At 68.6% G+C, this 57025-nt stretch carries 53 protein-coding genes and 2 pseudogenes (1 of these 55 only partly in view); 21 read left to right on the top strand and 34 right to left on the bottom strand.

Annotation, left to right across the window (positions count from 1 at the left end):
• Window positions 1-483 carry an Lrp/AsnC family transcriptional regulator gene (locus ACT9TC_RS12005; protein WP_458040725.1) on the bottom strand — a complete coding sequence of 161 codons (483 nt, stop codon included), beginning with the start codon at window positions 481-483 and terminating at the stop codon, window positions 1-3.
• 108 nt (window positions 484-591) lie between these two features.
• Here ACT9TC_RS12005 and ACT9TC_RS12000 point away from each other — a divergent pair, with 108 nt between their 5' ends.
• Window positions 592-1986 (top strand): DUF6421 family protein, encoded by a 1395-nt coding sequence (locus ACT9TC_RS12000; protein ID WP_458040724.1) that lies wholly within the window; start codon window positions 592-594, stop codon window positions 1984-1986.
• 30 nt (window positions 1987-2016) lie between these two features.
• Window positions 2017-3147 (top strand): threonine aldolase family protein, encoded by a 1131-nt coding sequence (locus ACT9TC_RS11995; protein ID WP_458040723.1) that lies wholly within the window; start codon window positions 2017-2019, stop codon window positions 3145-3147.
• Between the two features lie 7 nt (window positions 3148-3154).
• On the opposite strand, the gene ACT9TC_RS11990 is transcribed toward ACT9TC_RS11995, so the two are convergent.
• Window positions 3155-3604, bottom strand: coding sequence for a hypothetical protein (locus ACT9TC_RS11990; RefSeq protein WP_458040722.1), 450 nt, complete (start codon window positions 3602-3604; stop codon window positions 3155-3157).
• A gap of 241 nt (window positions 3605-3845) precedes the next feature.
• On the opposite strand from ACT9TC_RS11990, the gene ACT9TC_RS11985 reads away from it, so the two are divergent.
• Entirely contained in the window at window positions 3846-4100 is a 255-nt protein-coding gene (locus ACT9TC_RS11985) for a PLD nuclease N-terminal domain-containing protein (RefSeq protein ID WP_458040721.1), read from the top strand.
• Here the strand turns inward: ACT9TC_RS11985 and ACT9TC_RS11980 are convergent.
• The 3 genes from ACT9TC_RS11980 to ACT9TC_RS11970 all read right to left on the bottom strand — a co-directional run bounded on the left by ACT9TC_RS11980 (window position 4097) and on the right by ACT9TC_RS11970 (window position 7294).
• Complete coding sequence (locus tag ACT9TC_RS11980; protein WP_458040720.1) at window positions 4097-5434, bottom strand: cell division initiation protein; 1338 nt, start codon at window positions 5432-5434, stop codon at window positions 4097-4099. The genes ACT9TC_RS11985 and ACT9TC_RS11980 overlap by 4 nt on opposite strands.
• Before the next feature lie 327 nt (window positions 5435-5761).
• On the bottom strand, window positions 5762-6613 hold the full coding sequence (locus ACT9TC_RS11975; protein ID WP_458040719.1) for an AlbA family DNA-binding domain-containing protein: 852 nt from the start codon (window positions 6611-6613) through the stop codon (window positions 5762-5764).
• Between the two features lie 15 nt (window positions 6614-6628).
• Complete coding sequence (locus ACT9TC_RS11970; RefSeq protein WP_458040718.1) at window positions 6629-7294, bottom strand: NUDIX hydrolase family protein; 666 nt, start codon at window positions 7292-7294, stop codon at window positions 6629-6631.
• Window positions 7295-7481: 187 nt separating this feature from the next.
• Here ACT9TC_RS11970 and ACT9TC_RS11965 point away from each other — a divergent pair, with 187 nt between their 5' ends.
• The 5 genes from ACT9TC_RS11965 (at window position 7482) to ACT9TC_RS11945 (ending at window position 14451) form a co-directional block, all read left to right on the top strand.
• Entirely contained in the window at window positions 7482-8174 is a 693-nt protein-coding gene (locus ACT9TC_RS11965) for an alpha/beta hydrolase (RefSeq protein WP_458040717.1), read from the top strand.
• Between the two features lie 63 nt (window positions 8175-8237).
• Window positions 8238-13133 (top strand): Lhr family ATP-dependent helicase, encoded by a 4896-nt coding sequence (locus ACT9TC_RS11960; RefSeq protein WP_458040716.1) that lies wholly within the window; start codon window positions 8238-8240, stop codon window positions 13131-13133.
• Window positions 13126-13899 carry a DNA-formamidopyrimidine glycosylase family protein gene (locus tag ACT9TC_RS11955; protein WP_458040715.1) on the top strand — a complete coding sequence of 258 codons (774 nt, stop codon included), beginning with the start codon at window positions 13126-13128 and terminating at the stop codon, window positions 13897-13899. Before ACT9TC_RS11960 ends, ACT9TC_RS11955 begins: the two co-directional genes overlap by 8 nt.
• A 49-nt stretch (window positions 13900-13948) precedes the next feature.
• Window positions 13949-14197 (top strand): type II toxin-antitoxin system Phd/YefM family antitoxin, encoded by a 249-nt coding sequence (locus tag ACT9TC_RS11950; protein WP_458040714.1) that lies wholly within the window; start codon window positions 13949-13951, stop codon window positions 14195-14197.
• Window positions 14194-14451: a type II toxin-antitoxin system RelE family toxin gene (locus ACT9TC_RS11945; protein ID WP_458040713.1), complete on the top strand. Its 258-nt coding sequence runs from the start codon at window positions 14194-14196 to the stop codon at window positions 14449-14451. Before ACT9TC_RS11950 ends, ACT9TC_RS11945 begins: the two co-directional genes overlap by 4 nt.
• A 710-nt stretch (window positions 14452-15161) precedes the next feature.
• Here the strand turns inward: ACT9TC_RS11945 and ACT9TC_RS11940 are convergent.
• A complete protein-coding gene (locus ACT9TC_RS11940) occupies window positions 15162-15824 on the bottom strand; it encodes a YitT family protein (protein ID WP_458040712.1) in 663 nt (220 codons plus the stop codon).
• A 291-nt stretch (window positions 15825-16115) separates the two neighbouring features.
• Here ACT9TC_RS11940 and ACT9TC_RS11935 point away from each other — a divergent pair, with 291 nt between their 5' ends.
• The 3 genes from ACT9TC_RS11935 to ACT9TC_RS11925 all read left to right on the top strand — a co-directional run bounded on the left by ACT9TC_RS11935 (window position 16116) and on the right by ACT9TC_RS11925 (window position 18105).
• A complete protein-coding gene (locus ACT9TC_RS11935) occupies window positions 16116-16523 on the top strand; it encodes a transferase (protein ID WP_458040711.1) in 408 nt (135 codons plus the stop codon).
• Between the two features lie 63 nt (window positions 16524-16586).
• Window positions 16587-17318, top strand: a complete 732-nt coding sequence (locus tag ACT9TC_RS11930; RefSeq protein ID WP_458040710.1) for a LysR family substrate-binding domain-containing protein — start codon at window positions 16587-16589, stop codon at window positions 17316-17318.
• 28 nt (window positions 17319-17346) lie between these two features.
• Complete coding sequence (locus tag ACT9TC_RS11925) at window positions 17347-18105, top strand: glutamine amidotransferase-related protein (RefSeq protein ID WP_458040709.1); 759 nt, start codon at window positions 17347-17349, stop codon at window positions 18103-18105.
• 27 nt (window positions 18106-18132) lie between these two features.
• Here ACT9TC_RS11925 and ACT9TC_RS11920 read toward each other — a convergent pair whose 3' ends face one another.
• Together ACT9TC_RS11920 and treZ are read right to left on the bottom strand one after the other, a co-directional pair.
• Window positions 18133-18957, bottom strand: coding sequence for a tryptophan-rich sensory protein (locus tag ACT9TC_RS11920; RefSeq protein ID WP_458040708.1), 825 nt, complete (start codon window positions 18955-18957; stop codon window positions 18133-18135).
• Window positions 18958-19116: 159 nt separating this feature from the next.
• Window positions 19117-20859, bottom strand: coding sequence for a malto-oligosyltrehalose trehalohydrolase (gene treZ / locus ACT9TC_RS11915; protein ID WP_458040707.1), 1743 nt, complete (start codon window positions 20857-20859; stop codon window positions 19117-19119).
• Between the two features lie 293 nt (window positions 20860-21152).
• On the opposite strand from treZ, the gene ACT9TC_RS11910 reads away from it, so the two are divergent.
• Window positions 21153-22694 (top strand): sodium:solute symporter family protein, encoded by a 1542-nt coding sequence (locus ACT9TC_RS11910; RefSeq protein ID WP_458040706.1) that lies wholly within the window; start codon window positions 21153-21155, stop codon window positions 22692-22694.
• A 34-nt stretch (window positions 22695-22728) separates the two neighbouring features.
• Here the strand turns inward: ACT9TC_RS11910 and ACT9TC_RS11905 are convergent, their stop codons facing one another.
• The 8 genes from ACT9TC_RS11905 to ACT9TC_RS11870 form a co-directional block, all read right to left on the bottom strand.
• A complete protein-coding gene (locus ACT9TC_RS11905) occupies window positions 22729-23322 on the bottom strand; it encodes a TetR/AcrR family transcriptional regulator (protein WP_458040705.1) in 594 nt (197 codons plus the stop codon).
• Window positions 23323-23326: 4 nt separating this feature from the next.
• On the bottom strand, window positions 23327-25006 hold the full coding sequence (locus ACT9TC_RS11900) for an allophanate hydrolase (protein ID WP_458040704.1): 1680 nt from the start codon (window positions 25004-25006) through the stop codon (window positions 23327-23329).
• Window positions 25003-28593 (bottom strand): urea carboxylase, encoded by a 3591-nt coding sequence (uca, locus tag ACT9TC_RS11895; protein WP_458040703.1) that lies wholly within the window; start codon window positions 28591-28593, stop codon window positions 25003-25005. The genes ACT9TC_RS11900 and uca overlap by 4 nt, the downstream gene beginning before the upstream one ends.
• A 50-nt stretch (window positions 28594-28643) precedes the next feature.
• Entirely contained in the window at window positions 28644-29342 is a 699-nt protein-coding gene (locus ACT9TC_RS11890) for an urea amidolyase associated protein UAAP2 (RefSeq protein WP_458040702.1), read from the bottom strand.
• A gap of 15 nt (window positions 29343-29357) precedes the next feature.
• Window positions 29358-30224 carry an urea amidolyase associated protein UAAP1 gene (locus ACT9TC_RS11885; RefSeq protein WP_458040701.1) on the bottom strand — a complete coding sequence of 289 codons (867 nt, stop codon included), beginning with the start codon at window positions 30222-30224 and terminating at the stop codon, window positions 29358-29360.
• An 80-nt stretch (window positions 30225-30304) separates the two neighbouring features.
• Complete coding sequence (gene treY / locus ACT9TC_RS11880; RefSeq protein ID WP_458040700.1) at window positions 30305-32689, bottom strand: malto-oligosyltrehalose synthase; 2385 nt, start codon at window positions 32687-32689, stop codon at window positions 30305-30307.
• A 4-nt stretch (window positions 32690-32693) separates the two neighbouring features.
• The gene (glgX, locus tag ACT9TC_RS11875; RefSeq protein WP_458040699.1) at window positions 32694-34913 is read right to left on the bottom strand and encodes a glycogen debranching protein GlgX; all 2220 of its coding nucleotides are present in this window, start codon (window positions 34911-34913) and stop codon (window positions 32694-32696) included.
• A gap of 84 nt (window positions 34914-34997) precedes the next feature.
• Window positions 34998-35153: a hypothetical protein gene (locus ACT9TC_RS11870; RefSeq protein WP_458040698.1), complete on the bottom strand. Its 156-nt coding sequence runs from the start codon at window positions 35151-35153 to the stop codon at window positions 34998-35000.
• 152 nt (window positions 35154-35305) lie between these two features.
• Between ACT9TC_RS11870 and ACT9TC_RS11865 the strand changes: the two are divergent.
• Window positions 35306-35605: pseudogene (locus ACT9TC_RS11865) on the top strand (DUF7882 family protein); the annotation flags it as partial.
• A gap of 233 nt (window positions 35606-35838) precedes the next feature.
• On the opposite strand, the gene ACT9TC_RS11860 reads toward ACT9TC_RS11865, so the two are convergent.
• The 9 genes from ACT9TC_RS11860 to ACT9TC_RS11820 all read right to left on the bottom strand — a co-directional run bounded on the left by ACT9TC_RS11860 (window position 35839) and on the right by ACT9TC_RS11820 (window position 43386).
• Window positions 35839-36156, bottom strand: coding sequence for a DUF7882 family protein (locus ACT9TC_RS11860; RefSeq protein ID WP_458040697.1), 318 nt, complete (start codon window positions 36154-36156; stop codon window positions 35839-35841).
• A gap of 41 nt (window positions 36157-36197) precedes the next feature.
• On the bottom strand, window positions 36198-36692 hold the full coding sequence (locus tag ACT9TC_RS11855; protein ID WP_458040696.1) for a glutaminase: 495 nt from the start codon (window positions 36690-36692) through the stop codon (window positions 36198-36200).
• 183 nt (window positions 36693-36875) lie between these two features.
• Window positions 36876-37781, bottom strand: a complete 906-nt coding sequence (locus ACT9TC_RS11850; protein WP_458040695.1) for a TerC family protein — start codon at window positions 37779-37781, stop codon at window positions 36876-36878.
• A gap of 32 nt (window positions 37782-37813) precedes the next feature.
• Window positions 37814-39013, bottom strand: coding sequence for a cation:proton antiporter (locus ACT9TC_RS11845; RefSeq protein WP_458040694.1), 1200 nt, complete (start codon window positions 39011-39013; stop codon window positions 37814-37816).
• A gap of 55 nt (window positions 39014-39068) precedes the next feature.
• On the bottom strand, window positions 39069-40184 hold the full coding sequence (locus tag ACT9TC_RS11840; RefSeq protein WP_458040693.1) for a 5-methyltetrahydropteroyltriglutamate--homocysteine S-methyltransferase: 1116 nt from the start codon (window positions 40182-40184) through the stop codon (window positions 39069-39071).
• Window positions 40185-40227: 43 nt separating this feature from the next.
• Window positions 40228-40560, bottom strand: coding sequence for a DUF6804 family protein (locus tag ACT9TC_RS11835; RefSeq protein ID WP_458040692.1), 333 nt, complete (start codon window positions 40558-40560; stop codon window positions 40228-40230).
• 10 nt (window positions 40561-40570) lie between these two features.
• Entirely contained in the window at window positions 40571-41788 is a 1218-nt protein-coding gene (locus ACT9TC_RS11830; RefSeq protein WP_458040691.1) for an alpha/beta fold hydrolase, read from the bottom strand.
• Between the two features lie 19 nt (window positions 41789-41807).
• Window positions 41808-42521, bottom strand: coding sequence for a GTP pyrophosphokinase (locus ACT9TC_RS11825; RefSeq protein ID WP_458040690.1), 714 nt, complete (start codon window positions 42519-42521; stop codon window positions 41808-41810).
• Window positions 42522-42543: 22 nt separating this feature from the next.
• On the bottom strand, window positions 42544-43386 hold the full coding sequence (locus tag ACT9TC_RS11820) for a transposase (RefSeq protein WP_458040689.1): 843 nt from the start codon (window positions 43384-43386) through the stop codon (window positions 42544-42546).
• A gap of 128 nt (window positions 43387-43514) precedes the next feature.
• Here ACT9TC_RS11820 and ACT9TC_RS11815 point away from each other — a divergent pair, with 128 nt between their 5' ends.
• Genes ACT9TC_RS11815 through ACT9TC_RS11800 form a run of 4 tightly spaced genes read left to right on the top strand, consistent with a single transcriptional unit; the run spans window position 43515 to window position 47348 of the window.
• Window positions 43515-44090 carry a Dps family protein gene (locus ACT9TC_RS11815; RefSeq protein WP_458040688.1) on the top strand — a complete coding sequence of 192 codons (576 nt, stop codon included), beginning with the start codon at window positions 43515-43517 and terminating at the stop codon, window positions 44088-44090.
• Window positions 44087-45202: an acyl-CoA dehydrogenase gene (locus ACT9TC_RS11810; protein WP_458040687.1), complete on the top strand. Its 1116-nt coding sequence runs from the start codon at window positions 44087-44089 to the stop codon at window positions 45200-45202. Before ACT9TC_RS11815 ends, ACT9TC_RS11810 begins: the two co-directional genes overlap by 4 nt.
• Window positions 45199-46623 (top strand): PIG-L family deacetylase, encoded by a 1425-nt coding sequence (locus ACT9TC_RS11805; protein WP_458040686.1) that lies wholly within the window; start codon window positions 45199-45201, stop codon window positions 46621-46623. Before ACT9TC_RS11810 ends, ACT9TC_RS11805 begins: the two co-directional genes overlap by 4 nt.
• Window positions 46620-47348 carry a glycosyltransferase gene (locus ACT9TC_RS11800; RefSeq protein ID WP_458040685.1) on the top strand — a complete coding sequence of 243 codons (729 nt, stop codon included), beginning with the start codon at window positions 46620-46622 and terminating at the stop codon, window positions 47346-47348. Before ACT9TC_RS11805 ends, ACT9TC_RS11800 begins: the two co-directional genes overlap by 4 nt.
• A 69-nt stretch (window positions 47349-47417) precedes the next feature.
• Here the strand turns inward: ACT9TC_RS11800 and ACT9TC_RS11795 are convergent, their stop codons facing one another.
• From ACT9TC_RS11795 to ACT9TC_RS11785, 3 genes are read right to left on the bottom strand one after another with little or no spacing between them, the layout of a single operon-like run.
• Window positions 47418-48074 (bottom strand): DUF1345 domain-containing protein, encoded by a 657-nt coding sequence (locus ACT9TC_RS11795; protein ID WP_458040684.1) that lies wholly within the window; start codon window positions 48072-48074, stop codon window positions 47418-47420.
• A gap of 60 nt (window positions 48075-48134) precedes the next feature.
• Window positions 48135-48677: a flavin reductase family protein gene (locus ACT9TC_RS11790; RefSeq protein ID WP_458040683.1), complete on the bottom strand. Its 543-nt coding sequence runs from the start codon at window positions 48675-48677 to the stop codon at window positions 48135-48137.
• Between the two features lie 35 nt (window positions 48678-48712).
• On the bottom strand, window positions 48713-49246 hold the full coding sequence (locus ACT9TC_RS11785) for an NADPH-dependent FMN reductase (RefSeq protein ID WP_458040682.1): 534 nt from the start codon (window positions 49244-49246) through the stop codon (window positions 48713-48715).
• A gap of 266 nt (window positions 49247-49512) precedes the next feature.
• Between ACT9TC_RS11785 and ACT9TC_RS11780 the strand changes: the two genes are divergently transcribed.
• On the top strand, window positions 49513-50088 hold the full coding sequence (locus ACT9TC_RS11780; protein ID WP_458040681.1) for a flavin reductase family protein: 576 nt from the start codon (window positions 49513-49515) through the stop codon (window positions 50086-50088).
• Between the two features lie 95 nt (window positions 50089-50183).
• Window positions 50184-50786 (top strand): flavodoxin family protein, encoded by a 603-nt coding sequence (locus ACT9TC_RS11775; RefSeq protein WP_458040680.1) that lies wholly within the window; start codon window positions 50184-50186, stop codon window positions 50784-50786.
• Here the strand turns inward: ACT9TC_RS11775 and ACT9TC_RS11770 are convergent.
• The gene (locus tag ACT9TC_RS11770) at window positions 50783-51685 is read right to left on the bottom strand and encodes an alpha/beta fold hydrolase (RefSeq protein WP_458040679.1); all 903 of its coding nucleotides are present in this window, start codon (window positions 51683-51685) and stop codon (window positions 50783-50785) included. The genes ACT9TC_RS11775 and ACT9TC_RS11770 overlap by 4 nt on opposite strands.
• Window positions 51686-51883: 198 nt before the next feature.
• Between ACT9TC_RS11770 and ACT9TC_RS11765 the strand changes: the two genes are divergently transcribed.
• Together ACT9TC_RS11765 and ACT9TC_RS11760 are read left to right on the top strand one after the other, a co-directional pair.
• On the top strand, window positions 51884-53044 hold the full coding sequence (locus tag ACT9TC_RS11765; protein WP_458040678.1) for an ice-binding family protein: 1161 nt from the start codon (window positions 51884-51886) through the stop codon (window positions 53042-53044).
• Between the two features lie 126 nt (window positions 53045-53170).
• Window positions 53171-53362: a hypothetical protein gene (locus ACT9TC_RS11760; protein ID WP_458040677.1), complete on the top strand. Its 192-nt coding sequence runs from the start codon at window positions 53171-53173 to the stop codon at window positions 53360-53362.
• Between the two features lie 81 nt (window positions 53363-53443).
• On the opposite strand, the gene msrA is transcribed toward ACT9TC_RS11760, so the two are convergent.
• The 5 genes and pseudogenes from msrA to ACT9TC_RS11735 form a co-directional block, all read right to left on the bottom strand.
• A complete protein-coding gene (msrA, locus tag ACT9TC_RS11755; RefSeq protein ID WP_458040676.1) occupies window positions 53444-53989 on the bottom strand; it encodes a peptide-methionine (S)-S-oxide reductase MsrA in 546 nt (181 codons plus the stop codon).
• Window positions 53986-54489, bottom strand: coding sequence for a peptide-methionine (R)-S-oxide reductase MsrB (msrB, locus tag ACT9TC_RS11750; RefSeq protein WP_458040675.1), 504 nt, complete (start codon window positions 54487-54489; stop codon window positions 53986-53988). The genes msrA and msrB overlap by 4 nt, the downstream gene beginning before the upstream one ends.
• A 138-nt stretch (window positions 54490-54627) precedes the next feature.
• Window positions 54628-55620 carry an NADP-dependent oxidoreductase gene (locus ACT9TC_RS11745; RefSeq protein ID WP_458040674.1) on the bottom strand — a complete coding sequence of 331 codons (993 nt, stop codon included), beginning with the start codon at window positions 55618-55620 and terminating at the stop codon, window positions 54628-54630.
• 123 nt (window positions 55621-55743) lie between these two features.
• The gene (locus tag ACT9TC_RS11740; protein ID WP_458040673.1) at window positions 55744-56865 is read right to left on the bottom strand and encodes a Gfo/Idh/MocA family protein; all 1122 of its coding nucleotides are present in this window, start codon (window positions 56863-56865) and stop codon (window positions 55744-55746) included.
• A pseudogene (locus ACT9TC_RS11735) lies at window positions 56838-57025 on the bottom strand (ThuA domain-containing protein); it runs 521 nt beyond the window's last position. The gene ACT9TC_RS11740 and the pseudogene ACT9TC_RS11735 overlap by 28 nt, the downstream one beginning before the upstream one ends.

Here is a 57025-nt window from a genome sequence, read left to right as displayed (position 1 = left end):
TCAGGCGGGCAGGATCGGTCGGTTTTCGTAGAACGTCTGCAGCACGACGGTCGTTCGCGTACTCACCGACGCGACTCCCCGGATGCGGCGGATGAGCGTCTCGAGTGCGCGCGGTGACGCAACCCGCACGAAGAGCATGTATGCCGCGTTGCCGGCTATGGAGTGACACGACTCGATCTCGGTGATGTGCTCGAGCAACTCGGGAGCATCGTCGGGCTGCGCGGGGTCGAGCGGCGTGATCTCGATGAACGCCGCGAGAGGCTTGCCGACGGCTTCGACATCCACGATCGCGCGATACCCCGCGATGACGCCCCGTGTCTCGAGTCGCCGCATCCGGGCCTGCACGGCCGAAACCGACAGCCCGACGGCCTCGGACAGCTGCGCGAGGGTGGCGCGGGCATCGCGCGAGATCGCGCGCACGATCGACAGATCAACCGGGTCGTCGAGAACCGCAGGATGACGATGCAGTTCCTGATCTTCCATGTGGTGATCGTATCAACAGGAATATTTCCTGCTGACGAGCGGCACGACCATACATCTTCCTACAATTCTCGAGATGGCGCGTGGGCGCAGCACGGAGCGGAGACGGACATGACGATCGACACGACCCTGGACAGCGGCACCGCCGCAGGCGTGGTCGGTGACGTCGAGACGAGCGCCGCCTGGATCTCGCTCCGCGATGCGGCGGTCGACCTGCAGGCGCTGCAGGCGCAGGATGGCTCGATCCCCGATCCCGCGCAGCATGCCGCGGCTGCGGGGCTCGTCGACACGATCGTGCGTGGCATCCGCGAGCTCGCCCCGCTCTTCCCTCACGATGCGGCGTACCTCGAGGCATCCGTCGGCGACTTCGAGCGCTGGGTGCGCAGCCGCTTCGGGGTACCGGACTTCCACGACTCGCTCGTTGCCTTCCAACCCCAGCAGCACCGCGTCGACGGGCTGCGACACCTCGTCGTCTTCCCGATGTACACCCAGAACGGATCGAGCAACCGATACGTCGAGGCCCTGATCGTCGAAACCATCTGGCCCGAGTTCATCGCCAGACTCGAGGCCGGCGACTACACGAACCGGCTGTTCGTCTCACTGCGCCTGATCGACTTCACGCCCGGCTACGACACCAATTCGGCCGTTCTCTTTCCCGAGACGGTCGCGGTGCGCGAGATCCCGACCTTCACGTGGGGCGCGATCTTCCAGGATCGCGAGGCCGCCCGCTACCGCCGCGTGGTGCGCGCCGCCGCCGAGATCACCCGCCTCGAGCTGCCGGCGGACGCCGCGCGCCTGCTCGATGACCACGCCCTCGCCGAGCGTACCTTCGTGATGTGGGACATCATCCACGACCGCACCCACATGCGCGGCGACCTGCCGTTCGACCCGTTCATGATCAAGCAGCGGATGCCGTACTTCCTCTACTCGCTCGAAGAGTTGCGGTGCGACCTGACCGCCTTCCGCGAGTGCGTTGCGATCGAGAAGCGTCTGTCTGCGGGAGACGGAGAACTCGACGTCGAGACGCTCGAGCACGCAAAGCTCGTGCAGTACGCGGTGATCTTCGATCGCATCTTCCGCTTCGCGATCACGGGGTCCCGGGTTCGCAACTACGACGGGCTCGGCGGGCAGCTGCTGTTCGCGTGGCTACACCAGCGCGGGGTGATGCACTGGACCGACACCCGACTCACCCTCGACTGGACCGACGTGCCCGCGGCGGTCGTGGCGCTCGCCGATGCGATCGACGAGTTGTACTGGCGCTCGATCGACCGTCCGAAGACCGCGCACTGGCTCGCCGCATACGAGTTGATCCGCGGGGTTCTGACACCCCACCCGGGGTCGGTGTGGGCGCAGGGCCTGCCCCGAGACATCCTGATCGGACCGCCGAAGGGCTTTACGGACGCGGTGCTCGACGACGAATTCCCCCTGTCGATGTTTTACGAGGCCCTCGACCGCAAGATGGCACCGGTCATCGCGTCGACGAGCGGCATTCGGGGCGATGCCTGACCGCGCGCGCCCCGAATTAGGCTGAGTACCGTGACCCGAATCCACGATGCCGCCGTGCGCGGCTTCGCATCCGACAACTATTCCGGCATCCATCCCGAGGTACTCGCGGCCATCGCCGCGGCAAACGAGGGACACCAGGTCGCCTACGGCGAGGATGCCTACAGCGCCCGCCTGCAAGAGGTGGTGTCCGCCCAGTTCGGCGCCGGGGCCGAGGCATTCCCCGTCTTCAACGGCACGGGCGCGAACGTGGTGGGCCTGCAGTCGATGCTGCCGCGCTGGGGTGCGGTCGTTGCGGCCTCGAGCGCGCACATCAACGTCGACGAGGGCGGCGCCCCCGAGCGGGTCGCGGGCATCAAGCTTCTGACCGTGCCGACGGACGACGGCAAGCTCACACCCGAGCTGGTCGACCGCGAGGCCTGGGGGTGGGGTGACGAGCACCGCGCCCAGCCCCTCGTGGTGTCGATCACGCAGTCATCCGAGCTCGGCACGGTGTACACGCCCGACGAGGTGCGGGCGCTCGCCGACCACGCCCACGGCCTGGGAATGCGCCTGCACCTCGATGGCGCGCGCGCCTCGAACGCCGCCGCCGCGCTCGGCGTACCGCTCCGCGCCTTCACGACCGACGCGGGCGTCGACGTGCTGAGCCTCGGTGGCACGAAGAACGGGGCGATGCTCGCCGAGGCGATCGTCGTGCTGGACCCCGAGGCATCCGAGGGCCTGAAGTTCTTGCGCAAGCTCAACATGCAGCTCGCGTCGAAGATGCGCTTCGTCTCGGCGCAGCTGATCGCCCTGTTCGAGGGCGACCTGTGGCTGCGAAACGCGACGCACGCCAACGCGATGGCGGCGCGGCTGCGCGCGGGAGTCGAGGCCGGCATTGCGGATGGCTCCATTCAGGGTGTTGCGTTCACCCAGCCGACGCAGGCGAACGGCGTCTTCGCGACGCTGCCGGCGGGCGCGGCAGATCAGTTGCGCGAGCGCGTGCGCTTCTACGATTGGGGCCCCGCCTCCGGAGGCTCGGAGCATCGCGATAGCGATGGTTCGAGTGGAGGTGGGGAGGATGCGGCGATCAGCGAGGTGCGGTGGGTCTGCTCGTTCGACACGGAGCCCTCCGACATCGACGCGTTCGTCGCCGACATCGCGCGCGTCACGAGCGGCAGTTAGGCCGAATCTAGGGCTCGCGACGCGTTCGAGTAGCGACGATCGCCACCGCGATCCCCACGGCTAGTGCCGCGGCAGTAATCCCTGCGGTGGCCACCGGCACGACAGTATTCGCCCAATCGCTCTGCCCTTTCCAGATGTTTCCGAGAGCGGTGACGGTCCACGGAACAGCCGCCCCCACCACGGCGCCGAAAACCCCCATGCCCAGAGCACTACGCACGCTCTGTCGGTACCCGGTGTTGTTGATCGACGCGAGCGCTGCGAGCGCGCCAGTCGATGCGCCGAGGCCCGAGGCGCCGCCTACGTATGCTCCCAGGAGGACCATGCCGAGCAGACCGCGAGCGCCGGAGCCGTACCCACCGTTCGTCGCCACGTACACACAGGCGACCACGACCACGCCAAGAACGAGGCACGTTGCGGCGACGAGAAGCAGAGTGGGTCCGTAGCGCCGCCAGGTCATACGCACCAATCTAGGCTCCACCGGGACGCGCACGACGTGTCGATACCGCGCGGCCGAGTCGACCGATGACGGTCAGCGCGTGACCTTGGATGAGCTGCGGCGCGACCTGAACACGTGAACGATGTGGTCGAGCTGACCGGCGCCGCAGCACGCCAGAAGCTCCCCGGTCCCGCACGGGCGCGGGTTCTCGACGCGATCGAACGCCTCGGGCCGCCGGCCCGGGCTCGCCTATGCTGACGGCATGGATGCCTCGATGAACCCGCTCGTGCCGGCGTCATACGACATCGTCTGGAGCATTGTCTTCATCGTCGGGCTTGCCCTGACAATCGCGGCACTCGTGTCGATCGCCCGGCGCGCAAAGCACCTCACCGCGACCCACGCCCTCGTCTGGACGCTGCTGGCCATCTTCGTGCCGCTGCTCGGCCCGATCGCCTGGCTGACGATCGGTCGTCGCGCTTCGGGCGCCGAGAGTTTCCGCGCTCCCGCGGACGGCTAGCTGCGGTCCGAACTCTCGGCGGAAGCTTCTTCCTGCACCTCGGACTCGGCATCTGCGTTCGAGGTAGTGTCGGGTTCCGCCCGCGATGCGACGGTGTCGGCGGAGGCATCCGCATCCGCGTCCTCTTCGTCCAGCGGAACCTCGCCGCGGATGAGTTCCTTCACCCCGGCCATGAAGCTCGACATCTCGTGCTGCTGCCAGCGGAGCTGCCGCGTGCGGTCCTCGGCGTCGCGCAGAACCCCGGTCGAGTGCGTTGTAACCAGGTCGATGATGCGCTGCGCCTTGTCGCGCGCCCGATCGAGCTGTTCGTTCGCGCGCACGTTGGCATCGGCCTCGACCTGCGCCGCCTGGGCGCGTGCGAGCCGCTCGTAGTCCTCCGCCTTGGCCGAGATGCGCTTCGCGTGCTCGAGCGAGGCCGCGACCTGCTCGTTCGCGTCGGCCGTGATGCGCTCGGCGTGCGCCACAGCCTGGTTGTGCAAAACCAGAAATTCTTGCTGTGCGTCATCCTGGCGCCGCGTCAGCGACTCCTCGAACTCGAGCACACGCGCGCGCATCTCGCGGACGGCGGCCTCGGCATCCGCGCGGTCCTGAGCCGTCTCGCGCGAGACGAGGGCGCGCAACGCGGCGGCACCCTTCTCGGCCTCGGTGCGGATCGCGGCGGCCTCCTGCTCGGCCTGAGCAACCTTCTCGGCGGCGTGTGCACGCTCGCGCTCGAGCATCGCCTCGTGCGCGGTGAGCTCGGTCTCGATGCGGAGGCGCGCCTGCTGTGCGTCACTCTCGGCCTGCGAACGGATCGCTTCCGCATCCGCCTCCGCTTCTCGCCGACGCGTCCGAATCTCTTCGCGTGCCGACTCGAGCAGGCGCTCGGTCTGCACGGTCGCATTCTTGATGAGCACGCTCGCCTGGCCCTCGGCGACGCGCAGAATCTCTTCGAACTGCTGACGACCCTCGGATGCTTCGGATGTCGCACCGACGAGCTCGTCCGTCAGTGCCTGCACCTGCTGCTCGACATCCGCGGCCTTCGCCTGTGCCTCGCGCAGGTCGGCCTCGAGCTTCTCGATCGACTGCCGCGCCTGCGTCAACTCACGACTGCGGGTGGTCGCCGCTTTCTCACCGCGGCGGATGCGCGCCTCGAGCGCCGTGACGCGATCGCCGCGCTCCTGTAGGCGGGACGACAGGGTCGCCACGGCAGCATCGACCTCGTGCTTCTCATAGCCCCGAAAAGCCGTCGTGAATGAGAGGGAATCACCGGCATCGCCGGCTCCACCGATCAGCTCGTCGAAGGCCGAAGCCGCCGCATCCGGCTGCTCGTTACCCGTGTTCTGCGTGGTCATGTCCCCGTCCCCGTCTCTCTGCTCCACCACGGTCTGTTCCCCGGATAACCCGGGGGCACCGTCGCCGATCCTTCCGCCACACATGCACGTTCCCGTCCATACGAGGACACAGCCATTCGAGGACACGGCCATTCGAGGACACAGCCACCCCGCACCGCGCCGGGTTGCGCGGGAGAGAAATGGGTTGTGTCGTCGACCGCGGACGGATGACGGATGATCGGGTGTTGCGTAGCGGGTGCCGCCCGATCACGACGAACAATACCGGTACGAGCTATCCCGGACGAGACGTCATTCACAGCGCCGTTCTCGGGACGACCCCGCCGCGCGTCAGCGCCCCGCCGAAGGCCCCGAGGGACGCCCCGTCACGAGTGACGCGAGCGTCGGTCGCCAATGGCGTGAAACATACTCGACTGCCTCGTCCACGCCGAGAGCGCGGGTGGAGTTTCCGACACGCACCCACAGGTCGGTGGCTGGGCCGCCGTCGCGCGGCGCCGTCAAGAAGACCGGCTTCGGCGATGGCGGACAGTTGAGGGCGCAGACCGTGCCCGCGTCCGCGAGCGTTGCGAACTGAATGTGGGGCAGCGCGGCGGCGTTGCGGCCGACGAGCGTCGAGAGCAGGTCACGCAGCCAGAGCTCGAACCGGTCGTGGTCGGGCGTCCGGAGGGTTGCGAGATCCCGTTCCAGGCCGCGCACGACACCGTCGTCGCTCGCGCCGATGACCAGCACTCCGCCGTTGCTGTTCAAGAACGCGGCGACCGTCTTTGCGATCGCGAGTTCCATCCGCGGATCCTTCTTATGTTCACGGACGTTCCACCGCGCGGTCTCTTTGAACTCGACGTGGTCGGATTCCCCCGCGGCGAGGAACGCCGCCACATCGACGTCGCCATAGTTCGGGCGGATGAGCGCCGCAATCGACGCCGCGACGAAGGTGAGCCCGATGCTCGAGCCGAACGCGAGCAAGAGCGTCGTCGGCATCCAGAGGTACTGACCGTAGAAGAGCAGTCCCGCGAGCAGGAGCCCCACGCTGATGCCGAGCAGCGAGATCACGGCCATCGTCGTCAGACCCAGGCGCAGTCGACGGCCGAACAGCCGACGCACGACCCATGCGACCGCGTAGGCGAAAGCGAGAGCGACGGGGAGGGCGATAGCGAACTCGACGAGGAGGGGACTTGCAGGCATCCGTTCGGTCCCGACTCAGCGCAGGGCGCCGACGCTCGCCAGTGCGAGGCGGACGAGCGTGCCGCGGCCGCCCTCCATCTCGGCGGCGAGCGCATCGGACGCTGCCTCTTCGGGCGACATCCACGTGACCTCGAGCGCGTCCTGGCGCGGCTCGCACGTCCCGGTCACGGGCACGACGAAGGCGAGCGAAACGGCGTGCTGACGATCGTCGTGGAAGGCGGTGACGCCGGGAATCGGCAGGTACTCGGCGACCGTGAACGGAGTCACCTGAGGGGGCAGCAGGGGGAAGGCCATCGGGCCGAGATCGTTCTCGAGGTGGCGGAACAGCGCATCCCGCACCGTCTCGCCATGCCGCACACGGCCGCTGACGAGCGAACGGGTGATCTCGCCGACCGGTGTGGCGCGCAGCAGGATGCCGACCTCGGTCACGGAGCCCACGCCATCCGTCCGCACGGGCACGGCCTCGACGTAGAGCATCGGCAGCCGGCGCCGCGCCTCGGCCAGCTCGACCTCGCTCAGCCAGCCGGGATTCGCCGCGCTTCCCGTCGTCGGCGAGCCGAACGAACCGTCGTCACGCGGATCGCTCGAACGTCCGAACGACGCTCCCATGCCGCTCAACCGATCGCGCCCCTCGGGGCCGTCGTCTTCGGGGGGATCGGGGTCAGGTGTGCGCACCGGCATGTCTCTTGTATACCTCAGCCTTTCGCGCGACCCCGTACATGCGAAAGGAACGGCGAGACGGATGTGGCGGATGTGGCGCCGAATCGACCTCATGGGCCCCACGAGTCACATGGGTCCTCCGAGATGTGCGCGGAAGCCACGCGCCAGCTCAGAGCACCGTGTCCGCGGGGTTTGCCAGGATGGGGGCATGTCCCCCACCGACGAGACCCCATCGTCCGCGTCATCCGCAGCGACCCTGCCGCCCGAGCTCGATCCGGATGCCGCGCTCTGGTCGGATGCCCCGGCAGGGCGTCCCCTGCTGGTGCTGTTGCACGGGTACGGGTCGGACGAGCGCGACCTGTTCGGTCTCGTCCCGTACCTCCCGCCCGCCTTCGTCTTCGCGGCCCCGCGCGCGCCCCTCGCCCCGCCGTGGCCGGCACCGGGCTACTCCTGGTACCCCATCGAGGGCCTGAACGGGCGAGACTCCGCCGGTGTGACGCGGGCGGCCGAACGACTCTGCGCCTGGCTCGACGAGCACGCGGTCGGGGCGACGTCGATCGGCCTGCTCGGATTCTCTCAAGGTGCGGCGATCGCCCTGCAGGCGCTGCGGCTGCAGCCGGAACGGTTCGCCTTCGCGGTCAACCTCAGCGGCTACGCCAGCGCCGCAACGCTGCCCGGTGACGAAGTACTCGCCGCCACCAAGCCCCCGGTTTTCTGGGGTCGCGGAACGCACGACGACGTCATCCCGGAGCCGCTCATCGCGCAAACCACCGTCTGGCTTCCCGAGCACAGCACGCTCAGCGGATCGGTCTATCCCGGCCTGACGCACAGCGTCTCGCAGACCGAGCTCGACGACGTCCGCGGCTTTCTCGAGGCACGCCTGAAGCAACTCTCGGACTGACGCGCGTCGCGCGACCAGCGCAAGACCCGCGCCGATGTCGGTGCGGGGGACGAAGATGGACAGATGGCCGATGTCTGGGCGAAATTCGGTCCTGCCACGCAGGACTGGTTTCGTGGCGCCTTCCTCGAGCCCACCCCCGCCCAGGTCGGTGCGTGGGATGCGATCTCGGCCGGGCGGCACGCGCTCGTCGTCGCGCCGACCGGCTCGGGCAAGACCCTGTCCGCTTTCCTCTGGGCGATCGACAGGGTCTTCCGCGAGAAGCCGCTCGAGGCGGAGCCCCGCGCGGGCGGACGAAGAAAACGAGCGGATGCCCCGCAGCCGACCACGGGCATCCTGTACATCTCTCCGCTGAAGGCGCTGGGCGTCGATGTCGAGCGCAACCTGCGTTCGCCGCTCGTGGGCATCGCCCAGTCGGCACGTCGGCTGGGTATCGCGCTTCCCGACGTCACGGTGGGCGTGCGCTCGGGCGATACCCCGTCGAACGAGCGGCGACGTCTGGTGCAGGATCCGCCCGACATACTCATCACGACCCCCGAATCGCTCTACCTGATGCTCACGAGCCAGGCGGGCGAGACACTGCGCGGCGTGCACACCGTGATCGTCGACGAGGTCCACGCCGTCGCCGCCACCAAGCGCGGGGCGCATCTCGCTGTCAGCCTCGAACGACTCGACGCGATGCTCGAGCATCCGGCGCAGCGGATCGGGTTGTCAGCGACCGTGCGCCCGATCGACGAGGTCGCGCGCTTCCTCGGCGGCGCGGCGCCCGTCGACGTCGTGGCGCCGCCCGCGTCGAAAACCTTCGAACTGCGCGTGACCGTGCCGATCGACGACATGCTCAATCCCCCGCCCCCGCCCCGCTCGGGTGCGCCCGGTGCCGACGCACCGGATGGGGCAACGGATGCCTCGGGGTCCGCCCGCGCGGGGGCCAGTGCCGACGATACGGGCGAAAGGGATATCAGCAGCGACGGGACCAGCAACGGCAACACCGGCGACGGCGACGGCGACGGACCGGAGTGGTACGCCGCCGACAGTCGCCTGCGCCCCGAGGCGACGGAGATGACGGGGTCGGTCTGGCCGCACGTCGAAGAGGCGATCGTCGACCGCATCCTCGAGAACCGCTCGACCATCGTTTTCTCGAACTCCCGCCGACTGGCCGAGCGCCTGACCGGGCGACTCAACGAGATCTACGCCGAGCGACTCGGGCTCGAACTTCCCGACCCTGCGGTTCCCGCTGCTGTCATGGCGCAGGCGGGCTCGACCGCTGGCGCTGATCCTGTACTCGCGCGCGCACACCACGGGTCGGTGTCGAAAGAGCAGCGCGCGCAGGTCGAAGAAGAGTTGAAAGCGGGGCGACTGCGCTGCGTGGTCGCGACCAGCAGCCTCGAACTCGGCATCGACATGGGCGCCGTGGACCTCGTGATCCAGGTCGAGTCGCCGCCCTCTGCCGCGAGCGGGCTGCAGCGGATCGGCCGCGCGGGTCACCAGGTCGGCGAGGTCAGCCGCGCCTTCCTCTTCCCCAAGCATCGCGCCGATGTGCTGCACACCGCGATCGTCACCGAGCGCATGCTCGCCGGACGCATCGAGTCGATCTCGGTGCCGCAGAATCCGCTCGACATCCTGGCGCAGCAGACCGTCGCGGCGTGCGCGCTCGGGGCCATCGACGTCGAGGACTGGTACGACGCGGTGCGCAAGAGCGCCCCCTTCCGCACGCTGCCGCGCTCGGCCTACGAGGCCACGCTCGACCTGTTGGCCGGGCGCTACCCCTCCGACGAGTTCGCCGAGCTCCGGCCCCGCGTCGTCTGGGATCGTGACGCGGGCACGCTGACCGGACGCCCCGGTGCCCAACGCCTCGCCGTGACGAGCGGCGGGACGATCCCCGACCGCGGTCTGTTCGGCGTGTTCGTCGCGGGCGAATCACGCGGGGGTCGCGTCGGCGAGCTCGACGAAGAGATGGTCTACGAGTCGCGCGTCAACGACGTCTTCACGCTCGGCACGACGAGCTGGCGAATCGTCGAGATCACCCACGATCGCGTCAACGTCGTGCCGGCGTTCGGACAGCCCGGCAAGCTGCCGTTCTGGCACGGCGATGGGCTCGGACGCCCCGCCGAACTCGGCGAGGCGCTCGGAAAGTTCTCGAAAGACCTGTCCGAGGCGACGCCCGACGCCGCCCGCGAGCGGCTGCGTGACGGGGGTCTCGACGAGCGCGCGAGCGACAACCTTCTCGCTTATCTGGCGGAGCAGCGCGAGGCGACGGGCACGCTCCCGACCGATACGACCTTCACCGTCGAGCGTGGGCGCGACGAGGTCGGCGACTGGCGAATCATCCTGCATTCCCCGTACGGCATGAGTGTGCACGCCCCGTGGGCGCTCGCTGTCAACGCGCGCATCCGCGAACGCCTCGGCGTCGAGGGATCCGCCGTCGCGAGCGACGACGGCATCATCGCTCGGGTCCCGGATGCCGCGGCCGAGCCGCCGGGCGCCGAACTCTTCGTCTTCGAGGCCGACGAGCTCGAGCAGATCGTCACGGACGAGGTCGGCGGGTCCGCCCTCTTCGCCTCGCGCTTCCGTGAGTGCGCGGCACGCGCGTTGCTGATGCCGCGCGTCAACCCGAACAAGCGCAGCCCCCTCTGGCAGCAGCGCCAGCGATCGGCACAGTTGCTCGAAGTCGCGCGCAGGCATCCGACGTTCCCGATCATCCTCGAGACTCTTCGCGAGGTGCTGCAGGACGTCTACGACCTGCCCGCTCTGCTCGGGCTCGCGCGTGGGATCGCCGAGCGCCGCATCCGCCTGATCGAGACGACGACAACCCAGCCCTCGCCGTTCGCACGAGACCTGCTCTTCGGATACGTCGGCGCGTTCATGTACGAGGGCGACTCGCCCCTCGCCGAACGCCGCGCGGCGGCCCTGTCTGTCGATCCCGCGCTGCTCTCGGAGTTGCTCGGCCGCATCGAGATGCGCGAGCTGCTCGACCCCGACGTCATCGCGCAGTTCGAACGTGAGGCGCAACGCCTCGATCCCACGCGCCGCGTGAACGGTATCGAGGGTGTCGCGGATCTGCTGCGGATGCTCGGCCCCCTGGACGCCGCAGAGGTCGCCGCGCGCCTCATTCCGGCCGAGGCCGACGGTTCGGTCGTGCGCGCGCTGCGGGCCGATCCGGCCGATCCCGATGCGGATGCGCCGACGGAGGATGCGGCACCAGCGCTGCCCGATGCGACAGCTGCCGAGGCATCCGCTCTCCTGATCGCTCTCGTCGATGCCCGGCGCGCGATCCCCATCACGATCGGTGGCACGCACCGCGTCGCCGCGATCGAGGACGCCGGGCGCCTGCGTGACGCGCTCGGTGCGGCGTTACCCGTCGGCATCCCGCTGGCGTTCCTCGAGCCGACCGAGGACCCGCTCGGCGATCTCGTCGCTCGGTACGCGCGCACGCACGCTCCGTTCACGGTGGATTCCCTCGCCGAAAGACTCGGGATCGGTCCCGCCGTGGCACGTCATACGCTTCTGCGACTCGAGTCGCAGGGGCGCGTGACGAGCGGGTTCTTCCTGCCCGCCGGTGTGGACCGCTCACGGATCGGGGGCAGCGATGAAACGGAGTGGTGCGACGCCGAGGTGCTGCGCCGCCTGCGCATGCGTTCGCTCGCGGCCATCCGCGGGAGCGTCGAGCCCGTCCCGCCCGAGGCGTTCGCGCGGTTCCTGCCCGTCTGGCAGCACGTCGCCCGCCCGCTGTCGGGAGTCGACGGTGTGGTCGCGGCGATCGATCAACTCGCGGGCGTGCCGCTGCCGGCGAGCGCGTGGGAGTCGCTCGTGCTGCCCTCGCGCGTGTCCGACTACCACCCCGGGTTGCTGGACGAATTGACCGCGGCCGGCGAGGTCGTCTGGTCGGGTCAGGGCTCGCTGCCCGGTCGCGACGGGTGGGTGGCTCTGCATCCCGCGGATGCCGCGCCGTACACGCTGGCCCCGCCCGAGGACGAACCCGCCGCAGACTCGCTCGATCGACGTGTGCTCGATGCGCTGGCGGTCGGGGGCGCCTACTTCGCCTCTCAGCTGCGCGATGCGGCCGGGGCTGAGAACGAGCAGTCCGTGACGGACGCCCTGTGGCGCCTGACCTGGTCGGGTCATGTCACGAACGACACGTTCGCGCCGCTCCGGGCCCTGACTGCCGGTGGATCGCAGGCGCACCGCACCACACGGCGCCCGCCCCGTGCACGACTGTTCCGCGGGGCGGCGCTGCCCCGACCCGCCGCTCCCCCGCGCCCGACCGGTGTGGGCGGGCGCTGGTCTCTGCTGCCCGAACCGGAGTCGGATGCCTCGGCCCGGGCAACAGCATCCGCAGCACTGCTGCTCGACCGCTACGGCGTCGTCACGCGCGGGTCCGTCCAGGCCGAGGGCATGCCCGGCGGTTTCGCCCAGGCCTACCGGGTACTGGCGGGCTTCGAGCAGGCGGGCCACTGCCGCCGGGGATATCTGATCGAAGGGCTGGGCGCGGCACAGTTTGCGGCATCCGCCACGATCGACCGACTGCGCGAGTTCGCGGCACTGCCCGATCCCGCACCCCTGCGTGCCGTCACTCTCGCCGCGACCGACCCCGCAAACCCCTACGGCGCCGCTCTCCCCTGGCCCGTGATCGACGGTGTCACCCACCGACCGGGCCGCAAGGCCGGCGGCATCGTCGTGCTGGTCGACGGGACCCTGGCCGTCTACCTCGAGCGGGGCGGCAAGAGCGCGCTCGTCTTCACGGAGGACGACAACGTGCTCGCGGCGGCAGCGCTCGATCTGGCGACGACCGCGCGGGCGCGACGCCTCGACACACTCACGGTCGAGCAGGTCAACGGTGCTTTCGTCTACGGCTCTTCCACCGCTCGCGCCCTCCGAGAGGCAGGGTTCGTCGAGTCTCCCCGCGGCCTGACACTGCGTCGGACGACGGCGGGAGATGCGATTCGAGCGGGCGCTCGTGCCTGAGGGCGACACCGTCTTCCGTGCCGCGCGACGGCTATCCGAGGCGCTCGCGGGTTCGGTCGTGACGCGGTTCGACATCCGAGTTCCCGGCAGCGCGACCGCCGACCTGCGGGGCGAGACCGTGCACGACGTCGTTCCGCGCGGCAAACATCTGCTGCATCGCATCGGGGATTTCTCGCTGCACTCGCACCTGAAAATGGAGGGCGAGTGGCACGTCTATCGCCGCGGCGAGAAGTGGCGAAAGCCGGCGTTCACGGCTCGCGCGATCGTTGGCAACGCGGACTGGGATGCCGTGGGTTTCGATCTGGCGATGGTCGAGGTGCTGCCGACGAGCGAAGAGGAGCGTGTCGTCGGGCACCTGGGTCCCGACCCGCTCTCCGAAGACTGGGATCCGTTCGAGGCCGCGCGGGTGCTCGCGAGCGACCCGCGGCCGATACACGTGGCGCTGCTCGATCAGCGGACGGTGGCGGGTTTCGGCAACGAATACGCGAACGAGATTCTGTTCGTCCGAGGCATCCTGCCCTCGCGCCCCGCGATCGAGGTCGACACCGCCGCCGTGATCGATGTGGGCGCACGGATGCTTCGCGCCAACCGCGATCGCACGCCTCGAACGTTCACGGGCGATACCCGAGCGGGTCGCACGACGTGGGTGTACGGGCGGGCGCGACGACCGTGCCGCCGGTGCGGCACGGCAATCCGCGAGGGGTCGCTCGGCGCTACGGCGACGTCCGAGCGGAACGTGTTCTGGTGTCCGAACTGCCAGCGCTGACCGCACGAGATTTCGTACATTATGGGCCTATGAAATGTACAATCTGAAGATGTCGATCGTGAGCGCCGCAGATGCGCGCAAGAACTTCTCCGATATCCTCACCCGCTCCGAGAACGAGGCAGTCTTCATCGAACGGCGTGGTCAGCGCGCTGCCGTGGTCGTCAGCCCTGAGCAATACGAGCGGATGATCGAGGCCCTCGAAGACGCGGAAGACGCGGCGGCGTTCGACGAGGCCATGTCGGAAGAAGGCCCGAACGTGCCCTGGGCGCAGGTAAAGGCCGATCTCGGTTGGGCATGAGCTATCGCATCGAGCTTCGCCCGGCGGCGGTTCGAGCTCTCAAAAAGATCGACCACCAAGACCGTGGTCGCATCAGGGGAGCAATCGCCCTCTTGGGCGAGGACCCTCGTCCGCCCGGCGCAACAGCGCTCCGCGGACGCGCGGGACTGCGCGTGCGCATCGGCGACTATCGCATCATCTACACGATCGATGACGATGTCCTGGTCGTGGCGGTCGTGACGCTCGGTCACCGAAGGGATGTCTACGAGCAGTGAGAGGGCGCGTCGAGCGATATGTTCAAGCGGGTGACGGCCATCCTCCCTCTCGACGAAGAGACCGCTGAGCGGGACGCCGACGCCCTGCTGCGGACTGTCATCGCCGTCGCCACGAATGGGAAGACCGCTGCCGTTCGGGAGTTGCGGGATATCGCGGGCCACGTCTGGATGGGGCGACTTTCGGCGGCTCGCGCTGCGGGTTCCGTTGAAGGAACGAGTGGTCAGCGCACAAAAGACGAAAGCCTTCGCGCGCGGGTTTTCGTTCGGGACGGATTTCGCTGTACCCAGTGCGGAGGGCGCGCGGTCCCTCGGAGCATTCTGGTCGCGATTCACGATCTGTACCCGGAGGAGATTCCGTACGACGTGCATTACACACGCGGAAGGACCCACCCCGCCTTCTGGGCTCCGGTACCAGAAGCTGACCACGTTCTTGCACACAGCAGAGGTGGGTTCAACGATCTAGCCATCTCGCTACGCTCCACGCCGCGTGCAACACCCGAAAGTCCGACTCCCCGGCGACCTACTCTGCGCACAACGGTCAGAACTCGTCCGGCGACGACTGGGACGGGCTCACATCCTTCTATCCCGCGCTCATCGAGGCGGGAGCCGGGGAGATCAGGCCTCGCTACCACCGCGAATGGTCGAGACGATATGCGATTCTCATGGGGCAATCGACACCGACACATGATCGGTAGGCCCGGCCTGCTAGGTCAGTGTCCGACGTATCGCCCGGGCCGGTGATTGAGCGCGAGCACCAGGCTCAGCAGCACTGCCCCGGCGGCCGAGAGCAACACGAGCGGCCACGGCACGACCCAGAGAGCGGCGACGATGATCGCGACATCGAAAATCATCTGCACCCAACCCGCACGGAATCCCCACCGCTCTTGGACGATCAGCGCGATGATCGTGATGCCCCCGAGGCTCGCACGATGCCGGAAGAGGATGAGCAGTCCGATCCCGACGAGCAGGTTGCCCCCGAAGGTGCCGTAGACGGGATCGATCTGCGGGATGGGGAACGCCAGGTTGTGCAGCACCGAGAACGCCGACACGAGACCGATCGACACGGCCGTCCGAACCGTGAAGTCCAGCCCCTTCTTCCAGAGCGCGAGCACCGCGAACGGGAGGTTGACGATCGCGAAGAGCACCCAGAAGGGCAGCGACGTCGCGTAGTCGAGCAGCAGGGCAACGCCGGCGGTGCCGCCCGTGACCGCGCCGCTGGACTGCAGCAAGTGCAGCCCGAGCGACGCGGTGAACGTTCCCGTCAGCAAACCCAGGATGTCTTCGGGCACGGTGTGCGCCAGGGCCGGAGCACCGAAGACCGGGTCGGTCGTGGCGGCGTCGCCGTCGGAGGGGGTGTCGTGTGCGTGTGTCACGGGGTCCTTCGTGAGGTTCGTGGATATGGACAGGAGGGGTCATCCGTCCGCACTCATCTTCGCAAACTCGACTCCCCCTTCAGTTGGAGCGCGAGAGTGCCCGTTTCCACGCGCGAGAGTGCCCGTTGTCACAGCGGGGAGCCGCCTCGCGGGACAGAACGGGCACCCTCGAGGATCAGAACGGGCACTTTCGCGCAGAAAAGTTCAGAAACGACCCATCCGGAATACCCATGCCTACGAATGAGTTACAACCGGTGACTTCGGCTTTATTTACCGCCGCGGGAGGGAATCGTGGGCAAGAACTACGTGGACATCGAACGCGATAACGGAGAGATCCTCCGCTACCGCAAGCACGTCAATGGTCGCGGGCTGATCGCGCACGGCGCGAAGGTACACGCGAGCGCGCTGATCGAAGCGGGCGCATACGTCGAACCCGGCGCACAGGTTGCCGCCGGAGCTCGTGTGCTCCGTGGTGCGTGGATCGAGACGGACGCCGTCATCGGCCCCGACGCCATCATCGAGGAGCACGCGCACATCGGCTCGGGGGCAGCGGTCGGTTCCGGTGCACGCATCGGCGTCCGGGCGACCGTGGGTGACCGCGCGCGCATCGCAGGCGGTGCCAAGATCCGTGACGACGAAATCGTGGCGAACGGCCAGATCATCGCCACCGACAAGCGCGGTTTGCGCTTGGCGGCGTAAGACACACAAGCGCGGGCTGCGCTCAGCCGCATGAGACACCCCAGCGCGGGCTACGCTGGCCGGATGGCGAAGGGTGGCGGGAGTCCGAGACGCCCGCGCCGTCCTGTGCGTGCGGCATCCATTCGCGCCGCGACACCGAAGAAGACGGCACGCTCGAAGCCCGCCCCTCCGGCCGCAGAGCCGTCCGGGCCCGTTCTCGTCGGGCCGCTTCGTCTCGGTGTGTTCCCGGGTGCGGCACCCGGCATCTGGGTTGATCGTTGGCGGGAACGCCTGCCCGATGTGCCTCTCGAACTCGTTTCGATCGAGGCAGCGAATCAGGAGCAGGCGCTCCGTGACGGTGAGATCGATGCCGCGTTGGTCCGTCTCCCGGTCGAGCCCGATGGGTTGCACGTCATTCCCCTCTACGAAGAAACGACGGTCGTGGCGTTCGGCACCGATTCGTCGCTCGGTGCCGCGGAAGAGCTGGCGTTCGACGACCTCGCGGGCGAGATCCTTTTCGTTCCCGCGGACGATGTGCTGGGCCCACTCGGCATTCCGGGTGTCGTGCCGGCTCGCGGGCCGCAGCTCGCGACCACGGCCGACGCGTTGGAGACGGTTGCCGCGGGCGTGGGCATCGTGATCCTGCCCCTGTCGCTCGTGCGCTTGCACCGGCGCCGCGACGTGACGCACCGACCGCTCGCGGGTGCCCCGACGTCCGCCGTCGCCCTGGCATGGCTCACCGAGAGCACGAGCCCCGCGATCGAGGCGCTGGTCGGTATCGTTCGGGGCCGCACCGCTCGCTCGTCGCGGAGTTGACCGTGCCCGCCGATTACACTCGGGCAACATGACCTATGCCGGCACGGGGACCGATGGCGCCCGACCACTGCTGTACCTGTGCGTGCGTCCCCAGGCCGGTGCCGCCGAGGGAGAATATCGCTCGTTCCGCGAGGCCGCGCACCTCGACGAGGACCAGCTGCACGCCCATGATCTCGTGCGCGAACCGTTGCCGGCCGATGCTCTCGACACGTACGCGGGATTTCTCGTGGGCGGCAGTCCGTTCAACGTCGCCGACCCCACGGGCACGAAGACCGACGTGCAGCGCCGTCTCGAGGCGGACCTCGAACGGATCGCGGGTGCCGCGGCATCCGGTGTCACGTCGGGGCTCTTTACCTGTTACGGCATTGGCATCGTGACACGCATGCTGGGTGGTGACGTCACCCGGGCCTACCCCGAAGACACGGGGCCCGCGACCATCACCCTCACCGAGACAGGCGCGCAGGACCCGCTCTTCGGGATGCTACCCACGCGCTTCTCCGCCCTCACGGCGCATAAAGAGGGAGCGGCCACGCCGCCGCCGGGCGCCGAACTTCTCGCCACCAATGATGTCTGTCCCGTGCAGGCGTACCGGGTCGGCAGCACCCTGTACGCGACGCAGTTCCATCCCGAACCGACCGGCCGCGCGTTCACCGAGCGGATGGTCGTCTACCGCGACGACGGATACTTCGATGCCCGCGCGTTCGATGAGATTGCCGCTCGCGTGCTCGCCGCGTCGGTCAGCGAGCCAGCGCGCATCGTCCGCGCATTCGCGGCACGCCTGGTCTGACGGCCGCGGCTCGCCCGCCCCGAAAGGTCAGTCGCCCTGCGGGCGCAGCGCCCGGAGTCCCGCGACGGCGAGGGGCGTTCCGGCGACGGCGACAGCCGCCACGATGGCGGCGATGCCGATCGCCTCGCTGCGCGGCTGGTCGGCCAGGCGCCCGACGGCGATCCAGACGAGTCCCCACCCGAGGGCGAGGCCGGGCGCGACGCGCCATCCGCTCGCCCAGGCGATCGCGAGACCGATGACCGCGACGACGACGATGACGGCGATGCCCCAAGCCTCCGCATGGTCCGCCCAGTCGGTCGGACCGATGGCGGTCAGCCAGGCCGCGACGTTGGCCACGGAAGCGACGGCGACCCAGCCGAGATGCAGGCCGGTGACCCCGTCGACCAGGAGCGAGTCGGTTATGCCGCCGCGAGGCATCCGCGTCACCACGGCTCGCTGGAAGGTGATGCACAGTGCGGCCAGCAGCACGAAGATCGCCAGCGTCGTACCCCAGAGCGTGAGCACCTGCACTGTGACGATCCAGAGACCGTTCAGCACCATGGTCAGCGCAATCCACCAGCCCATCGCGCGTTGACGCATCGAGGCGCGATGCGCGGGCAGGGCCTGCCAGACCGTGTAGGCCGCAAGACCTGTGTAGATGACCGACCAGATCGAGAACGCGGGGGTGGCCGGCGCAAGCAGGGTCGCGTCCGCGGCGAGCGCGCCTCCCTGTGCCTCGGCGATCGGTGTGCCACCGAAAACCCCGACGCCCACCATCGCGGCGATGAGCATGAACACGAGCGCAGAGATCACGACGACCTGGCGCACGAGATCGAGGCTCTGCGCCTGGGCCGGCTGTCCGGGAATGGTCATGCCCTCACCCTATGCCGGGCCCAGCGGCGAGACACGGCGGGGACGAACGGTTGACAATTCAGTCCGCCCCGTGTCACGGCTGGCGGCAGCGCCCGGAAAACAGGGGGTCGGGTCGACCCCCTGCCACGCACGGACTGAATTGTGAGCGCTCCGAGCGCCTCAGCGGAGCGGACCGACGATCACGGCGGCCTCGCTCGGCACGACGGCCTCGCCGTCGGCGACGAGCGCCGTGGCGTCGGTCGCCAGCAGGATGACGCGCCCGGGCGCAACGTCCCACGACACGGCCTCGTCCGTGAGATTCACGAGCACCGACAGATCGCCGCGTCCGAGCGCGAAGGCGCGCGCCCCGACCTCGCCTGAAGCGCCTTCCGCCGATTCGGCGCGCAGCGCCGCGAACGACGGGTCGGTGAGCTCGGGCCACTCTCTGCGCAGTGCTGCGAGGTCGCGGTAGAGCTGCAGCAGACGGGCGTGATCACCCGCGGATGCCTCGGCCCAGTCGAGCTTCGACCGCTCGAAGGTCTCGGGGTCCTGCGGGTTCGGCACGACGGACTCGTCCCACCCCATACGGGTGAACTCCTCGAGCCGGCCCTTCGCCGTCGCCTCGCCGAGCTCGGGCTCGGGGTGCGAGGTGAAGAACTGCCACGGTGTTGTGGCGCCCCACTCCTCGCCCATGAAGAGCATGGGGGTGCCGGGGGTCGTCAGGGTCAGCACGGCGGTCGCGGCCAGGCGGCCGTAGGACAGCGACTGCGAGAGGCGGTCGCCGGCGGCGCGGTTGCCGATCTGGTCGTGGTCCTGCGCGAACGTCACGAGGCGCCACGTCGGTACCTCGGCCGGGATCGGGAAGCCGTGCTCCCGCTCGCGGAACGACGAGTAGGTGCCGTTGTGGAAGAACCCCTCGGTCCACACCTTCGGCAGCGCGTCCAGCTCGCCGAAGTCTGCGTAATACCCGACGGTCTCGCCGGTGACGGCGACGTGTGTGGCATGGTGCCAATCGTCGCTCCACTGCGCTGTGAGGCCGTAGCCCCCGGCTTCGCGCGGCAGGATGAGCTTCGGGTCGTTCATGTCCGACTCGGCGATGAGCGTCAGCGGTCGACCGAGATGTGCCGAGAGGGCATCGGATGCCTCAGCCAGTTCCTGCAGGATGTGCCGATCGCTGTTGTCGAGCAGCGCGTGCACGGCATCCAGGCGCAGACCATCGACGTGGTACTCGCGCAGCCACATCAGGGCATTGTCGACGATGTAGGACCGCACGGCGGGTTCGTCGAGGTTGACGGAGTCGCCCCAGGTGTTGCGCTCGCCCGAGCGCAGGTACGGCCCGAACTCGGGCAGGTAGTTGCCGCTCGGCCCGAGATGGTTGTAGACGACGTCCTGGATGACCGCAAGACCCGCGGCGTGGGCGGCGTCGACGAAGCGCTGGTAGGCGCGCGGTCCGCCGTACGCCTCGTGGACGGTGTACCAGAGCACCCCGTCGTACCCCCAGTTGTGCACGCCGTTGAAGCCGTTGACGGGCAGCAGTTCGACGTGGGTCACGCCGAGTTCGAACAGGTGAGGGAACCGCTCGATTGCAGCATCCAGTGTCCCCTCGGGCGTGAAAGTTCCGACGTGGAGTTCGTAGATGATCCCGCCCGCCAGTTGGCGACCCGTCCAGTCAGCGTCGGTCCAGGCGAAGTCGGCCAGATCGATGTGTGCGGATGCCTCGTGCACACCCCGCGGTTGGCGCTTCGAGCGCGGATCCGGGCGGGGCGCCCCGTCGTCGATGACGAACCCGTATTCCTCGGCGTCGGCGAGAACGACATCGCCCGACCACCAACCGTCCGCGGCGCGTTCCAGCTCGAGCTCCGTCGCGTCCCCTCGACGGAGTCGGACCTGGCGTGCGTTCGGTGCCCAAACCTCGATGCTCATGTTCCCAGCCTGTCATCCGGAACGGCCGCCCGCCCACCTCTTGACGCGTCCGTCCCCTGTCGGTAGCAACCGCGAAGGCCGCAGGGCGCGCCCAGGCCCTTCGAACGGACGCAACACGCCGCACGGCCCGCGTAGACACGGCGTGTTGCGTCCGTTCGCGACCTCACGGGCGATATTTCACGAGATCGATACATCCCGGAAAATCGCGGGGCGGTTTGCGTCGACAACATGGGTTTCTATCGCCCGATAGAAACCCCTCAACCTCACCGCAACGTTCTCACCAGGGAGTCGCCATGATCATCTTCGGAGTCGCACTGACCGTGCTCGTGATTCTCATCGTGGGAATCGTCGTGGCCAGGCGAATAGACGGCGATAGTGCGAACTTCCTCGTCGCGGGTCGGCGCCTGGGCGTACCGCTCGTGGCGGCGTCGCTCACGGCCGCGGCCGTCGACGCGAACGCCACCGTCGGCAACACCGACCTGACGGCCGACTTCGGATTCTGGTCGGGCGCTTCTCTCGCCCTCGGCCTCGCGATCTGCCTGACCCTCGTGGGTCTGTTCCTCGCGAAGCCCCTCAACGCGATGAAGCTCTTCACGCTCGGCGACTACTTCCGCATCCGCTACGGACGCACGAACGAGGTCTTCGCGAGCGTCATCATGGTGATCGCCTTCACGATCCTGCTCGCCGGCAACCTCGTCGCCTGCGGATACCTCATGGAGCGCTTCGCCCGCATCCCCTACGCCTGGGGCGTCATCATCGCGGTCGTGCTCGTGCTGTCATACACGATCGCCGGAGGGCTCGTCTCGGACGCCTACACGGGCGCCATCCAGACCACGATCACGGTCGTTGCCTCGATCGGGCTGCTGATCTGGACGGCCCTCAGCTTCGGCATCATCATCCCCGAGGGCATGGGGCCGTTCGACTTCGAGCAGCTGACCAGCGCCGAGTTCGGCGCCCCGATCAACTGGGCCACCCTGATCGCCCTCGGCATCGGCGACATCGTCGCGATCGACTTCATGCAGCGCGTCTTCGGCGCACGGAACCCCCAGGTCGCGCGCCGCGCGTGCCTGAGCGCCGCCGCCCTCACCGCCGGCGTCGGCATCATCTTCGCGCTCGTGGCACTGACGGCATCCGCTGCTCTCGGTCTCACCGCCGCCGATGGACCGGTGCTCTATCAGCTGCTGGATGGCTGGGCTCCGCCTCTGCTGTCGATCTTGGTGCTCTCGGGCATTGTCGCGGCTTCGTTCTCCACCGCGTCCGGCGCGATCCTGGCGACCTCGGCCGTGACGGTGCGCAACATTTTCCGCGTGCGTCGCCCGGCGGACGCCGAGCGCGACCCGCTGCTGCGCTGGACGCGCGTCGCCATGTTCCCGGTCGTGATCATCGGTTCACTGCTCGCGATCCAGACCAGCCAGACGGCGATCCTGTTGACCCTGGCCTTCGACCTGATGCTCGCCTGCCTGGCGGGCCCGTTCGTGGTCGGCATCTTCTGGAACCGGCCGGGTCGGAACGCCCTGTTCATCTCGGCCGCCGTCGGTCTGGTGGTGCGGATCGCACTGCTCGGCGTTCAGCCCACGCTCTACGGGCTCGAGAACAACATCTTCTACGTCCCGAACACGATGTTCGACACGAGCATCGACGGGTGGGCGACGCTCATCGCCTTCGCCGTGAGCCTGTCGGTGTTCTTCCTCGTCTCCTGGGTATCACCGCGGACCGAGGCCGAACTCGGCGACGAACGCGACGCCGTCGAGGCGCTGCGTCTGGAGCAGAGCGACGTCCTGAGCGAGGCGGTGGAGACAACGGGCGCTGCATCCGACGATCCCGTGCGGGCCTGATCACGACCAGACCCACGACCCGTGGCGGTCTGCCTCAGCTGGCGTTCTCGACCAGGCGCAGGCAGGCCGCCGCGATGCGGTCGGGCAGATCGTCGGGTACCGCGCCCTCCTGGCGGAATCGCACGACGACATCGACCAACTGGATGCAGCACGTGCCGAGAAACTGGGCGTCGGCCCCCGGGCTGATGCGCGTCGCGAGCTCGCCGTAGATCCCGATGAGTTCGTCGCGGGCCGCGCGGAACGGTGCGAAGGCCTCGCCAGCGATCTCGGGTGAGAGGTACATCGTGCCGATGTTGTGCGGTTCGGCGAGCAACGTCTCGACGTCGGCGCGGGCGAGCGCGTGAAGCGCCCGGCGGGCATCCGGCTCAGCGAGGTATTCGGCCGCGCGATCGAGGGTCGGGGCGATGGATGCCTGCAGCAGCTCGAGCAGGATCTCTTCCTTGCCCGCGAAGTAGTAGTACATGCTGGCCTGCCGCATGCCGGCTCGCTCGGCTATCCGTCTTGTGCTGGTGGCGGCGTACCCGCGTTCGGCGAAGAGGGATGCGGCGGCGTCGACGAGCTGCTGGCGGGACTCGACGCCCGGCTCGCCCGGCTGGAGGCGAGGACGGCCCGGCATCGACGTCGTCATCCCTCTATTCTGCGCTCTGATCCCGCCCGAGGTAGGCCAGCCATCCGCCGTGCGCGCTGATGTCCGGCGCATCCTCGAACGCGACGGGCTCGGCGAGGAATCCGGCCACGGCCGATCCGTCCTCGAGCGTGACCCGGCCGATCGTCATGGGTTGCGGCAGCGCCGCGACGAACGAGCCGAAACCGTGCGCCGGGAGCGTCCACACCTCGCCCGCGATGGCGGCACCGTCCGTCTCCACGCGACGCAGGCCCGGCTTGGGCGGCACGGTCGGCAGCGCGTGCAGACGATACGAGGGCGCCGTGCGCACGCTGCGCGAGAAGCGCCCGCCAGCCGCGATGAGCTGGTGATTGAGTGGCTGCCCCGTGAGGTGTGCACCCACGACCAGGATGTCGATCTCGGAGTCCACGATCCGCCGTGCCAGCTCGGCCAGGCGCCGGTCGGTGAAGGCCGGAGCGGTGAGCATGACGCCGAACGGGAACCCGTCGACCGTGCCCGCGGGGACGGCGAGCGAGGCGTAGTCGAGAAGGTTGGCGAAGTTCGTGTAGCGGCCCATGCGGGCGTTCGCGCCGATCGGGTCGGCCGCGACCTCGGCGAGCGTGGGGTGCCAGGTGGTCGTCGGGGTCAGGAGCGCCGCGGTGCCCTCGAGCAGGCGCGCTCCCGCAAGTCCCAGGCGACGCAGGCGCTCGCGGTCACGGAAGGCGTCGACCGCGGTGAACCGCTCGCCGCCGCCGACGATCGTCGCGACCGTCGGGTCGATGTCTCCCCCGATCAGATCGGCGTTCTCACGGATGAAGTCGCCCACGGCCGCGGTGCGTTCCGCGACGAAGGCACCGCCGTAGAGCAGCGTGGCGGCCTCGAGCAGGGGCGCGATGTCGACCTCCACGATCTCGACGCCCGACGCCGCAAGCCGTTCGACGACACCGCGGAACGCCTCGGCCCAACCGGGCGCCAGCCCTTCGAGGTGCTCGGCGGTCGGGATGGCGACGCGGGGCGCGGGCTCGAGACCCGGCAGGGCATCGGCAACCCGGATGAGGGGGTCGATCCCGTCCGCGCCCTCCATGGTCTCGGCTGCCAGGCGTCCGAGCCCGAGGTCGCGCGCGAACACGGTGACGACATCGATCGACCAGCAGGCCGGCACCACGCCCGTCGTCGGCACGAGCCCGACGCTCGGTTTGATGCCGAAGATGCCGTTCAGCGCCGCGGGCACGCGACCCGAGCCGGCGGTGTCGGTGCCCAGGGCGATGTCGACGAAACTCAGGGCGACCGCGACGGCTGATCCCGAGCTCGATCCTCCCGAGATGCGGTCGGGCTGCCAGGCGTTGCGGACGGCGCCATGGGGACTGCGCGTACCGACCAGACCGGTTGCGAACTGGTCGAGGTTGGTCTTGCCGAGCACGATCGCACCCGCGGCGCGCAGCCGGGCCACGGACGGCGCGTCGACCTCGGGGGCGAACGCGAAGGCGGGGCATCCGGCGGTCGTCGCGAGCCTCGCGACGTCGATGTTGTCCTTGACCGCCACGAGCACGCCCGCCAACGGCAGGTGCTCGCCCGCGGCGACGCGCGCGTCGAGGTCGCGGGCCTCCGTGAGCACCTCGGACTCGTCGCGCAGGGCGATCCAGACCTCGGGCCGGTCGGCAGCCGCGATCCGCTCGTACGCCTGCTGAACCTTGAGAACGGCGCTCATGACACAACCTCCACTGCTACGAGAACCTGACCAGCGGCAACACGCTCGCCGGGTGAGACATAGACGGCGGCGACACGACCCGCCACCGGGGACAGGACGGGCGACTCCATCTTCATCGCCTCCAGAACGACGAGACGGCCATCCGCTGCCACACGGGACCCGGGCTCCACATCGACGCGCCAGACGCTCGCCGCGAACGGAGCCGTCACGGCTTCGCACCCCTCGGGCACGACGATGTCGGCGGCCGGGGCGGGAGGTGCGTCGTAGGTGCGCTCGAACTCGCCCGATGCGCGCCACGCATCCTTCTCGGCCGCGAACGCGGCCTGCTGGGTCGTGCGGAATGCCTCGATCGAGTCGGCCTCGACCGCAAGGAACTGCTCGTATTCGGCGAGCGAGAAGCGGCCCTCTTCGGTCCGAAAGTCGCCGCGCCCGGCATCCACTTCGGCGCGCAGGTCGAGCAGTTCCTCCGCCGACACCGGGTACCACGTGATGCGGTCGAAGGGCCGGAGCGCCCAGGGGTTCTGATCGAACAGCCCGCCGCGTCGGAAGCGATTCCAGATCTGCACCGTGCGGCCGACGAACTGGTAGCCGCCCGGGCCCTCCATGCCGTAGATGCACATGTAGGCGCCGCCGATTCCGACCGAATTCTCGGCCGTCCAGGTGCGGGCCGGGTTGTACTTCGTCGTCACGAGCCGGTGACGGGGATCGACCGGGGTGGCAACCGGCGCCCCGAGGTAGACGTCTCCGAGGCCCAACACCAGGTAGTCGGCCTCGAAGACGATGCGCTTGACGTCGTCGACGCTGTCGAGCCCGTTCACACGACGGATGAACTCGATGTTCGAGGGCGTCCACGGGGCGTCGTCGCGAACGCTCGACATGTACCGGTCGATCGCCAGCTGGGTGGCCGGGTCATCCCACGAGAGGGGCAGGTGGACGATCCGCGAGGGCACGGTCAGCTCGCGCGTCGCGGGCAGGGCGGCCTCGATCGCCTGCAGGTCGCCGAGCAACTGCGACGCGCGAATCACCCGCGGATCGGTCTGGATCTGCAGCGAACGGATGCCGGGGGTCACATCCCGGACGCCCGCTATCCCTCGCGCCAGCACCGCCTCTTCGAGCGCGTGCACACGCATCCGCAGCCCGAGATCGAGGATGTTCTCGCCGTACTCGACGAGGATGTTCGCGTCGCCGTCCCGTCGGTAGGTCACGGCGGGGGCGAGCACGTCGTCGCCGTCCGTGATCGGCGCGCGGCGGGCGAGGATGCCGTCGTCCCCGTCTCCGCCCTCGGCGCCCGGCGCGAGCGGTGCCGCGAAGGCGAGCGCGTCCTGCTCGCGGATGGCGGCGAAGCGCACCGTGTCGCCGGGGCGCAGCTGCCCGACCTTCCAGAACTCACCGCTGGCGACGACCGCGGGGCAGACGAATCCCCCGAGGCTCGGGCCGTCGAGCCCGAGGATGATCGGGGTGTCTCCCGTGAAGTCGAGCGAGCCGACGGCGTACGGGGTGTCGTGGATGTTGGAGGGATGCAGGCCCGCCTCTCCCCCGTCCTCCCGGGCCCACGTCGGCTTCGGTCCGCGCAGTCGCACACCCGTGCGCGCCGACTGCACATCCACCTCGTAGACCGCCCGGTACAGCTCGTCGATGTCTGCGCGGGTGAAGAACTCCGGAGCCGCGTGCGGCCCCTCCAGCACCCCGATCACCCATTCGTGTGTCAGGCGGGGGCGTCGCTCGATCGGAGTCGCCGCCGGAACGGAGAGCCCCTCGCTCGTCCCCGGCCGCAGGACGTCCCCGGCGATCAGGGCGCGACCGCCATGTCCCCCGAACCCCCCGAGCGTGAAGGTCGAGGCGCTGCCGAGGTACGACGGCACGTCGAACCCGCCGCGCACGGCGAGGTAGGCGCGCATGCCGAGGGTCGTCGCGCCGACCGCCACGACCCCGCCGGCGGGAACCTCGAACGGCTCCCACGGAGCTACCGCACGGCCATCGATCGTCACGGGCACGTCGGCACCCGCGACGCACACGACGGCCGCGGCCGAGAAGCGCAGACGCGGTCCCGACATCGTGATCTCGAGCGCCGGGACATCCGCATCGTTTCCCACGGCCAGGTTCGCCTCGCGGAACGACACGGGGTCCATCGGCCCCGACGGCGGCACGCCGACGTTCCAGAGCCCGACGCGACCGGGCAGGTCCTGCACGGTCGTCATGAGGCCCGGGACCAGGACGTCGATGCGGGGGCGCGGGTCGTCCGGGTCTCCGAGGGTGCCGGTGTCGTGCGCCACGGCTCGCACGACCGGATCGTGGCACAGGGCCTCGAGCATCCCGACCCCCGTGACGATGCCATCGATGCGGGTTTCGGCAAGGGCCTCGCCGAGCAGGTCGAGCGCCGCGTCGCGGTCGTCCGCGTGCACGATGACCTTGGCGAGCATGGGGTCGTAATCGGGCGTGACCTCGAGCCCTGTCTCGATCCAGGCGTCGACGCGGATGCCGTCGCCCGCGGGGAACGACGCGTTGGTCACGAGTCCCGGCGAGGGCGCGAACCCGCGCGCGGGGTCCTCGGCGTAGACGCGGGCCTCGAAGGCGTGGCCGCGCGGCACGTGCTCGGTTTCGAACACGGCATCGTCGATCGCGGCGGCGCCACCGCGCCCGAGGGTCAGCATCAGGGCGACGAGGTCGATGCCGAACACGGCCTCGGTGACGGGATGCTCGACCTGCAGGCGCGTGTTGACCTCGAGGAACGCGGCTTCTTCGCGCACCGGGTCGTAGATGAACTCCACCGTTCCCGCGGAGCGATAGTTGACGGATGCCGCGAGCCGACGCGCGGCGTCGTGCATCTGTCGCCGGACGGCATCGGGGAGGTTCGGGGCCGGGGCCTCCTCGATCACCTTCTGGTTGCGGCGCTGCAGCGAGCAGTCGCGATCGCCGAACACCGCGACCCGCCCCTCACCGTCGCCGAAGACCTGCACCTCGACATGGCGCGCGTGCGTGACCAGACGTTCGAGAAACACCCCACCCGCGCCGAAGCTGCGCGCGGCGATCGCAGCGACGGCCTCGTAGCCCTCGTGCACCTCGTCGGCGCTCGAACAGACCCGCATCCCGATCCCGCCGCCGCCGCCGGTCGCTTTGAGCATGACGGGCAGGCCGATGCGCTCGGCCTCAGAAACCGCCTCTTCGGCGGAGGACAGCAAGCCGGTTCCGGCGAGCATCGGCACGCCCGCGGCCTCGGCGTGCTCGCGGGCGGTGTGCTTGAGCCCGAACGTCTCGATCTGCTCGGGCGTCGGGCCGATCCAGACGAGCCCCGCCGCCTCGGCCGCGCGAGCCGCCTCGACGTTCTCGGACAGAAAGCCGTAGCCCGGATGGATCGCCCCGGCCCCGTGCTCGAGGGCCGCGGCGATGATCGCCTCGGCACGCAGGTACGACTCCGCGGCCGGCGCAGGGCCCAGACGCACGGCGACGTCGGCCTCGCGCACGTGCGGCGCGGCCCGGTCGGCGTCCGAGTAGACGGCGACGGTGCGCAGCCCGAGTTCCTTCGCGGAGCGGATGATGCGGCGCGCGATCTCGCCGCGGTTCGCGATGAGCAGGGTATCGAAAGACACGAGAAACCTTCGGGCTGGTACAGGCGGCAGGCTGGATCAGGCGGGCTGGATCAGGCGGGCTGGGTGACGATGGCCCGTAGTGGCGTGACGTTGAAGTCGTTGCAGGGGTTGTTCATCTGCGGGCAGTTCGAGATCACGACGATGACGTCCTTCTCGGCCCGGCAGGCGACGCGGCGGCCGGGAGCGGACATCCCGTCGACGATCCCGAGCGCCCCATCCTGCTCGACCGGGACGTTCATGAACCAGTTCAGGTTCGACACGAGATCCCGTGCACCAAGCCCCCACTTCGCGCCCTCGTAGAGGAAGTTCTCGCGGCACGCGTGCTGGTAGGCGGTGTGGTGGCCGTAGCGCAGGGTGTTGGATTCCTTGCTGCAGGCGCCGCCGATCGTGTCCTGGCGGTCGATCTCGTTGCCGACGACGGTCATGAGCCGCTGCCCGAGGTTTGAGCGCAGCGCGGTGCCGGTGTTCACGTACGCGTTGCCCTGCCACGCGAGCGTATCCGGAACGCTGTAGCGCTCGGACGTGTCATCGAGGGCGAAGATCAGGCAGTCGCCGGACTGGTTGCCTCCGACATCCACGAGCGTGAAGACCTCACCGGCGCGCACAATGGAGGACCAGGATGCCCGGGGTGCGATGACATCATCGACCACGATCTCGCCGGGAACGAACGGCTCGGACCAGTCGAGCAGGCTGCCCTCGGCGTAGACGGGCCGGGGCGGAACGGTCGTGAGTACGGTGCTGTCGGCCATGTCGGTGCGTCCTTTCTACAGACCCGCGAGGGCGGCGTAGGCGATCGAGTTGCGGTAGGCGCGCGTGCGTTCGGGTGTCGCGTCGACGTGCGCATCACCCTCGGCGCTCGCTCGCTCGGCCCAGGCGTGCACGCGCAGCGGCGAGGTGACGTAGTCGGGCCGGGGATCGCGCGGGTGGGGCGCATTCGCGATCAGCACGATCAGCGGCAGCTCGGCCAGCAGGTCGACGTAGGTGCCCGGCCCCGCCGATCCACGCCAATCGAGCGTGCCGTCGGGCGCGACGTGCACGCCCTGGAAGAACGACACGGCCGGGGGGATGTCGCGCCGGTCGAGCCCGTGCTTCGAGCCCGCCATGCGCAGCAGCGCGTGGCCCGACGGCGTCGGGCCCTCGGGCGTCGCGTCGCCGTACTTGTGGACATTCCAGGCATCGCCGGATGCCCCGCAGAACGCGTCATGGTGGCCGGAGGTGTCTTCGACGATCGTCGCGAGCACTCGCCCGTCGCCCGAGAGCAGCGGATGCTCGGCGCCGAGGTACGCCTGCCAGGGGATCTTCTGGGTGTCGGCGACATTCAACCGCTCGCCGGTGTGCAGAGCGTTGAAGAGAACGACACTCGCCGAGGCATCCCCTTCGGGATCCTCGAGACGGATGCGTGTGCCCCGCGCCACCCGCAGGTGCGTGTAGCCGCCCGACGCCACGGTCTCGGACCACAGCAGCGTCGCCGGGTCGATCCCCTCGGGCGGGGTGGGCGTCGTGCTCGCGGGAAGATGGGGCATCCACTGCGACTGCGTCGCCCGGGCCCGCGCATCCTCTCGCGCCTGCTCCACGCTGCGGAGCGCAACGCTTCGGCCCCTGTTGTCCAGCCCGGTACTGTCGCTCGCCACGATCGGACTCCATTTCTATCGATTGATAGAAATGGAATCAGATCAACGTTTCGCCCACGTTTCGGGGTGACCGCCCGCGGCTACTCGTTGGCGAGCAGCGCGACCGGGTACGTCTCGAGCAGCGCCGCGAGCGGCACCTCGCCACCCTCGTAACGGCGCCCGGACAACAGGTCGATCGCGGGCACCGAGGGACGCAGCAGGACCGTATCCTGCCACCCGCCGAGAGCCTCCAGCCCAACCGGCAGCCGGGTCGCGACGGTCTGAATACCGCCGCGATCGAACCCGATCGCGTGCTGAGCGGCGGGCCCAACGAACGTCAGGGGCGTGTAACGCGTGAAGAGCTCCGGGCGGTAGCGGCGCGTGCGGAGCGCACGGGAGGTCACGAGCAGTTTTGCGGCACCCGAGGCATCCACCGCCGGCACCTCGCCCGCCTCGAACCCGGCGTCGATCCCGGCGAGCATCTCGGCGCGTGCACCGAAGTCCACCGCACGGCGGTTGTCGGGGTCGACGAGGCTCGTCTCCCACAGCTCCGACCCCTGGTAGACGTCGGGCACACCGGGCGCGGTGAGCTGCAGCAGCTTCGCCGAGAGCGAGTTCGACCACCCGTAGGGCGCGACTTCGGCGACGAGTGCCTCGAGGATCGCGGATGCCTCGGCGCTGTCGAACGCGGCGTCCACCAGCGCGTGCATCCGGGCCTCGAAGGCCTCGTCCTGGTCCCACCAGCCGGTCGACTCGGAAGCCTCGCGGGCCGCCTTCTCGGCGTACGCGTGCAGGCGCTCGCGCGAAGCGGGCCAGGCACCGACGATGGCCTGCCAGAGCAGGTTGTCGAAGCCGCCGTGCTCGGTGGAGGCGATGGCGCGGAGCTTCGTGAGCGACTCGAGCCACCGTGCGGGGAGCTCCGAGAGCACCGACAGGCGGGCACGAACATCCTCGCCGCGCTTGGTGTCGTGCGTCGACAGGGTCGTCATCGCGGCGGGCCAGGATGCCTCACGCGTCGCCTGTGCGGCATGGAAGCCGGCCACGTCGAGCGCGAACTCGGACGGGTCGGCGCCGACCTCGGTCAGGGTTCCGAGGCGCGAGGCGCGATAGAACGCGGTGTCTTCGACGCCCTTGGCCATGACGGGCCCGGTCGTCTGCTGGAACCGGCGTGCCACCTCGAGCGAGGCATCCGCCAACTGCGGCAAAACCCGGTCGAACGCGCCCGCGAGGTCGGGACGCCGGCGCATGGCCTCTTCCGCCGCGGCCTCGAACGCCTCGCGACCGGCGGGAAGATACGACCGGTAGACGGGGAAGCAGGCCAGCAACTCTGCGATAGCGTCGACGGCTCCCGTGACGGGTTCGTCGAGCAGCCGCACCAGGCGTGCGACCTCGGCGCCCTGGATCGTCTCGGCGATCGTGCGCTTGGTGTCGTGGATGAGGTCGCCCCACGACGCCTGCGGTTCGAGGCCGTCCTCGGCACGGACCGCGGAATCGATCGCGTCCAGCGCGCCCTCGCCCGCGGGGTCAATCAGCACCCGGTCGATCACGGCGAGCGCGTCGTATCCGGTCGTGCCGTCCGTCCGCCACCAGCTGGGAAGCGTCTCGCCGTGCTCGAGGATCTTCTCGACGAGCACGTAGAGGCCGCCGGTCGCCTCGGCCAGCCGGTCGAGGTAGGCACCGGGATCGAGCAGTCCATCCGGGTGATCGACGCGGATGCCGTCCACGAGGCCGCCTCTCACCCAGCGGATGATCTCGGCGTGAGACTCGTCGAATACCCACGGCACCTCGACGCGAACGCCCGCCAGGGTCGTCACTGCGAAGAAGCGGCGGTAGTTCAGCTCGGCGGCCTCGCGTCGCCAGAACATGAGTTCGTAGTTCTGCCGCGACAAGACGTCACGCACGACACCGGTCTCGGTGAGCCGGTCGCGCTGGTCGTCGTAGACCGAGTCGGGCGCGAGCGGGAAGACATGATCGAAGTAGTGCAGCGTGCCGTGCGGTGCGTGGTCCGAGGCATCCGCGTCGATGCGCAGCTCCCCCGCCTCGATGATCTCGTCGAGATCGCCGCCCAGCACGGGAACACGCACCCGCCCGTCACCGAAATCCCAGTCGACGTCGAACGCCTCGGCGTACCGCGAGTCCCGCCCGTAGGTCAGAAGGTCCCACCACCACGGGTTCTGCGACGGAACCGCGACGCCCATGTGGTTGGGGACCGTGTCGACGAGAATCCCCAGTCCCGCATCACGAGCGGATGCGGCGAACCGATCGAGCCCCTCCGCCCCGCCCCGGGCGGGGTCGACCCTGCTGGGATCGACGACGTCGTAGCCGTGATCCGACCCTTCCGTGGCCTTCAGCAGCGGCGACAGGTAGGCCCAGTCGACGCCCAGGTCACGGAGATATGCCGTGACGGACGCCGCGGCGTCCAGGTCGAAGGCCTGCCGGATCTGCAGACGGTACGTGGATACGGGACGGAGAGTGGACACGGTCATCCCTTCAGCGTCGGGTTTCGGGCTTCGGCGGCGAACTCGGAATCTGGTCGATCACGCCGGTCGTGGCCGCGAGCGCGGCCAGCGATGCCGCGACGGAATGGTCCGCTTCGATCTCTCCGCCGGTGTGCTCGCGCATGACGATCAGCGAGCGCGCCCGCATGTCGACGTGCTCGCCCGGCTTGATCGGTCGAGAATCGGCGAGATCCCCGGCGGTATCGACGATCACGTCCCAGGTCGGCGATGCGTTGGCATCGGGCAGGTAGAACTCCACGTGCTCATCGCCGGCGTTGAAGAGGATGATGAAGTGCTTGTCGACGATCGGCTCGCCCCGGCGATCGCGCTCACGAATGCCGTTGCCGTTCAGGAACACGCCGACGCAGCGACCGAACCCCGAGTCCCAGTCCTCGGGCTGCATCTCGGTGCCGTCCGGACGCAGCCAGACGATGTCGGGACGACCCTCGTCCTTTGCGCGCCGGACCGGCCTGCCGTTGAAGAACCGGCGCCGCCGGAACGTGGGGTGCTCGGCGCGCAATCGCACGAGCGCCGACGTGAACTCGATCAGCGGATGATCGGCGACATCCCAGTGCACCCAGGTCAGCTCGTTGTCCTGGGCGTAGCCGTTGTTGTTTCCCAGCTGGGTGCGGCCGAGCTCGTCGCCGTGCAACAGCATGGGCACACCCTGCGAGAGCATGAGCGTCGCGATGAGGTTGCGCTGCTGCCGGGCCCGCATGGTGAGCACCTGCGCGTCGTCCGTCGGTCCCTCGACGCCGAGGTTGTACGAGCGGTTGTGTGACTCTCCGTCGTTGTTGTCCTCGCCGTTGGCGTCATTGTGCTTCTCGTTGTAGCTCACGAGATCACGGAGCGTGAATCCGTCATGGGCGGTGATGAAGTTGATGGATGCGACGGGTCGTCGCCCGGAGTGCTCGTACAGGTCGGCGGACCCGGTAAGGCGGGACGCGAACTCGCCCAGCGCCTGCGATTCACCCCGCCAGAAGTCGCGCACGGTATCGCGGTACTTGCCGTTCCACTCCGTCCACTGCGGCGGGAAGTTTCCGACCTGGTAGCCCCCGGGTCCGATGTCCCACGGCTCCGCGATCAACTTCACCTGCGAAACCACCGGGTCCTGCTGCACGAGTTCGAAGAAGGTCGACAGCCGGTCGACGTCGTAGAATTCCCGCGCCAGCGTGGATGCGAGATCGAAGCGGAAGCCGTCGACGTGCATCTCGAGCACCCAGTACCGCAGCGAGTCCATGATCAGCTGCAGGGCATGGGGGTTGCCGACGTTCAGGCTGTTGCCGGTGCCGGTGTAGTCGGTGTAATAGCGCTTGTCGTCGTCCTCGAGCCGGTAGTAGGCCGCGTTGTCGATGCCGCGCATCGAGAGCGACGGGCCGAGGTGGTTGCCTTCCGCCGTGTGGTTGTAGACCACGTCGAGGATGACCTCGATGCCCGCCGCGTGAAGCGCACGCACCATTCCCTTGAATTCCTGCACCTGGTCACCGTGCGCACTGCTCGAGGAGTAGGCGTTGTGCGGTGCGAAGAAGGCGATCGTGTTGTAGCCCCAGTAGTTCGAGAGCCCCTTGTCCTGCAGGGTGCTGTCGTTGACGAACTGGTGAACGGGCATGAGTTCGATCGCCGTGATCCCGAGCTTGTGCAGATGCTCGATCATCGCCGGATGCCCGATGGCGCTGTAGGTGCCCCGTATCTCCTCCGGGATGTCGGGGTGGAGCTTGGTCAGCCCCTTCACGTGCGCCTCGTAGATGACCGACGATGCATATGGCGTCTTGGGCTGCACATCGCCCGACCAGTCGAAGAACGGGTTGACGACGACACCCATCATCATGTGTTTCGCGGAATCCTCGTCGTTGCGGGAGTCCGGATCGCCGAAGTTGTAGCTGAAGACCGCCTGCCCCCAGTCGATCTCACCGGCGACGGCTTTCGCATAGGGATCCAGCAGCAGCTTGTTCGCGTTGAAACGTTGACCGTTGGGCGGGTCGTACGGGCCGTGGACGCGGTAACCGTAGCGCTGACCGGGCCCGACCTGCGGCAGGTAGACGTGCCAGACGAAGGCGTCGACCTCGGTCACCTCGACGCGCGTCTCTTTGCCCCGCTCCGTGAAGAGACAGAGCTCTACGCGTTCGGCCGCCTCGCTGAACAACGCGAAATTCGTGCCATTCCCGTCGTATGTCGCACCAAGTGGGTAGGTCGATCCAGGCCATGTCTGCACCGCCAAAGACTACCTACCGACATGGACCGCCGCTGTGGCTTGCACATCGCGAGCGGGTGCCGTATGGCATTCAGCCACGGATAGTCAGCTCAGCTCGGTCGCCGCGTCCCAGGCACGGGAATGGGGGCCGCGCGGCAAGAGCTCGCCCTCGACGATCTCGTACTCGATGCCCCCGTCGAAGAACTCCTGGGGCAGGCTCGGCGTAGATCGGTTCGCGTCCAACGGATTCTTACCGGTCATTCCGCACCCCTGACTTGTCCCGCACTTCTGACTTGTCCAGCTCTCACTGTGCGGGACGGGTCGTGTCAGCGGAACCCGATTGACTTCGCAGCGAGAGACGCGTACGGAGAAAACCCGTCGGCATGGCAGCCGTCAGCGATTAGTCTGATCGGGTGGGCACTATTTATTACGGCGGGGACGCTTCCGCCATCGACATCGAGGATCGCGCCCTCGCGCACCTCAAGGTTGTTATCGCAACAAAACTCCGCCGAGGCGAGAGTTTCACTCTGACCTGGCGTCATCCCGACGACCAGCCGCGGGGACGGAGCACGGTGTGGCTGAGCCCGTCGATCCCGCTGCGCTTCGTCTTCGATGACCCCGAGCCCGCGCTTCTGAGCCGCGAGTGGATGGAAGAGCTCGCCCAGTCAGCCAACTCGTCGGGCGGCATCATGCTCGTCGCCGAGCACTTCGACGTGGACCCGGCAGAAGACGAATCGACGATCCAGGTCGGCTCCATCGTCGCCAAGGATGTGGACATCGAGACTGCCACCGTGGGCTCCCTCAACCAGAAAGACAAGGCGAAGGCCGAAAACAAGTCTGTCGACGCCAAGTCCAAGGTCGACGCCAAGTCTAAGGTCGACGCCAAGTCCGACGCCTGAACCTCACGACGTACCGGCCAGCGCGAACGAGCGCCGGCCAACTGGCGCTAGGAGTCGAACGGCATTTCTTCCTGCGGCTCCGAGACGACGAACAGGCCATTCGGGCTACTCGCAGAAACCATGAGCGATTCGATCCAGAGTCTGTTCAGGCGCGGCTCGCGGCTGCCGTGGAACGCGAACTGCAGGGGCACGGACGGATGCATCCAGAAGCTCCGTCGCGAGATGCCTTCGCTGTCGAGATCGATCGTGAACATGAACGACTCCGAGCGGCGCAGCTTGTTCATGATGACGATGCGCAGGTGGGCGAGGGTGCGATCCTCGATGTCGATCGAGTTGTTCAGCGTGTCGTAGATGAAGCGGCCCATGCGATGAGCCTAACCGGGTCCACCCGCCCGCGGAATCTCGATCACGCCCCTTGTGGCGGCTGCAGCAGAAGCGCTATGCGTTCCTCGAGATAGCCCGCCAAGGGCACGTGTCCCGCGGCCGGACTCCAGCGGATGCTGGGGGTTCCGTCCACGAGGGCGAGTGGTCCTGTCCGTTCGCCTCGTTCCAGCGCGGCGAGGTCGAGCGTTTTCCAGTCCAGGTGCACGGTTTCGCCGTCACCGAAGCCCCCGCGCGTCGCGGCAGCGGCCACTTCGGCGCGGGCGCGTGCCGCATCCGAGGCGAATCCTCGGCGGCCGGGGTCGCCGGCTCGCACCACGTTTCCGGCCGCGTACACGGCGCTCTCGCCGACCAGCAGGACACCGAGCCGCCAGGCGTCACCCCGGGGCACGATCTTCGGCGCGCGGAGCCCCGCGAGGACCCGCGGTCGCACGACCTCGCCCAGCCGCTCGCGCGGCGCGTCGGCGGCCGCCAGACGAGCGCGGGCAGCATTCACAAGAGTCGCCGCGTCATCCACCACATCGCCATTGTGCGCGCTCGATCAACGCCGCGGCGTACATCCGGAAGGAATCTCGGGCCCGACGACCGCCTCGGGGAGCGACAACGGCACCACCGTTCCTCTCCGATGTTCGGCCGGACCATGCGCACCCCATGAGGATCGGCCGACTCACTGAGCGGCCGCCATCGCGTCCTGGGGCACGGATCAGCCGAGGCCGGCGCGGTCCTCGTGACCGTCGTCCGGCAGCACGTGACCCGCGACCGGTTTGCGCGAGAGCCCGACGGCTCCGGCATCCGGACCCTTCGCCGTGGCCGCGGCGACGGCGACGGACTCGTCGACATCGATGTAGCGCGGGCGCAGCTGCACGGCCTTCAGGCGCTTCTGCTCGCGCTTGGCCTTGCGTGAGGAGTAGCTGAGGTTCAGCACCTCGACCAGGATCGCGAACGCCATCGGCGCGTAAATGAGTGCCTTGTCGATCTTGATGCCGAAACCCTCGGCGATCAGGAACACACCGATGAGTAGCAGGAACGACAGGGCCAACATCTTCACCGTCGGGTGCTTGTTCACGAACGTGAAGATGAACCGCGCGGCGAACAGCATGATGCCGAACGACAGCACGACGACCGTGATGATCACGAGCAGGTTCTCGGTCATGCCGACGGCGGTGATGACCGAGTCGAGCGAGAACACGATGTCGAGCAGCAGAATCTGCGTCAGGACCGAGGCGAACGTGATGGTCTTCGGTCCGACACCGCCGTGCTCTTCTTCGGCACCCTCGAGCTTGTGGTGGATCTCACTGACGGCCTTGTAGACCAGGAACAGGCCACCGGCGATCAGGATGAAGTCCTTCACCGAGAAGCCCATCCCGAACAGGGTGACCACGTCGTCTTTCAGCGTGATGATCCAGCCCGCGAAGAAGACCAGCACGACGCGGATCACCATCGCGAGCGTCAGCCCGAGGTTGCGGGCCTTCGCCTGCTGCTCGACGGGCAGTTTCGAGGCGAGGATCGAGATGAAGATGACGTTGTCGACACCGAGCACGATCTCGAGCACGAACAGGGTCAGAAAGACGGCGATCAGGTCGGGCGTCAGGTCCAGGGAGAAGTCCACTCGCCCATGTTAGGCGGATGCCTCGACCGATCTCAGCCGACATCCTCATCGATCACGTCCCGCTCGACGACCCTCGCGCCGCGCAACATCGTTCCGATGAGCGGATACAGCAGCACGGAGAGCATCCCGGCGCCGACGAGCGCCGCGGCCAACCCCGGTGAGAGCAGTTCTTCCGACATCCCGATACTCGTGACGGCGACGATGACGGGCAGTCCCGTCGCACCGAGGAAGGCCAGCGCCAGTCGGTCACGCGGTGTCGACCCGGAGGGGGCCGAGATCATCGCGGGCAGGCCGCGGATGATGAGCAACAGCATCAGGAAGACGGGCACGAGCACGACAGTCGCACCGTCCGCGAGCAGTGCGTCGAGGTCGAAGGTGACGCCCGTGTAGATGAAGAAGATCGGGACGAGCAGACCGAAGGCGACGGCCTCGACCTTCGACTCGACCTGCGCGCGATCATCCGCGGGGGCGTTGCGCATGATCAGCTGCCAGATCACACCGGCGACGAACGCCCCGAGCAGCATGTCGAGGTCGAGCAACAGGCTCAGCGCGACCAGCAGCGCGAGGATCAGCACGATCAGGCGGATCGCGAACTGCCCGGAGGTGTGCAGAGTCGCGGTCACGATGCGGTGCAGGCGTCCGTGGGGCATTCGTGAGGCGAGAAATACGGATGTCGCCGCGACCACGACGAAGAAGAATAGCACGATCGACGCGACGCCGAAATCGCGTCCGCCGAGAAACAGTGAGATCGCCACGAGAGGGCCGAACTCCCCCACCGCACCGATACCCATGACCGCGCGCCCGAACGGCGTCGGAAGCATCCCCGCGTCCCTCAGGATCGGCAGCAGCATCCCGAGCGCGGTCGAGCACAGTGCGATGCCGATGACGACCGCCGCCTCGCCGGGCGCGATCACCAGGCCCACTGCGACGCCGGCGATCAGCCCGAGCAGCCAGCCGCCGACGGCGCGAGCACCGTCCCGGCCGCGGAGCACGCGGAAGTCGATCTCATTGCCGGCCATGAAGAACAACAGCGCGAGGCCGAAGTCCGCGAGGCGCTCGGAGATCGGACCCTCCTGGATCCAGCCGAGCACGCTCGGGCCCGCGATGATTCCCAGCACGAGTTCGAACACCACGATCGGGATGCGCAGGCGACTCGAGAGCCCGCGCACCAGCAGCGGGGCGATGACCGCGATCGCCGCGATGATCACGAAGTCGAGATCGCTGAGCTGCACGGCCTCACGCTATCGTTTGCGCGCTCCTGCGCGTGTGCCGCAGCTGAGGCAGGGGTCAGCGCCAGACGTCGTCCGCGATCGCCACGACCTCGCGGATCTTCGCCCACTGCTCGTCCTCGGTCAGCACGTTGCCCTCTTCGGTCGAGGCGAATCCGCACTGCGGGCTCAGGGCGAGCTGTTCGAGCGGGGCGAACTCGGATGCCTCGTCGATCCGCTTCTTGATGGCGTCGACGTCCTCCAGCTCACCCGACTTCGACGTGATGAGGCCCAGAACGACGGTCTGGTCACCCTCGGGCAGGAAGCGTAGGGGCTCGAAGCCGCCGGCGCGCTCGTTGTCGTACTCCAGGAAGAATCCGTCGTACGCGACCTCGCCGAGGAGTTGCTCGGCGACGGGTTCGTAGCCGCCGGACGAGATCCAGGTCGAGCGGAAGTTGCCGCGACAGACGTGCGTCGTGATGACCATGTCGTCCGGCTTCCCCTCGAGGACGCGGTTGAGCAGGCCGGCGTAGCGCTCCGCGAGACCGTCGGTACGGATGCCGCGGTCCCGGGCCTTCAGCAGCTCCTCGTCCGAGCACAGGTAGGCCCAGGCGGTGTCGTCGAACTGCAGGTAGCGGCATCCGGCGTCGTAGAACGCGCTCACCGCATCGCGGTACGCCTGCACCAGGTCGTCGACGAAGTCCTCGCGTCCCGAGTAGGCATTCGGATCGATGTGATCGGGCTCGAGGCGGAAGTCCAATACCGTCGGCGCCGGGATCGTGGCCTTCGGCAGCGCCTGCGTCGTGCCGGCGAGCAGGGTCTGGAGCGAGCGGTAGTGCTCGAGCATCGGATGCGTGTCCGAGAAGCCGATCGGGCCACTCAGGTGCACCCCGCGCGGCTTCGTCTGCACACCCTGGAACTGGATGCCGTGGTCGAGTTCGACGACTTCGACCCCGTCGAGCATCCCGAAGAAATCGAAGTGCCACCACGAGCGACGGAACTCGCCGTCGGTCGCGACACGCAGGCCGCTGTCGGCCTCTTTCTGCACGAGATCGGCGATCTCGGCGTCTTCGACCGCGCGCAGGGCGTTGGCGTCGATCTCGCCGGCGGCCTGTGCGGCTCGGGCGCGCTTGAGCGCTTCGGGACGCAGGAAGGAGCCGACGATATCGGCACGATAAGGCGGATTGATGCTCACCCCGACACTTTATCGACGCCCTCAGCGCGACGCTCCCGGCGCGTCATACGGCGAAGCACTCCGGGCATCCGGGGCATCCGTCCGTCAGCGCCGCGGCACCCAGGTGCGCCACGATCCACCAGGGTCCCTCGGTCGGCACGGGGAAGACCGGGTTCCAGACGATCGCGACGGCGAAGAACACGAGGGTCCACCACCACTGCGCGCCCTGGAGCGCGTACCAGGCGACGATGAGCGCCATGATCGCGACGATGAAGCGGATCAGCAGGTACCAGTCGGCCTCGAGCAGCGGGATTCCCGAGAGCAGCGCCGCGGCGGCGATCAGGCTCGGGATGAACGCGGGGCGATACGTGTCGCTCTTGGGGGGTGTGGCGACCATGGGTCCATCCTCACAGACCCACATGCTCATCGAGCCAGGCCATCAGGCCGGGCAGCGTGAAGTACGCGATCGTCGCGTGCGTCGCGTTCGGAACCTCGGACAGCGTCACGTCGATGCCGAGGGATGCCTCGTGCTTCGCGAACTCGCGGGTGTCGTCGGGATGGATGAGCGTGTCCTTGAGACCCTGTGCGATGTACAGCGGGGCATCGAAGGCGACGCTGCCGGCAGAGTTCTGGGCGAGCAGGTCGTCCCAGGGTGGCGTTGTGGTCGGGTCGCTCAGCACGAAGTTCCCGACGAGCGGCTGTCCGATCGCGTGCAGTTCTTTCGTGTGCGTCAGCAGGCACAGGTCGTTCATCTCGGGTGCGGCCGCGACGGCCGCCGGCGTCAGGATGTCGGACAGCTGCGCTCCCGCGACCGAGTCGCCGTAGACACCGGCATACGCCGTGAAGGCATACGAGCCGATCGTGACGCCCGAGATATCGTCGATGTCCGCGTCGAGCAGCGCCGTCAGGTCCGCCGCGGGAGCGGCGACAGCAACCGCCCGCACGTCCAGTTCCGGCGCATAATCGGCCGCGCGCTCGGCGGCGAACAGCACCGACTGACCGCCCTGCGAGTGACCCCACAGCACGACCGAGTTGCCGGCATCCGTCGCCGGAATGCTCTGCGCGGCGCGGACGGCGTCGAGCACGTTGTTGCCCTCGGTGTCGCCCACCAGATAGGAACTCGGCCCCGGATATCCCATCCCCGCGTAGTCCGTGGCGACGACGACATAGCCGCGATCGAGCATCAGCCGAAGCCCCTCGATGCCGAGGAAGGGATCGGCGGCGAGGGAGGGCGCGCAGTCACGGGCCGAGCCGGTCGTCGGGTGGCCCCACGACAGCACGGTGCGACCGTCGGCCGGTGGCGGGCCGAGCGGCGCGACGACGATGCCCGAAACGATCAGGGGTGTGCCGTTCAGGTCGGTCGAGCGGTACAGGATCCGCCAGGCACGCGTGTCGAAAGGCAGCCCGATCAGTTCTTCCGACCGAACGATCTCACCCGGAGCGCCCGAGCTCTCGGGTACGGGGTCGAGATAGAACTCCTCGAGTCCCGGCCGCTCGAGCAGATCACCGATCACGCGAGCTTCGAGCACCGCGACCCCAGCGCCCACGAGGGTCAGCATCGCCGCGAAGAAGGGGATCGCGAACCGATGGCGGTACGGGTGACGAGATGTGCGGCGCGTGCTCACACGCACACACTGGCACGGTTCACACGTCGATGGGAGTGGAAGAGGTGCGGGGCACGGGATCCTCGACCCGGCTGACGCCGGCGCCGTGAACCTCACGGTGCAGGCGCTCCATTCGCTCGTCCAGCTCGGCGGCCGTCTCGGCCGCGTCGCGCAATGAATCGAGCAGCGGCGCGGGCACCTGCTTGTCGTACTTGTAATAGATCTTGTGCTCGAGACTTGCCCAGAAATCCATCGCGATCGTTCGGAACTGCACCTCGACGGGCACATCGACGCGACCGCTGGAGAGGAAAACCGGCACGTCGACGATCACGTGCAGGCTCTTGTAGCCGTTCTCTTTCGGCACAGCGATGTAGTCCTTCACGGCCCGAACGGTGATGTCGTCTTGTGTCGTCAGCAGATCGAACAGGCGGTAGGCATCCGCGACGAAGCTGCACGTGACACGGATGCCGGCGATGTCGGTGATGCGCTGCCGGATGGTCGGAAAGTCGGGTTCGATGCCCCGTCTCGCGACCTTCTCGGCGAGGCTATCGGGCGTCTTCACCCGACTCGAGACGTGCTCGATGGGGTTGTAGTCGTGCATCAGCTGAAACTCGTCGCGCAGGATCGTGATCTTCGTCTCGACCTCCTGCAGACCGAAGCGGTACTCCAGCAAGAAGCGCTGAAACTCGTCGCGCATCGCCCTCATCTCGGCGAGGGTTGCGGTGAAGGGTTGCTCGCCGGTGGGCATGCTCATGGCTTCACCGTAAGACGCGGGACTATGAGGGCCCCGTGAGTCGCGCCGCCGCCCGGTTCGCCGTGCGCAGGCGCTCGGCGCTGACATCGCGCGCACTCTCAGCCGCGTGTCGTTCGACCGTTGCGGCATCGGCGTCGGCACGAATCCTCGCGAGTTCGCTCTCGAGGGACTCGACCCGCTCCTGCAACAGCGCCTCGCGCTCTCGGGCGGTCGCCAGGCGGGCCTCGGCGCGCGCCGATTCACGCTCGGCATCCGCCGCCTCGCGCCGCACCGCGACGGCAGCACGTTCGGCATCGCGGCGAGCACGGCGCTCGGCGAGATCGTCGCGCCCCCGAACAGGAGCGGGGTCCGCCGCGGCGGGAGCATCCCCCGCGACGGCATCCATGAGATCAATCGGATCGACACCGGATGCCTCGAGCGGACGCAGCAAACGCCCGGTCCGGACTGCGGCTGCGGCGGCCCCATCGCGTGCCGCGGCACCCAGGGTGCGCTCGACCTCGCCGACGATGCCGGCACCGAGCGCGACACCCTCGCCCTGTGCGAGCGCCGTGGCCCGGCGGACGAGTTCGGCCAGCAGGTCCCGCCTGTCCTTGTTCAGGGCGGTCAGGCGGGCGGCATCGCGGTCGTCCTGGGCCTCACGCATCTCGGCAGCGAGCTCGGCGAGCTTGCCGACCCCTGCCGGGTCACGACGGGCGAGCAGGTTGACGACCCATGCCGAGGTAGGGGGTTTACGCAGGGCCCGGATCTGCGCCGCGGTGTCGCGGTCCGTCGCCGACGCGGCGAGTGCCGTCCGCGCCGCGACGAAAGCGCTCGGGACGAGCCCGTACAGCTCGTCGGCCGCTGCGGAAAGTGTGGCATCCACCATCCCGCCATTCTGTCCGACGACGGCTGGATAGCACTCCCGGTCCGCCCCGGCAACCCCCGCACCGCGAAACGGGGGCGGCCATACCGTGGAATCCGAAGCGGCCCCCGGCCGCCCGAGAGGAGCATCCGATGGCTACGACATCGACCAAGACCAGCGCGAGCAACACGACCGCGAAGCGCGGACAGCGCCGACCCGCAAAGGGCGGCGCCGGAGCCGCGCTGACGAACGAGCAGAATGCCGAGAGCGGCTTCCAGGCCTCGAAGGCGCTCAGCGATAACCTGCAGAAGGTGCTCGTCGATTTGCTCGAACTGCAGCTGCAGGGCAAGCAGGCCCACTGGAACGTCGTGGGCACGAACTTCCGCGACACCCACCGTCAGCTCGACGACATCATCGAGGCCGCGCGCGGCTTCAGCGACACGGTGGCCGAGCGGATGCGCGCGCTGCACGCCGTGCCGGACGGCCGTTCCGACACCGTGGCCGAGACGACCACCCTGCCGGAGTTCCCTCACGGTGAGGTCGACACGACAGAGACGATCGATCTGATCACCGAGCGCCTCGAGGCGACGATCTCGACCGTGCGCGAGGTGCACGACCCCATCGACGACGAGGACCCGACGAGCGCAGACATCCTGCACGCCGTGCTCGAAAGCCTCGAGCAGTTCGCCTGGATGGTGAGCGCCGAGAACCGCACGCCCGCGAAGTGAGCGAAGCGCTGGTCGCCGACGGGGCGCTGGTCGACGACGGGGCACCGCGGGCGGTTCCGACCGCGCTGTCCCTGGACGAGGGCGAGCCCGGCTTGGCCGCGACCAGGGCCGAGGTCACGCTCCGGGCGGTCGTCGGCTTCGGAATGCACGTCGATGCGACCATCGACTGGGCCGTCGAGCTCGGCGCCGCCGTGCCGACGCCGGGGCTCGGACGCACGCGAGAGCGCTGGGAGACGCTGGCCACGACATCCCGGGCGGATGTCGCGGGTGGCCGGGTGCTCGAGCCGCATCTCGATGCACTCGCGATCCTGGCGGATGCCTCGGCCGAGGGTCTCACGACGCCCACTGACCTGGCCCGGATGGGCGTCGACCCGTACTCATCGTGGGGAGTCTTCGCGGCCGAGGCCGATGATGCGCGCCTCGAGGCGCGGCGCGGCGAGGACGGTTCGTGGACCCTGACCGGCGTCAAACCGTGGTGCTCGTTGGCCGATCGGGTCTCGCACGCTCTCGTCACGGCCTGGACCGGCCCGGACGAGCGACGGCTCTTCGTCGTCGCGATGGGTGACCCCGCCGTTCAGCCGCAGCGCGAAACCTGGGTCTCGCGCGGTCTCGCGCAGATCCGGAGCACACCGGTCGAGTTCGTCGGCGCCGGAGCGCTGGCTGTCGGTGATGACGGGTGGTACCTCCGCCGAGAGGGCTTCTGGTGGGGCGGAGTCGGTGTGGCCGCGTGCTGGTGGGGTGGCGCGCTCCCGATCCTCGATGCCCTCGCCCGAGCCGCGGCGCACCCCGACGCGGACCAGCTCGCGCACACGTACTACGGCACCGCGGACGCCCGCATGTGGGCCGCGCAGGTGGCCCTCGCCGATGCGGCAAGGCGGGCCGATCTCCCGGATCCCGCGCCGGTGCGGCTGATCAGCGAGCGGGTGCGGGCGATCGTGGCGGATGCCGTCGAGACCGTGCTCGCCGTTGCCGACCGCGCGCTCGGTCCGGCGCCCCTCGCGTCCGACGAGGCGCACGCGCGCCGTGTCGGAGATCTGCGCATCTATCTGCGCCAGCACCACGCCGAGCGCGACCTCGCCCGGCTCGGCCGGATGCTCGAGCGCAGCGCGTGAGCGTCACGTTCGACCACCGCGAGCCCGGCACGCTCGAGTCCGTGTGGCAGGATGCGAGCCCGTGGGCGACCGCGACCTCGCTCGATCTCGACGTTGACGTCGTGATCGTGCTGGCCGCACACCCCGACGACGAGACCCTCGGCGCGGGCGGGCTCATCGCCACGGCGGCGGCGCGAGGCATCCGCGTCATCGTCGTCGTCGCAACGGACGGTGACGGCTCGCACCCCGACTCGCCGACCTGGCCCCGTGAGGCACTCGCGCGGGAACGCCGGGTCGAGCTCGCCCGAGCGATCGACCAGCTCGCACCGGGCAGCGCCCTGAGTTTTCTCGGTCTGCCCGACGGCCACCTGCGCGAGCGCCGACAGCGCCTCTCGCAGCTCGTACGGTCGGCGATCGTCGCGCAGTCGACGGATGATGCGCCCGACCGCACGCTTGTGGTTTCGCCCTGGAGCGGCGACGGTCACCGTGACCACCGCGTGCTGGGTGAGGTCACCGAAGCCCTCGCCGCCGAGCTCGGCCATAGGAGCCTGGGATATCCGATCTGGCTCTCGCACTGGGCGCATCCGGCCGATGTCGAGACCCACGGCTGGAGCGTCCTGACGCTCGATCCGACCGCTCGTTCGGCGAAGCGGCGGGCGGTCCAGCTGCACGCAACGCAGGTGCGGCCGCTGTCGTCGGCCCCCGGCGATGAGGCGCTCATCCACGACGGCATGCGCGCGCACTTCGAACGCGCCGTCGAGGTCTTCATAACACCCACGGCCCCCGTCGCAGCGGCAGAAACAGAGGCAACCCAGGGCAAGACCGAAGGCGAACGGGAGAGCCTCGCGCCCGCCTTCTTCGACGACTTCTACGCGCGCCACGACGACCCGTGGGGATTCGACACCCGCTGGTACGAAGAGCGCAAGCGGGGGCTCGTCCTCGCCGCATTGCCCCGGCCCCGTTTCCGCGATGCGCTCGAACTCGGGTGCGCGACGGGTGCGCTCACCCGGGGGCTGGCGGAGCGCGCAGACCGCGTGCTCGCGCTCGATGCATCCGAGACAGCTCTCGCCCGCGCCCGCGAGCGCCTCGACGGACATCCCGACATCCGACTCGAAAGAGCGACCCTCCCCCAGGAATGGCCCGAGGGCGAGTTCGACCTCATCGTGATGTCGGAGATCGGCTACTACTGGAGCCCCGCCGACCTGCTCGATGCCGCGGACCGGACGCTGTCCAGCCTGTCGGCGGACGGCGTGTTGGTCGCGTGTCACTGGCGCCACCCTGTCGCCGAATATCCGGGCACCGCCGACGAGGTGCACACTGCCCTCCGTTCGCTGCCGGGGATGCGTTTGCTCGCCCGCCACGACGAAGAGGACTTCTTCCTCGATGTGCTGGTTCGCGCCGACGCACCGTCGGTGGCCCGCGCCGCGGGCCTCGCACCGTGACGGCGCCCACCGCTCTCGCGGTCGTCATCCCGGCGCACGACGAGGAAGAGCTGATCGGCGCGTGCCTGGACTCGATCCGCACCGCGGTCGCCCGCGCCCGTGGGCTGGTCGAGCGTGTGAGCGTGCACGTCGCGCTGGATGCTTGCTCCGACGAGACCGCACGTATCGCGATCGCCGCGGGGGCCGATGCGATCGTACCCGCGGCGCGGGGCGTCGGGGCGGCACGGGCTGCGGGGGTGGCGGCCGCACTCGCCGCGCACGAGTACGAGCCCCCGCGGCGCCTGTGGATCGCGCACACGGATGCCGATTCGGTCGTCCCCGCGAACTGGTTGACCCACCAGTGGGAGCTCGCGACGGGCGGCGCGGATATCGTGGTCGGCACCGTCCGACCCGACTTCCGCGACCTGTCCGCCGAGCAGATCGCGGCCTGGTGGGCGACCCATGTTCCCGGCACGGCCAACGGTCACGTGCACGGCGCGAACCTCGGCACACGAGCGAGCACGCTCGTCGCCGCCGGGGGCTTCGAGCCCGTTCTCGAGCACGAGGACGTGTGGCTCGTCGCTGAGGCGCTGACGTACGGCGCACACGTCGAGGCGTCCGACGAAGCGTGGGTGCAGACGAGCGGGCGGCCGTTCGGACGCACGTCGGGGGGCTACGCGGGCTACCTGCGCGAGCAACTCATTCCGCTCGCCCGTGCGCGCGCGGACTTCGCCGCCACGGCCTGACAAACCCGTCGGGAGCACGCATCCGAAAACAGGCGATCGCCCGTGCTGACGCGGCGATGGACCAGAGGGTCAGGCGATCGCCGAGACCGCGCGGGCGATCACCAGCACCGACATGATGAACCCCGCGAGCGCTTCGACGCCCATGAACGCCTTGGCGCGACGCGTGATCGGAAGGGCATCGGCTGGCGAGAACGCGATGCCAGCCGTCAGCGAGATGTAGAAGTAGTCGAAGTACCGAGGGCGCCACGCCTCAAAGCCCGAGGTCGCGTCCTGCGGAAACAGGAAGTCCGCGCGGGTGGCATCGCGCGGTCCGCGCGCTCGGGCGACGGGTCCCCCGAGATCGAGCTCCCAGTAGAGCAGTCCGAATGCGATCGCGTTCGTGACCCAGAGCTGGAGAGCGGCGAGGAGGATGCTGAACCCATCGCTCACGGGAGCCGTCAGCAGTTCGTAGACGAGCTGCACGAGCAGCACCTGGGTGACGGCCAGAAGCACAAAGGCCAGCGCAACCGACATCCCCCGCGACCACGCCGTCTGCCGCACCAGATGATGCGGGTTCAGCACGACCAGCGGAATCACGAGCAGGGCGCAGACGAGGACCGCGACCCCACGCAAGGGCGCGAAGAAGAAGCTGGGCAGCAGCAGCCACAGGACCATCACGACGAGCACACCGACGATGGCCGGCCATCGGTGTTCGTAGGTGGCCCGGGCGGGCGCTGCCGTCGTCATGCGCTCAGTCTGTCGGAACGGCGGCCCGAACCCGCGCCGCCGTTCCGACAGGAGATGCGTTCAACTCGCGAGCTGGTCGGCCTCGCGGAGATGCCGGTACGAGCCCTTGAAGTAGAGCAGCGGCTCGCGCGTGTGCCACTCGGGCGCGCTCATCTCGACGACCTTGCCGATCACGATCAGGTGATCGCCGGCGACGTACTCGTCCCACAGTTCGCAGTCCACCCACATGAGGGTGTCGTGGATGACGGGATTGCCGGATCCGGCGGGCGACCAATCGATGCCCGCCCACTTGTCCGTTCCCTTGCGGGCGAACTGATTGGAGACGTGCAGTTGGTCGTGAGCGAGGACGTTGACGGCGAAGCGTCCGCTCTGCTTGATGCGCGGGTAGGTCGTCGAGGTCAGCATGACGCTGAACGAGACGAGGGGCGGATCGACCGAGACGCTGTAGAACGACTGACAGGTGAAGCCGACGGGTTCGTCCGCCTCGAGCCCGCTGATGACCGTGATGCCCGATGCGTAATGCCCGAGCGTGTCACGGAACAGACGTGCGTCGATCGCGGTGGGTGCCGAGATGGGTGCCGGGGTGAGAGCTGACTCCTGCACGGTGTTTCCTCCTATCGGTGACGACGCAATCGGGTTCAGGTGAGAGGTTGTGCCGTCGCGCCGGCCACGACCGCCAGGCGCGCGAGGTTGGCCGCGTACTCTGCCGCTGCCGCGCCCACGACATCCTCGAGCTGATCCATCTGGGTCAGCGAGAGGTAGAAGCCACGACCCGGAACCATCGCACCCAGCTCGACGAGCAGGGGCGCGAGATTGTAGGTCGGACCCATCGCGTGGCTGAAGTCCGCGCCGGTGTGCACCGGGATCGCCGTGACGCCCGCGAGGCCGTTCGCCGGGTACCGGTCGAGAAACGCCTTGAGCAGACCCGTGTAGGTGGCCTTGTACGTCGGCGACGCGAAAACCACGAGGTCGCTCTCGGCGACGGAGGCGTTGAGCGCCGCCATCCCTTCCGAGGGCCAGGCGAAGATCTCGGCGGTGTGATCGGCGAGATCGATCACACCGAGCGAGTACGAGCCGGGAGCGAGGAGCTTTTCGACGAGCAGCTCCGCGACCTTGCGCGTGCGGGATGCCGGCTTGGGATTGCCGACGACGATCGTGACTTTGAGCGACATTTCACTTCTCACATCTGTACCGATTGACAGGAAATCGAAGGTGTCATGTCGCCGTGTGCACGTAGCAAATACGGGAACGAGGCTGACGACGCCTTCACACCACCGGGGTTTTTTGGCCCGGCGGGCCCGCAACGGCTTACGCTGCTCGATCAGTATGCACCCGGTTTGTTTCGCTCGTGTCACAGATTCCCGAATATGGACGGGCAGATTACGCCGAGCGTCGCGATCACGGAGCCGCTGCCCGAGACGAGGGATAGCGTGTGAGGATGACGAGCGAATCCGAGCCGACCCCCGACCGGATCGCGCCCACCGAGGGCGCGGCCGCATTCCCCTCGCTGTCGGCCGATGACTTCAAGGCCGTTTTCCGCGGGCATCCGGGGGGCGTCGCCGTGATCACCGCCGACGACGGCACGGGTCCCGTCGCGCTGACCGCGACATCCGTCTCATCCGTCAGCGCTGACCCACCCCTCCTGGTTTTCTCGGTTTCCGCTCAGTCCTCGAGTGCCCGCGCCCTCGCCGCGGCGGACACCGTCGTCGTGCATCTGCTCGATGCCCAGGATCTGCCGCTCGCCCGCCTGGGCGCGACGAGTGGTGTTGATCGTTTCGCCGACACCGATTCGTGGTCGCGCCTGGTCACCGGCGAACCGGTCTATCACGGAGTGCGGGCGTGGGTCCGGGGCGCCGTGGTGAATCGGATGGATGCCGGCGGCTCCACGATCTTCGCGGTGCATGCCCTGCAGTCCAGCCTGTCGCGCGACCCCGCCGCGGGCGAGGCGGGCGATGCGCTGGTGTACCACAACCGCACCTGGCACCGCCTCGGCGAGCACTCGCGCATCGACTGAGCGCGGAATCGAACCGAAAGCGCGGGCATGTCAACCCCCTCACCGGGCCCGACATCGGATCGTAGGTTGGGCTCTTCCCGATGAGGAGGTGGCCCATGGCCGAAATCCGCGCACTCGCGCTCAACTGCACACTGACGAAGTCCCCCGAGCCCTCGAGCACCGAGCTGCTCACGACTCAGATCCTGCAGGCCCTTACCGATCTCGGCGCGCAGACCGCTCAGGTGCGTGTCATCGACGAGAACGTCGCACCCGGTGTCCAGAAGGACATGGGTGAGGGCGACGGCTGGCCGCGCATCCGGGAACAGGTCTTGGCGTCCGACATCCTCGTCCTCTGCACGCCCATCTGGATGGGTCACATGTCGAGCGCCGCGCAGGGGGTGCTCGAACGCCTCGACGCCGAGCTGTCCGAGACGGACGACGCGGGCCGCCCGATCCTCTTCGGCAAGGTCGCGGTGACCGGAATCGTCGGCAACGAGGACGGTGCGCACAAGGCGACCTCGGACCTCTACCAGGGTCTCTCGGACGTCGGGTTCACCCTGCCCGCGCAGGGCGGCACGTACTGGGTCGGCGAGGCGATGCAGGCGGTCGACTATCAGGATCTCGACGAGACGCCCGAGGCAGTGTCGAGCGCCACGACCACGCTGGCCCGGAACGCGGTACATCTGGCGACGCTGCTGCGGGAGCATCCGTACCCCTAAGTTCGGAGGCGCGGAAGATTAGCCGCGATGGTCTGGAGCACGACTCCGGGCGATTCGATCGCGGCGAAGTGCCCCGCATCCGGCACCCGCTGCTCTCGGAAGTCCGGAATCGTCCGCGCGAACCAGTCGCTGTCGGAGTCGGATGAGAAGGCATCCCGCTGACCGCGCACCGACCGGACCGGACACCCGATCAGCTCGAAGTGTCGCAGGTCGTAGCCCGCCACGGCCCGCGCAGCGTGCACGAACGAGTCCGGCCGCAGCTCGTCGGCGAAAGCACCGATCACGCTCGCGTCGATCACACCCCGATCGGCGAACAGCGGGCTCGAGAGAAGCCGAAGCATCCCGATGCGACGCAGACCGCGCACGACGCCGACGCTCCCGAGAGCGTCGAGGATGCGCGTCGCGAGCAGCATTCCCGCGAACCACGGCAGACGAATGCCACCCCGCACCGGCCTTCGCACCGCCTCGACGACCGCGGGTCCCGTCGGCGAGACCAACACCACGGATGCCGTCGCCCCCGGTGTGCGCACGGCCAGGTCAAGCGCCAAGAATCCGCCGAGCGAATGACCGACGAGATGCCAGTGGCGGTAGCCGAGCGCGAGCGCGATCTCGACGATGGCCCCGGCGTATTCGCCGATCCCGGCGCCCTGCCAGTCGGGCGCCGCCGACTCGCCCCAGCCCGGCAGATCGGGGATGACCAGATCGGCCAACGGCAGCCCGCGCCCGTCGGCATACGAGAGCAGTGGCGTCCAGGTCGTCCAGGATCCGGCCGCGCCGTGCACGAGGATCGTCGCGGTCTCGCTGGTGCGGCGTCCCGCGCGGACGACGACGGGTCCCAGCGACGTCTCGACGACGAGGCGCTCGAGCCCGAAGACGGTCTCGTCGGCGATCAGTTCCATGCCGTTTATTCGGAGCGGATCTCCGCCGGGATTGTCTGCTGGCCGTGTGTCCCACGCACCAACATCAGGTGTCGATCGTGCATCGGTTGTGTCCGATTCCCCCGTGGCATCACGGCCCGTGATACCTATTGGGATAGGTAGACGTGTTTGACCGGGGTCCTCGGCGTTTCCCTCCTGACAAAGGAAGGGACCTCGACCATGGTCCAAAAGTTCATTCACCGAGGCGCAGTCCTCCTCGCATCCGTCGCCGTCATCGGCGTCGCGATCCTTCCCACTGCGGCATACGCCGACACGACGATCGATGGCCCGATCGGCCTGGGCACCGCTGAGCCGTTCGCGGTCCTCGCCGGGTCCACGGTGACGATCTCGCCCGACGGCACTCCTCCCGAGTCGGTCATCAATGGCGACATCGGCGTAAGCCCCGGCTTGGCCGTTACCGGTTATGAGAACGTTCAGCTGCCGCGCGTCGGCGTCGTCGTGCCTCTTTCTGTCGCGGACCAGGCTCAGGCCGACCTCACCATCGCATACGGAGTCGCCGCCTCCCTGACTCCGGCCCCGCAAAGCGCGGGCGATTTGACCGACCTTTCGCTCGTACCTGGAGTTTATCGGGGCTTTCCTCTCTCACTCACGGGCAACCTGACACTGGATGGCGGCGGCAACGTCGACTCGGTGTGGGTCTTCCAGTCAACGTCCTCACTAGTCATCGCGGGAACCGCGGAGGTTACGCTCACGGGCGGGGCCAACGCTTGCAACGTCTTCTGGCAGGTCGGCAGCTCGGCCACGATTAACGGAGGGGCAGATTTCGTCGGCACCGTCATGGCACAGGAGTCGATCTCAGTCGGCGCAAATGCCACCGTTGCAGGGCGCTTGCTCGCCCAAGACGCCGTCACCCTGATCAGCGACACGATCACGCGGCCCAGCGGCTGCTCCGCCACGGGCGGCACCGTCACCACGACCCCGACGATCACCTCGGCCGGCCCCACGGCGGGCACCGCGGGCACGGAGTACTCGTATACGGTGACCGCGTCCGGAACCCCCACCCCGACCTACTCGATCACGGGCGGCACGTTGCCGACGGGCCTCGGCCTCGACGCCACGAGCGGCACCATCTCAGGAACCCCGACCACTCCGGGTACCTACACCTTCACCGTCACCGCCTCGAACGGCACATCAGCTGACGCCTCCGCGACGTACACCGTCGTGATCGCGGCGCCCACGGTCGCGGTGGCGGCGGGCGAACAACTCGCGGAATCGGGCTCCGATCCGACCCTTCCGATCGTGCTCGGCGGCGCGCTACTGGCCGCCGGTGCGGCGTTCTTCTTCATCGCGCGGGGCGCGCGGATCGCCCGGCGGCGCTAGCGTCGTCGCGGACCGGCCGCTGGTCGGTCCGCGACGGAAGCCTTGTCATTTATGACAGGCCTCTCATATAGTTCTCATGTACCTACCGGCTCTGGGGAGTTAACGGGGAGAAAGTGACGGCGTTCCATGTCGTCTATCGCCACGAGCGACCCCGCGCGCCTCTCGCACCCCACGGAGGCGTGGGTTCGCGAGTACGCCGTCGAGCGAGCCGAGGGCACCTCGGCGCTCCGCGGACTCGTCGTCGGAGCCGTACTCAGTCTTCCCCTGTGGGCACTTCTCATCGCGGGCGGCAACGCGCTGCTCTCGAACCTGACCTGATCCCCCGCACAACGAAGAAGCCCGCCGCAGAGTATGCGGCGGGCTTCTTCGTTCACGCGTCAGGCGTCGTTCACACGGGCATCAGACACTGGCGGATGCCTCGCGCTTCGGCAGCACCCATCCCCGGCGGGGGAAGTGGCACGTGTAGCCGTTGGGGATGCGCAGCAGGTAGTCCTGGTGCTCGGGCTCGGCCTCCCAGAAGGGCCCCGCGGGCTCGATCGTCGTGACGGCCTTGCCCGGCCAGAGACCCGAAGCATCCACGTCGGCGATCGTGTCGCGTGCGACCGACTCCTGCTCGGGGCTGAGCGGGAAGATCGTCGAGCGGTAGCTCGAGCCGATGTCGTTGCCCTGACGGTTCAGCGTCGACGGGTCGTGGATCTGGAAGAAGAACGCCAGGATGTCGCGATAGGTCGTCTTCGTCGGGTCGAACACGATCTCGACCGCCTCGGCGTGACCCGGGTGATTGCGATAGGTCGCGTGATCGTTCTGCCCACCGGTGTAGCCGACGCGCGTGTCGAGAACACCGGGCTGGCGGCGGATCAGGTCTTCCATGCCCCAGAAACAGCCGCCGGCGAGGACAGCCGTCTCGGTTCCGGGGGTGCGGGTGATGCTTCCGTCATCGGTCATGATGCCTGCTCCTGAGTGGTCGTGGTGTCGGTGTTGTCGGTGTTGTCGGCGAGGTTTCTGTCGAAGAGGGCGCGGAATTCACCGTAGTCCTCGGCCTCGAGCTGCGCGACGGGCACGAAGCGCAACGCCGCCGAGTTCATGCAGTAGCGCAGGCCCCCCGCCCCGCGAGGACCGTCGTCGAAGACGTGGCCGAGGTGGCTGTCGGCACCGGCGGAGCGCACCTCGGTGCGCTTCATCCAGAGCATCCCATCGACCTTCTCGGTCACGGCCGCGGGCTCGATGGGGCGCGTGAAGCTCGGCCATCCTGTGCCGCTGTCGTACTTGTCGAGAGATGAGAACAGGGGCTGACCCGAGACGACATCGACATAGATGCCCGCTTCGTGGTGGTCCCAGTACTCGTTGCGGAACGGCGGCTCGGTGCCGTCATCCTGTGTGACCCTGTGCTGCGCCGGGGTAAGGCGACTGAGCGCATCGGCAGTCGCGCGGTAGTCGTGTGACATTTTTCCTCCTGGGAAGACGCCACTGGCTGGGGCGTCACTGAAGGGAACGAAGGAGTGCGTGGTTTTGGTCCCGCCAAGCTGGGAGCGGGCCGTGAGTTTCTGTCGTCTCCTCCGACGCGACCGCAGTGTGGACTCCGATCAGACCACCCCTTCGTGCACGTCGCGCGCCTTGAGGGTGCGGAACGACGACACCATATTGGTGCCGAGCAGCACCTTGCCGCGCGAGTGCAGCTTCCGTAGGTCGGCGTAGGCCTCCGAAATCCGGCGAAGGGGATAGATGCCCGATACGAGCAACGTGAACGTGCGCGCCTGCGCCATATCGACCAGACGAGCCAATGTGTCGGTGGCGTGGGCGACAGATTCGGGGTCGCTGCGCAGAAGTCGCAGCTCGACCTCGCGGCGATCGGCGCTCGAACGGTAGCGGCTGGCCGGAACCCCGAGCTCTTCGGCGAGGGCGTGGCCGTCCTGGCCGAAGTTGTCGATCAGGGCCGTCACCTGCGCGCCTCCGGTCGCCTTGCGAATGCGCTCGGCGATGCCTTCGCCGTAGCGGACGGGCTTGATGCCGAGCTGGCGCAGGTAGTCGAAGTTGCGGTCACCGCAGGTGCCGATCACCGTCGCCCCGCGATGTTTGGCCACTTGGGCCTGAATGCTGCCGACCCCACCGGCCGCGGCAGAGATGACCACGACATCGGAGGCACCGATCTTGAGTTCGTCGAGCACATCGAGCGCCGTCGATCCCGACAGGAACATCCCACCCGCCGCCTCCCAGGTGAGGGACTTCGGCTTCATGACCAGAGCCGCCACCGGGACGTTCACGAATGTCGCGTGCGCCCCCGCCCGCACGTGCCCGATGACGTCTGAGCCGACGCGAAAGCTCCCGGCGTCTTCACCCACCGCCACGACCATCCCCGCGAATTCGCTCCCGGAACGTCGCGGCCAGGGCTCGTCCCAATCCGTCTCGCGACCCGCGCGGATGAACCCGTCGATGTGACTGATGCCCGCACAGATCACCTGGACGGTGACCTCGCCCGGCGCGGGCGGTGGGAGCGGTTGTGTTCTCAGCTCGAGGACGTCGGCGTCCCCGGCACGGTCGTACTCGACGATCGTCGTCTGATCCGGCTTCTTTGCCATGATCACCACAGCCCCTCGGTCATGGGCCAGCTCGCGAGCGGTGTCGTGAGCGGACCCGAGCGCATTGTTCTCACAGTGTTATTCGGAACCAGGGGCCGATTCGGATGCAGCTTCTCTACGAATTCACGTCGAGGTCGATGACCGCGCGTGCTGGAGCGGTCGTGTCGTGCTCCATTCGTCGTGGGACGTGAGGGGGACGAACGGGGGACGCTCAATCGTCGTCTGCAGGGCGATCCGGCGGCCCTCGCGGGCGGAGTCGAGGAGAGCCGTCATGATCTCGAGGACGTGCAAGGCCATCGCCCCGCTCGCGCGATCGCCACCGCGCAGGAAGTCGATGACGCCGATACCGCGCCCGGCGCCCGCATATCCGGCGCTCGGCGGAAGCACGGTCCAGGTCTCGTGGCCGAGACCGCGCACGCGCACCTCGCCCTCGAACAGGTTCGGGTCGGGCGCCGTCAGACTTCCCGCCTCGCCGTGGACCTCGAGCGGTGCCGCGGTGGTCGCCGCCGCGTCGAAGCTGAATGTGACGGTCGACACGGCACCGCCGAGATGCTCGAGCACACCGGCCACATGCGTGTCGACTTCGACCGGGATGATCTCACCGACGCGCGGCCCCGAGCCGATGCGCCGTGTGTCGCGCGTGCGGGACGACGAGCCCGATACCTGCGTCACCGGTCCCAGCAGGTGCACGAGCGAGGTGAGGTAGTACGGGCCCATATCCAACAGCGGGCCGCCGCCGTCGCGGTAGTAGAAGTCCGGGTGCGGATGCCACGCCTCGTGTCCCGCCGAAACCCACGTCGCCGAGGCTGCGGTAGGGCGACCGATGACCCCCGAGTCGATCGCATCACGCGCGGTCTGGATTCCGGTGCCGAGCACGGTATCGGGAGCCGCGCCGATCCACGCGGTGCCCGCGGCATCCATCATCCCGATGGCCTCGACGAACGTCGCCGCGAGCGGCTTCTCGCCGTACACGTTCTTGCCCCGCGCGAGAGCAGCCAACGCGACTTCGGCGTGCGCCCCGGGGATCGTGAGGTTGATGACCGTCTGCACAGCCGGGTCGGCGACGAGCTCATCGACGGTCACGGCGCGACAGCCGGGGATCTCGGCGGCGACCGCCGCGGCACGAGTCGCGTCCAGGTCGGCCGTCGCGACGATCCGGATGCCCGGCAGATCCTGCAGCGTCGCCAGGTACTGACGCGAGATGACCCCCAGTCCGACTATGCCGATTCCGTGCGGCTGGCCCACAGCATCCCCCGTTCGATGATCGTCCGGACGTTGTCGTCGCGCAGCACGTCGAGGCTGTGCCCGGGTGTTGCGACGAAAACGCGTCCCGCGCCCCACAGCCGCGTCCACACCGCGGGCGACGTGATCGGTCGATGCCACGGGTGATAGGGCTGCACCGGAT

The organism is Microbacterium sp. HM-570 (assembly GCF_054165885.1).
This window is presented reverse-complemented; position numbering and strand designations above follow the sequence as displayed.

Bases quoted from the DNA above. Each gene is read 5' to 3' on its own strand.
- msrA (WP_458040676.1), bottom strand. From the start codon at position 53,989: ATGACCGATGACGGAAGCATCACCCGCACCCCCGGAACCGAGACGGCT.
- treY (WP_458040700.1), bottom strand. From the start codon at position 32,689: ATGACCGTGTCCACTCTCCGTCCCGTATCCACGTACCGTCTGCAGATC.
- ACT9TC_RS11960 (WP_458040716.1), top strand. From the start codon at position 8,238: ATGGCCGATGTCTGGGCGAAATTCGGTCCTGCCACGCAGGACTGGTTT.
- ACT9TC_RS11760 (WP_458040677.1), top strand. From the start codon at position 53,171: ATGTCGTCTATCGCCACGAGCGACCCCGCGCGCCTCTCGCACCCCACG.
- msrB (WP_458040675.1), bottom strand. From the start codon at position 54,489: ATGTCACACGACTACCGCGCGACTGCCGATGCGCTCAGTCGCCTTACC.
- ACT9TC_RS11785 (WP_458040682.1), bottom strand. From the start codon at position 49,246: ATGTCGCTCAAAGTCACGATCGTCGTCGGCAATCCCAAGCCGGCATCC.
- ACT9TC_RS11945 (WP_458040713.1), top strand. From the start codon at position 14,194: ATGAGCTATCGCATCGAGCTTCGCCCGGCGGCGGTTCGAGCTCTCAAA.
- ACT9TC_RS11910 (WP_458040706.1), top strand. From the start codon at position 21,153: ATGATCATCTTCGGAGTCGCACTGACCGTGCTCGTGATTCTCATCGTG.
- ACT9TC_RS11780 (WP_458040681.1), top strand. From the start codon at position 49,513: ATGACGAGCGAATCCGAGCCGACCCCCGACCGGATCGCGCCCACCGAG.
- ACT9TC_RS11870 (WP_458040698.1), bottom strand. From the start codon at position 35,153: ATGACCGGTAAGAATCCGTTGGACGCGAACCGATCTACGCCGAGCCTG.
- ACT9TC_RS11975 (WP_458040719.1), bottom strand. From the start codon at position 6,613: ATGCCTGCAAGTCCCCTCCTCGTCGAGTTCGCTATCGCCCTCCCCGTC.
- ACT9TC_RS11970 (WP_458040718.1), bottom strand. From the start codon at position 7,294: ATGCCGGTGCGCACACCTGACCCCGATCCCCCCGAAGACGACGGCCCC.
- treZ (WP_458040707.1), bottom strand. From the start codon at position 20,859: ATGAGCATCGAGGTTTGGGCACCGAACGCACGCCAGGTCCGACTCCGT.
- ACT9TC_RS11770 (WP_458040679.1), bottom strand. From the start codon at position 51,685: ATGGAACTGATCGCCGACGAGACCGTCTTCGGGCTCGAGCGCCTCGTC.
- ACT9TC_RS11925 (WP_458040709.1), top strand. From the start codon at position 17,347: ATGACCTATGCCGGCACGGGGACCGATGGCGCCCGACCACTGCTGTAC.
- ACT9TC_RS11820 (WP_458040689.1), bottom strand. From the start codon at position 43,386: ATGGTGGATGCCACACTTTCCGCAGCGGCCGACGAGCTGTACGGGCTC.
- ACT9TC_RS11825 (WP_458040690.1), bottom strand. From the start codon at position 42,521: ATGAGCATGCCCACCGGCGAGCAACCCTTCACCGCAACCCTCGCCGAG.
- ACT9TC_RS11920 (WP_458040708.1), bottom strand. From the start codon at position 18,957: ATGACCATTCCCGGACAGCCGGCCCAGGCGCAGAGCCTCGATCTCGTG.
- ACT9TC_RS11990 (WP_458040722.1), bottom strand. From the start codon at position 3,604: ATGACCTGGCGGCGCTACGGACCCACTCTGCTTCTCGTCGCCGCAACG.
- ACT9TC_RS11775 (WP_458040680.1), top strand. From the start codon at position 50,184: ATGGCCGAAATCCGCGCACTCGCGCTCAACTGCACACTGACGAAGTCC.
- ACT9TC_RS11980 (WP_458040720.1), bottom strand. From the start codon at position 5,434: ATGACCACGCAGAACACGGGTAACGAGCAGCCGGATGCGGCGGCTTCG.
- ACT9TC_RS11900 (WP_458040704.1), bottom strand. From the start codon at position 25,006: ATGAGCGCCGTTCTCAAGGTTCAGCAGGCGTACGAGCGGATCGCGGCT.
- ACT9TC_RS11930 (WP_458040710.1), top strand. From the start codon at position 16,587: ATGGCGAAGGGTGGCGGGAGTCCGAGACGCCCGCGCCGTCCTGTGCGT.
- ACT9TC_RS11905 (WP_458040705.1), bottom strand. From the start codon at position 23,322: ATGACGACGTCGATGCCGGGCCGTCCTCGCCTCCAGCCGGGCGAGCCG.
- ACT9TC_RS12005 (WP_458040725.1), bottom strand. From the start codon at position 483: ATGGAAGATCAGGAACTGCATCGTCATCCTGCGGTTCTCGACGACCCG.
- ACT9TC_RS11765 (WP_458040678.1), top strand. From the start codon at position 51,884: ATGGTCCAAAAGTTCATTCACCGAGGCGCAGTCCTCCTCGCATCCGTC.
- ACT9TC_RS11950 (WP_458040714.1), top strand. From the start codon at position 13,949: ATGTCGATCGTGAGCGCCGCAGATGCGCGCAAGAACTTCTCCGATATC.
- ACT9TC_RS11815 (WP_458040688.1), top strand. From the start codon at position 43,515: ATGGCTACGACATCGACCAAGACCAGCGCGAGCAACACGACCGCGAAG.
- ACT9TC_RS11745 (WP_458040674.1), bottom strand. From the start codon at position 55,620: ATGGCAAAGAAGCCGGATCAGACGACGATCGTCGAGTACGACCGTGCC.
- ACT9TC_RS11985 (WP_458040721.1), top strand. From the start codon at position 3,846: ATGGATGCCTCGATGAACCCGCTCGTGCCGGCGTCATACGACATCGTC.
- ACT9TC_RS11835 (WP_458040692.1), bottom strand. From the start codon at position 40,560: ATGGTCGCCACACCCCCCAAGAGCGACACGTATCGCCCCGCGTTCATC.
- ACT9TC_RS12000 (WP_458040724.1), top strand. From the start codon at position 592: ATGACGATCGACACGACCCTGGACAGCGGCACCGCCGCAGGCGTGGTC.
- ACT9TC_RS11860 (WP_458040697.1), bottom strand. From the start codon at position 36,156: ATGGGCCGCTTCATCTACGACACGCTGAACAACTCGATCGACATCGAG.
- ACT9TC_RS11795 (WP_458040684.1), bottom strand. From the start codon at position 48,074: ATGACGACGGCAGCGCCCGCCCGGGCCACCTACGAACACCGATGGCCG.
- ACT9TC_RS11890 (WP_458040702.1), bottom strand. From the start codon at position 29,342: ATGGCCGACAGCACCGTACTCACGACCGTTCCGCCCCGGCCCGTCTAC.
- ACT9TC_RS11965 (WP_458040717.1), top strand. From the start codon at position 7,482: ATGTCCCCCACCGACGAGACCCCATCGTCCGCGTCATCCGCAGCGACC.